The following is a 57,671-nucleotide window of genomic DNA, read 5'->3' as shown; positions in this document are numbered from 1 at the left end:
ATTTTTTGCAGAGTGTCCGCTGCGATGCCCGAACCGGTATCGGCAACTTCAATCCATGCAGTGTCTTGCACCTGCCCGGTGCGCAAGGTGATGGTGCCGCGCTCGGCGCCCATGGCCTGAGCGGCGTTGACCACCAGATTCATGATGACCTGATTGATTTGCGACGGCAGGCACTCGATGTCCGGCAGCGCCTGATACTCCCTGATCACGTCGGCCTTGTATTTGAGTTCGCTGGCGACAATGTTCAAGGTCGACTCGATGCCTTGCTGCAGGTTGGCCCACTGCCATTGCTGATTGGTATCGACCCGGGAGAAATCCTTCAGATCCTTGACGATCTGTCCGACCCGGCCGATGCCTTCCTTGGATTCGCGGATCAGCACGGGAATGTCTTCAAGCAGAAAATCCAGTTCGATGTCTGTGCGCAATTGCTCCAGCCGTGCCACGTTCTCGCGGTCCTGGCTGGGGCCAAGCGTCTGGTAGGCGTCGAGCATGGTCAGCAGCTGCTTGAAGTAGTTGTCCAGAGTGCCGAGGTTGGAGGAAATGAAGCCGATCGGGTTGTTGATTTCATGGGCCACCCCGGCCGCCAGTTGCCCCAGTGACGCGAGTTTTTCCGACTGCACCAATTGCCCCTCCAATTGCTTGCGTTCGTCGATTTCCCTTTGCAGGGCTTCACTGGCCTGCTTGAACTGGGCGGTGCGCTGATCGACCAGATCCTCCAGATGATGCATTTGCAGCGAGGCGCGCTCCGTCATCTGCCATTTGGTCAACAGGGTATTGGCCATCTGCTGCACTTCGATGTTGTCGAACGGCTTCTTCAGGATCAGTAATCGATCATGGGCGTGCAGACGTTCCAGCAGTTCGTCCCAGGAATAATCCGAGTACGCCGTGCACACCACCACTTGCAGCAGCGGATCCTGTTGCCAAAGGTGTTCGATGGTTTTCGCGCCGTCCCAGCCATCGGGCATGCGCATATCCACAAAGGCCAGCGCGTAGGGGCGTTGTTCCTGCATGGCCTGCACCAGCTTGCCCAGACCTTCTTCGCCGCCATAGGCCGAATCCAGTTCAAACAGCGGACGCTCGGCATGAGCCTGAGTGCCGAACAGTGCGGCTTCCATCTCGTCCAGTTCCACCGACTGCGCTGCCGGTGGCGCAAGAATCTTGCGAAAGTCCTCATGGATCGACGGCATGTCGTCGATCAGCAGAATACGGCGGTTGGTCTGCTCGCTCATGCGTTCTCCGTGACGCTGATCAGAGGGATCTGCAGGGTGAACAGCGCGCCTTTGCCCGGTCCGTCGCTGTGGGCGGTGAGGTGGCCGTTCATCTCGATGGCCGCCAGGGCGCAGCTGTGCAGGCCGAAGCCGTGGCCTTCCTTGCGCGTAGTAAAACCGTGGGCAAAGATCCGCGTCATGTTCTCGGCGGCAATGCCTTCGCCATCGTCCCGAACGCTGATTTCGAGGAAGTGGTCATCAACGACCTTGACCCCCAGGGTCATGGTTCGTGGGCGATTGCTGAGGTCGGACATGGCGTATTTGGCATTGCTGATGAGGTTGATCAGAATCAGCAGCAAGCGGTGTTTGTCGCCCATCACCTGAGGCACATCGGCGTACTCCTTGACCACCGTGACGTGATGCCGGGTCAGGGCGCCGGCGTTCATGCGCAGCGCGTCTTCGAGCAGTTCGTTGATGAACAGCGGCTCGGTCATGCTGTTGGCCCCGGCATAGGATTGCTGGGTGGCGACAATGTCCTTGATGTGGTCGACGCTCTTGTTCATCTGGTTCAGCTCATCGACCATTTCCTGTTGTTCCTGGGCAATGGCGGCGACCAGTTGATTGAGGTAGCCGGGGAGCAATTTGCCCTTGGCATCCTCGCTGAGAAAATGGCCGAGGTCGTGGGGGTGTTCGTTGATCAACTGCATGGCCTTGCCCAATCCCTGGCTTTTGCTGGCACGCAGTTTTCGCGCGATCAGGTCGGAGGAAATGTTCACGCTGTTAAGCACGTTGCCGACGTTGTGCAGCACATTGGTCGCGATCTCCGCCATGCCGGCCTGACGCGCGGCGTCGAGGAGTTCGCTTTGGGCGTTCTTCAGTTCGCGGGTGCGCTCCTCGACCCGTTGTTCCAGTGCATCGTTGGCGGCCTGCAAGGCGCTGTTGACCCGATTGATTTCGGCGAAACTGCGAATCAGGCGAACGGCCAGCCACATCAGCGACAACATCAGCAGCACGGAAAACAGCAGCAGATAGAAGTGGTATTTGCGGTCGATGATTTCGACCCGCTGCTGATCCTGGTCGAGCATGGTGGTGATGGTGTCCAGACGGTCGGCCACGGGAATCGCTTCGATACTTTCAAGCAGTTGATTGACCCGCGGCTGCTCCCGCGCAATCAGGCTGATGTGGTTACTCAAGATCCTGATCGGCGCCTGAAACTCCTGGGGCAGGCGTTGTGCATTCACCGCCAGTTTGTTCAGACCGACCTCGATGTCGGCGGCCTTTTCGGCGGAGGTGACCTGAGCAAACTCCAGGGCGCTGAGCAGCAGGTCGTAGGTATCGGTGGTGATGTTCTGCAGTTGCAATTTATCGAAATCGGCCAGGTTGGCCAGCTGCGCCTGGATGTCGTCTTCTGCCGTCGGCAGGAATGCCAGCGAGTTGCGCAGCAAGGCGTTGTGCGACTTGAACTGTTCGACCAGACGGGTCTTTTCCTGCATGGCTTGCAAGTAGGCCTCATGGGCGTCGTTCCATTGCGCCGAGTCGTTGCGCCCGTGCCCGGACTCCAGAGAATCAAAGCGCTCCCAGAGCCGGCTCATCTCGTTCATCGGCGATACCAACGGGTCGTAGTTGTGAGAGATCGCCACTCTGGCCTTGAGCACCTCGTTTTCCCATAGCGCGTTCTGTTGTTTGATTTGCCGGATCAGGTCCCGGGAATCGGTGTACGTCATGGTCCGTTCGGAACTGGACTTGAGGTAAAGAAACAACAGGGTCGAGGCCAGGATCACCGCGAGCAGAGTGAGCAACAGCAGGCTGCCGCGACGTGAGATGTGGTTCATGGCGTGCCCTCCCATCGGCCGGTCAGGGTCTGCAGAAACTGAATGATCAGGGCCTTGTCTTCGTCGCTCGGCATACGCCCCAACTGGTATTGGAACATCACGTCCACGGCTCGCTCGAGGGTCGGCGCCGAGCCATCGTGGAAGTAGGGCGCGGTCAGTGCGACATTGCGCAGACTCGGCACCTTGAACACGGCACGATCCGCTTCGTCAGCGGTGACATTGAAGCGTCCCTGGTCGGCCTCCGTCGGGTGGCCGCGATCAGCGATGTAATCACCGAACACCCCGAATTTCTGGAACATGTTGCCGCCGATGTTCACGCCTTGATGGCAGGCAATGCAGCCGTAATCCTTGAAACGCTGGTAGCCGTACTTTTCTTCCAGGGTCAGGATGTCGGTGTTGCCCGACAGGTATTGATCGAAACGCGAGTCAGGGGTAAGCAAGGTGCGTTCGAAGCTGGCCAGCGCTTGCTGGATATTAGCCTTGCTCACACCGCCCGGGTAGGCGGCGGCGAAGTCCCGGCGATAATCGGCGTCGCTGGCGATACGCTCGACAACGGTGCTCCAGTCACTGCCCATTTCATGCGGGCTGGTGATGACGACGTTGCTCTGCTGCTCCAGGGTCTCGACGCGGCCGTCCCAGAACTGGCGAAAGTTGAGGGCGGCGTTGAAAACGCTAGGCGTGTTGAACGCTACCGGTTTGCCGTCGAAGCCCAGTGAAAAGGCACGGCTGTCGGCACCGTTCTTGTCCAGTTGGTGGCAGCTGGAGCAAGACAGCGTGTTGTTGATTGATAACCGTGGCTCGTGGAATAACCGGCGACCGAGTTCGACACGCCGGGCATCCTGTTGCTCAACCTTGGGCAAAGGCTTGAGCGGTTCGTCCAGCGGCTCGGCGCGGGCGTTTGCGCAGAGCACGCAAAACAGCAAAAGCATGGCGCGATGCAAAAGGTTCATCGACAAGGAACTCCCTGATTCGAGGCCAGTTTCACGGGAGGGCATCAAACCGTCCATGGCGCGGATCCGGCGCCGCTCAGCAAAGCCACAAATTCAGTGGCCGGCAGGGCTTTGCTGAAAAAGTAGCCCTGTCCTTCTTCGCAGTGGTGAGTTTTGAGAAAGGCCAGTTGTCCGGCCGTTTCGATGCCTTCGGCGATGACCTTCAGGCCCAGGCTTTTTCCCAGGCTGATGATGGCGCCGACGAGGGCGGCATCGTTGCTGTCATTGCTCAGGCTGCGAATGAACGATTGATCGATCTTCAGCACATCAATGGGAAAACGGCGCAGGTAGCTCAGGCTGGAGTAGCCGGTACCGAAGTCGTCGATGGCCAGGCGTATGCCCAATGCCTTCAGACGATTGAGCGCGCTCATCGTCGCCTCGACGTTTTGCATCAGTACGTTTTCGGTGATTTCCAGCTCCAGCCAATCGGCCGCCAGCCCCGACTGCGCCAGCGCCCGCTCGACACTGTCGACGAAATCCCGCTGACGAAAGTCGATCGGTGAAATGTTCACTGACATGCGGATCGGCGGCAGTCCGGCCACTTGCCAGGCCTGCGTCTGGCGACAGGCCTCGCCCAGCACCCATTGGGTCAGTGGCACGATCAGTCCGCTGTCTTCGGCCACAGGAATGAAGTCCGCCGGATACACCCAGCCGTGCCCGGGTTTCTGCCAGCGCACCAGTGCTTCGGCGCCGACCACCCGGCTGCTGCGCAGATCGATTTTCGGTTGATAGTGGAGGACGAATTCGTGCTGTTGCAGGGCCCGGCGAATGCCTGACTCGATGCCTTGTTGCTCACGGGCCCGCAGGTTCATGGCTTCGATGAAGAAACCGATGTCGTTGGGGCCGGTTTCCTTGACGTTGCGCATCGCGGTCTCGGCTTTCTTGATCAGCTCGATGGCATCCAGTCCGTCTTCGGGGTAGACGCTGATGCCCACGCTGGCCGTAACGCTGACGTCATGGCCGGCAATCGTCTGTGGCAGGCGGATGGCGGCAAGCACTTTTTCGGCGATGCCGCGGGTCTGCTGAGGGTGGCTGATGTCGCTGAGAATCACCACGAACTCGTCGGAGCCGTAGCGAAAGACCGAGTCCGATTCACGCACGCACAACAACAGTTGCTGGCCCACCCGTTTGAGCATCTCGTCACCCGCCGGATGCCCCAGCGCATTGTTGATGCGCTTGAACCGGTCCAGCCCCAGAAACATCACCACCAGTTGCTTGTCATGGCGCCGGCAGACGGCCAGCGCCTGACTCAAACGATCACCGAGCAGGGTGCTGTTGGGCAGGCCGGTGAGGCTGTCGTATTGCAGCAGGTGCGACACTTTCAGCAATTCGTGCACCCGCGCCTCGATGGTTCGTTCAAGGCCGAGCATTTTCAGGGCGGCGTCTTGGGCCAGCTGCCATTTCCACGTCAGGGCGTTGGCCATCTGGCGGATTTCCAGGCTGTCGAACGGTTTCTTCAGGATCAGCAATTGATCGCCGAACTCCAGACGTTCGGCCATGGCTTCCCAGCTGTAGTCACTGTAGGCGGTGCACAAGGCGATTTGCAGGTCAGGATCGGCGCGCCACAATTGCTCGATGGTTTCCAGGCCGTCCCAGCCGGGCGGCATGCGCATGTCGATGAAGGCGAGGGCGTAAGGGCTGCCGGCAGCCAGTGCGCGCTGCACCAGGGCCAGGGCCTCCTGACCTTGATAGGCGGAGTCGAGCTGGAACGTCAAATGCGGCGACAGGGGGCTGCCAAACAGCGTTTGCTCAAGCTGATTCAGATCGACTTCGTCTTGCGCCTGCGGGGCGAGGATCTTGCGGAAGTCATCGTGAATCGCCGGCGTGTCGTCGATGATCAGGATGCGCCGGTTGGTTTGCGGGGAAGGCTTTTTCATCCCTCGTCTTCCTGTGTGGGCGCAGCCGATGCGTGTCCGTCCTTGAGTAATTGTCCTGCCTGCTCGGCGCTGACGGCTTCGCTGAAGTAGAGACCCTGCGCGCTGGGCAGCGGGGCAACGGCGGACGCTGCGTAATGCCGATTCTGCGGAGGCTGGCCTTCGGCGATGATGCCGATGTCCAGGTCCCGGGCGAAATTGACGATCGCTCGCAGAGCGTTGGCGCCGGCCACATCCTGAGTCGCGCTGTCGATAAAGCTCTGGGCGAGTTTGAGGTGATTGACCCGGTAGGTTTTCAGGTAATCGAACGATGAGTATTCGGTGCCGAAATCATCGATGGCGATGGTCACGCCCAGTTCGCGCAGGCGCGGCAGTACGTCGTTGTGCGTCCACTTGGTCTGGGCCAGCGTCGCCTCGGTGACATCAAAACGCAGGTCCCAGGGCGCCAGCTCCCAGCGTGCAGTGGTGCGCAGTACGTCGTAAATCAGCTCCGGGCCGCTCTTGAGTTGGGCCAATGAAAGCTTGATCGCGATCACCGGCGGTGCGACACCTTCGTCGCGCCATATCTGCATCTGGCGGCAGGCGCGATCCAGCACCCAGCGGCCCAGCGGAATGATCGCGCCGGTTCGCTCCGCCGCCGGCACAAAGGCGCCCGCCGTCAGCAGCCCGAGTCGCGGATGTTGCCAGACGATTTGTGCCTCCATGCCCAGAATCCTGCCGCTGTGCAAATCCATCTCCGGCGCGTAATGCAGCCGCAGCTCATCGCCCTCAAGCGCGGTCATCAATTCACTGACAATGGTCATGCGCTCGGCCACTTCCCGGGAGATCTCCTCCGAGTGGAAGTGGTACTGGTTGCGGCCCATTTCCTTGGCGCGATACAGCGCCATGTCGGCCTGCCCGAGCAGACTGTCGGCATCGAGGCTGCTGGCGCTGTAGGTGCTGATGCCGATGCTCACGGAAATGTGCAACGCATTGCCGGCCAGGTTGTAGGGCGTCAGCAGTGCGTCGCGGATATTGGCCGCCATCGCGGCCGATTGGGTCGGGTCGCTGACGTCCAATTGCAGGATCGCGAACTCGTCACCCCCGAGGCGCGCGACGACATCGTTTTCGCGCACACCGGTCCTGATGCGCCGGGCCACCTCCTGCAACAGCAGATCGCCGACGGGATGGCCCAATGTGTCATTGATCCGCTTGAAGTGGTCCAGGTCCAGATAAAACACCGCGAAGGGCATGGCGCCTCGGCGTGCGGCGGCAAACGCCTGATGCAGACGCTCAATCAGCGTGGCGCGATTGGCCAGCCCTGTGAGGCCGTCGAGGCGGGCCAGCAATGCCAGTTTTTCCTCGGCAAGGCGGCGCTCGGTGATGTCCAGAATAATGCCTTCGACTTCCAGCAGCCGGCCGTCGTGATCGCGCACCGGGATGTAGCGGTTTTCCACCCAGCGCCAGGTGCCCTGACCGGTGCGCAAACGAAATTCGATCGACGCCCCCGACGCATGACGATCCAGCACCCGGGCCATGGCGGCATCGACGCAGGGCTGGTCGTCCGGGTGAATCAGTAACTGAGCCCAGTTCGCTGAGCCGACGAGGTCCGCCGCGACATGGCCGTAGCGGGTGATGTTGTGGGAGATATACATCAGCGCAAACGAAGGGTCGCCGCGCAGCCGGTAAAGGATGGTCGGGCTGTTCTGCACGATGATGTTGGCGTCGGACAGTTCCCGGGTGCGCGCCTGAACCGCTTGTTCGAGCCGGTTGAGCTTGAGTTCGGCGTCTTCGGTCATTTGCCATTTGACCGTCAGGGCACTGGCCATCTGGCGAATCTCGATCGCATCGAAGGGCTTTTTCAGAATCAGCAAGCGGTCGTTCAACGCCAGGCGCCGGTCGATGTCTTCCCAGGAATAGTCGGAATAAGCCGTACACAGCGCGACCTGCAACCTGGGATCGACCTGCCACAGCCGTTCGATGGTCTCCAGGCCATCCCAGCCCGGTGGCATGCGCATGTCGATAAAGGCCATGGCATACGGACGATTGTCGGCCAACGCTGCTTCGAGCTTGTCCAGGGCTTCGCGGCCCTGAAACGCCGAATCGATTTCGAATAGCTGAGGCTGGGCCACAGACGGTGTGCCGAACAACAGGCTTTCGGTTGCGTCCAGACCGTCGTCTTCGGGGGCGGCGGGGCTGAGAATCTTGGCAAAATCGCCATGAATGGCCGGGCTGTCATCGACAATGAGCACACGGCGATTGATCTGCGTCGATGGCAGGCTCATGCCGCAACGTCCATGGGGTCACATGCTGCTGTCATCGGGAGCATCCTTTCCCTCATGTCAGGCCTGTTCGAAGGCTGACGGAGTCGTACAACGTGATGAGCATAGTTGTCCCGCCGGCATTTCGCCTGTGCAGCCGGGCCGAAGATTTGCGTGAGCGCTGCAAAAAATCATCTAGCCTTTGAGGCAGGCGCGGGGCAAGCGGGGTGGTAGGTCGGTGCGTCGATCAAGTTCACTGTCACGCTTGAGGGCACGCCATGGAAGAGCAATCCACCTCGACGCACAGCCGCCGCCCCAAGGTGCTGCTGGTCGATGACGAAGAGTCGATTCTGAACAGCTTGCGCCGCTTGTTGCGGGGGCAGCCCTACGATGTTCTGTTGGCCACCAGTGGCGCGCAGGCGCTGGAGATGCTCCAGACGCAGCCGGTGGATCTGGTCATGAGTGACGCACGCATGCCCAATATGGACGGCGCCTCGTTGCTGGCCCTTGTCCGCGAACGCCATCCGGCCGCTGTGCGCATCATGCTCACCGGTTATGCCGACCCGTCCGCCATCATCAAGGCGATCAATGACGGGCAGATTCACCGCTACATCAGCAAACCGTGGAATGACGAGGAGTTGCTGCTGATCCTGCGCCAGTCCCTTGAGCATCAGCACTCCGAGCAGGAGCGCCAGCGTCTGGAGCAGGTGACGCGGGTGCAGAACGACCAGCTCAAGCTGCTCAACAGTACCCTTGAAAAGCATGTCGCCGCGCGTACGGCTGAACTGCAGCAGACCGCCGACATGCTTGATCTGGCCTACGAAGAGCTCAAGCACAGCTATGTCACCGGCACCGAAGTGTTCTCGTTGCTGGCCAATCTGCGCTTGCCCCCGGCCAAACAGACCAACCGGCAGATCATCGAACTGGTGCGCAGCTACTGCACACAGCATGGTCTGGACGAGGCCACCAGCCGCGACCTGACCATGGCGGCGGCGCTGTACAACGTCGGCAAACTGAGCTGGACCGACGGCATGATGATCACGCCCTCGGACCTGCTACGGCATACCGATCGCGAGCGTTATCGCGCTTATCCCAAGCAGAGCGAATCACTGTTGATGACGCTGGACCCGATGAAGGATGCGGCACGCCTGATCCTGCATCATCAGGAGCGTTGGGACGGCAGCGGGTTTCCTGACCGGCTCAAGGGCGAAGCGATTCCGTTTGGTTCACGCTTGCTGAAACTGGCGGTGGACTTCGTCGAGTTGCAGCGTGGTTTGATTCTCGAGCGACAGATGAACAGTGACGAAGCGCTGCTGTACCTGCGCCAGTACGCCGGGCGCTTGTACGATCCCGATCTGGTCGAAGATTTCATTCAGGTGTGTGCGGCCTTCCTCAGTGACGTCACCTTGGCGGATCCGACGGTCAAGGTACTGACCACTCGGGATCTGGCGGCGGGAATGATCCTGGCACGCAATCTCAATGCCGATAACGGCATGTTGCTGCTCAATGCCGGCAAAGTCCTCAGCGGTCTGCTGGTGGAAAAGCTGATTGCCTTCGAAGCCATGGAAGGCGCCAAGTACAGGATATTCGTCAAGGTGCCGGAGGAGGTCGAAGCCGCGCTCAAGGCTCAGGGGTGAGGCCGGGCAACGTGACGTCATCGGGCAAGCATGGGATCCTTGCGTTTTTTCAAGGCTGGTGGCTGAGCCATGACCTCTGCATCCGTTGTCCCTCCACTGATTCGTATCGCCGCCGCCCTGCTGGTTCGTGCCGATGGCCAGACGTTGCTGGTACGCAAGCGCGGCACCACGGCGTTCATGCAACCGGGCGGCAAGATCGAGGCGCATGAGTTGCCGGTGCATGCGCTGGCCCGTGAGCTGGAGGAGGAGCTGGGATTGGCGATCGATCCTGCTCAGGCAACGTTCCTCGGGCAGTTCTCGGCACCCGCCGCCAACGAACCGGGGTTTATCGTTCAGGCCGAGATATTCCAGCTGAGCATCGACGCCGAGGTGTCTCCGGCCGCTGAAATCGAAGAAGTCATCTGGGTCGACCCCACCACTGATCCTGCTGTGGTTCTGGCGCCATTGACACGCGACCTGATCCTGCCGTTTTATCGAGCCTCGCTGACTGCGATCGCCTGATCATCCACGCAAAGGACGCCCACCATGATCCCGCTTCAAGACCTGCTGATCTTCGCTGCCGCCGCGTTGCTGATGGTGCTGACGCCGGGGCCGAACATGATCTACCTGATCTCGCGTTCGATCTGCCAGGGACGCAAGGCCGGGGTTACGTCATTGCTCGGTGTGGTGGCCGGGTTCTTCGTGCATATGTTTGCCGCAGCCGCCGGTTTGACGGCGGTGTTCCTCGCGGTGCCGATGGCTTATGAAGTATTGAAGTGGGCCGGTGCGCTGTACCTGCTGTGGCTGGCCTGGCAAGCGGTGAAACCCGGCGCGCGCTCGCCGTTCGAAGCCCAGCAGTTGCCGCCGGATTCGTCGCGCAAACTGATCACCATGGGTTTTCTCACCAGCGCGCTGAACCCGAAAATCGCCGTGTTCTACCTCTCGGTGTTTCCGCAATTCATCAGCCCTGAACACGGCTCGGTGTTCACCCAAAGCATCATCCTCGGCCTGACCCAGATCAGCGTCAGCTTCTGCGTCAATCTGCTGATCGCGTTGTTTGCGGCGGGTATTGCTTCATGGTTCGTGCGCAATCCGACGTGGCTGGCGCTGCAGCGTTATTTCATGGGGATGGTGCTCGGCGGTCTGGCTGTGCGTCTGATGCTTGAGCAACGCAGGACGGCCTGACCATGTGGATCGAACGACTGGACGCCAGTCATGCGCTGGCCTATCGCGAGCTGATGCTCGAAGCGTATGACCGGCATCCGCAGGCGTTTACCTCCAGCGTGCGCGAGCGAGCGGTGATGCCGTTGAGTTGGTGGGAGGCGCGTCTGACCAGCAAACTCGATGCAGTGCTGGGCGCATTCGAAGCGGGTGTGCTGGCCGGCATCGTCGGTTTCGCGTTTGAACCGCGTGAGAAGGCCCGGCACAAGGTGACGCTGTTCGGCATGTACGTTTCGGCGGATTTTCGTCAGCACGGTTTCGGTCAGGAACTGGTGCAAGCCGCACTCGCCGAAGCCGGCAGACATCCCGAGCTGAAGCTCATCCAGCTCACCGTCACCGCCGGCAATGACGCCGCGTTCAAGCTGTATCAGCGCTGCGGTTTCATCCAGTTCGGCCTGGAGCCACTGGCGGTGCGGGTCGGCGAAGACTACTTCGACAAGATCCACATGTGGCGTGAGCTCTGACCCTCCACTGTTCCCTCCTGTAAGAGCTGCCGAAGGCTGCGATCTTTTGACCTTCGCTTTTTGGTAATGACCGTTCGTCGAAAACCCGCCCGCACCTGTCAGATCTGACAGGTGCGCAATTCCCCGATCCCACGTTCAATCACTCCGTCGCCCCCACCATCGACCGGAGCCCGCCACCATGACCACGTCCCAACATCCGCTAGCCCTCAAACCGCTGTATTTCCCCGCGCTGGTCACCCTGAATCCTGCCGAGCATTACAGCGGTGGCATCCCCATCCGGGCGGTGGAGGACGATCTGCAAGGCATCATTCCCGCCTGGTTCAACATGAGCATTGGCGACAAGGCCGAGGTGTTCTGGGGCAATGCCAATTCGGCAATCTGGAGCAAGACCCTCGATCTCGATATCGAGCTCAACAAGGACCTGTCGTTCACCATTCCCAAGGCCCACGTGCTCGACGGCGAGGCCAAGCCGGTGTTCTACCGGATCACCTACAAGAACCAGACGTCGGAAGATTCCAAACCCGAACTGATCCTGCTGGTCAAGCTCACGCGGCCCGGCGAATACGATGACATCGCTGGCGATGACGGCCACTCCGATCTGAAGTTTTCCCTCGACCATGACGAGGTCGATGAAACCCTGCCGGCCAAAGGCGTGACGATGCGCATCGTGCCTTACCGCAACCTCACCCGCTACGATCGCATCCTCGCCCGCTGGGGCAGTCAGCAGGTCACTCACGTCGTCACGCCGGAACAGGCCCTGGACCCGGTCCGCCATCCGATCGACGTGGTGTTCAGTCGCGCCGTGATCGAGACGGCGGGTGATGGCCCGGAAGTGGCGGTGGCTTATCAGGTCGTCGATCGCTGCGGCAATTACCCGGACGAGCGCGCGCCGTGGTCGGCCATTCGCAAAGTGCTGGTGGATCTGGGCGGCAATCGACTGGACGTTCCATTGGTGCTGGTCAAAGGCCAGCCGGCCAACAGCATCAATCTCGATCAGCTCGGCGATGACGATGTGGAGGTCCTCGTCAACACGCCGGCAGCTGATTTCAAGGTCGGTGACAAGGTGTTCCTGACCTGGACAGGCACCCCGGCGCAAGGCTCGCAGATCATCGTCGGGCCACTTGAATTGCCGGTCGCGGTCGTATCGTTTCCTCTGAAATTTCCCATTCCCAATGCATCGGTCAGGGCCATCGCCAAGGGCAGCGCCTCGGTCGGCTATGTCTGTAAGCGCAGCGGTGCAGCCGACCGCCCTTCGAAGAACGCCAGCGTCCCGGTGATTGGTGACATCAGCCAACTGCGTGAACCAACCGTGGACGAGGCCCCGGGTGGGACTTTGCCGCCGGAGACACCTTGGGCGACGGTGAACATTCCCTGGTATCCCGGCCGCAACAGCAGCGACCTGATCAATCTGATCTGGCAGGCCCAGGCGCCGGGTGGTAGTACCGTCTATTACGAAGATCCGCGTCCGGTCGGCGACATCGCGGAAAACCAGCCCGTCCAACGCAACGTGAGCAATGCCGAAATCCGGCGCTTCAACGGCCTGAACGTCAAGGTCTTTTACACCGTCACCAACAGCGAAACGGCGCTGCTGAGCGTGCGCGAATCGCTGGTATTTCCGATGCAGGTCGGCGTGGCCTTGCCGACGTTTGACCGACCGGAAGTCGAGGGCGCAGACAATGACGTGCTCGATCCGGACAAAGTGCCGCCGCTCGGCGCCACGCTGGTGGTGCCGTATTTGGGCACCCGCGACAAGGACCGCGTGACCTGGCGCTGGCGCGGTTCGGCCAGCGGCGGCAGCACCAGCGGCCATATCGACCTGATCCCCGCCACCGCCGGCAAACCTGTGCGCATCACCGTAAACAAGCAATACGTGACGGCCAACCTCAACGGCACGGTGGTCGCTGATTACAGCATTCAGCGGGCGGGGGCGACGGTAGGGAACTCGCATGAATTGACGTTGCGTATTGGCGCGGCGCTGGATCTGGACGCGCCGAAGATCAAGGAGGCCAATGGCAGCACCAGCCTCAATCCGTTAGCGGCCAAGGACAGCCTGACTGCCATCGTCGGCTACACCGGTATGGCCATCGGTGATGACATCATCGTCACCTGGACCGGCACGCCGCCGAACGGCTCGGACACCTCCGCGAAAAAAACCGTGACCACGCTGGGGCCACAATCGATCCCGCTGAAAAACGCGGTCGTGGCCTTCAACCTGGGCAAAGCGGTGACGGTGAGTTACACCGTGACGCGCGGTGGTGCGCCGGTGCCTTCGAAAGAGTTGGCGCTGACGGTGCTGGCGATTCCGCAAGAAGAACCGGCATTGGGTAAGCCCTTGATCACGCAAGCGGCGAACAACGGCGAGGGGCCGGAGCTGGACGTCAGAGCCTTGACCGCTAACGCGACCATGCGCATCAACAGTTGGCCGCTGATTGCGCTCAAGCAATACGTCTGGTTGCGCGTGGAAGGCACCAACAAAGACGAAAGCAAATACGACAAGACGTTCTTGCAGCCACCGGGCTCACAGACCAACCAGGGGTGGATCGACCAAGGCTATTACCTGCACCAGATCCCGCTGACCGACCTGAAAAACTTGAAAGATGGCGCTGACCTGACGATGCAGTTCAAGGCCGGGTTGGGTGGCAGTCAGGTCGAGGATGAGGCGGTGACCTTCCCGCCGCGCGTTTACAAAGTCAAAGCCGTGCAGGATGTGAAACCCGTGATCAGCACGGTGAAAGACTCCAAGGGTGAAGACATTCCGCATAACGGTGGCACGGTCGATCCGAAGATCAAACTGACCGGCACTGCGGCACCGCTTCAGGAAGTCGAGGTGTTCGAGGGAGCTGCCACTAAAGGTAAACACCCGGTCAATGCCGGTGGCATCTGGACCTGCGAAATCACACTGACCGGCATTGCCACTCGCACGTTCACTGCCAAGGCGCAGTACGGTACGGGGCAGGTATCGCTCGGCAGAATCCTCACCCTTTCGAATGCCATCAAGCCAAGCATCACCTCGGTGAAAGACTCGACAGGCATTGAAATTCCCTCTAACGGCAAGACGTACGATACCTCACTCAAATTGACCGGCGGCGGTACACCGCGCCTGAAAGTCGAGATCTTTGACGGGCCGACGTCCAAAGGTATAGCGGAGGTGCGTGCCGATAACGGCCGTTGGGAACTTGAGGTGAAAGAACTGAACGCCGCGCTGCACAGTTTCACCGCCAAGGCGCTGTACGCTCCGGGGGAGATATCTGCCGCAAGGACATTAACCGTAATGACGCGTCCTGAACTTATCGTGGATCCGTCCCTGCTCAGAATCAGCGGGTACAACATATCAATCGAAGGCTCGGGACTGCCATGGGTCCTGACTGGCGTCGATCCTATCGGAACCGCGTTCGATCGTAGTGCCGAAGGTGGGGTTCCTCCTTATATCTATGAATCCCTCGATGAGCGCATTGCTTCGGTTGATCGCCTTCTCGGTATCGTCAGAAGTCAAGGCAACGGAAGGACCACTATCAGAGTACGCGACCAGGCGAATCAAATTAAGGAGTTCCCCGTTACCGTTTCCAATGTGGCCCATTACGTATCTTCCAATAATCAGAAATTCAATCATGAGGAATACCTCGCATGGGCGCAAAGCATTGGTGCCGAACCAATCCCAATTCATGAATACGACTATCACTGGAAAATCCTAAATAAAAAATTCATAGCCACTGAGCACTTCTACCCAGACGGCTGGTGGAATGGGGGTGTGACGCAAGGCGGAGAAGGTATCAATGCATTCCGAATGGGCTATAGCTCCCAATCAAAAGAATGGTGGAGCCACGGCGTGTCTTTGAGCAATCAGCTCCCGGGGTTTGCCATGTACCTTCCCGATCAAAAAAAACCTACCTGATCACATCAATAGTGCAACTTTGATTTGCCTTATCCACTGACCCTCCAAGGACAGTGGATGGGGTTGCTCCTAAACTTGCGCTCTTCCAATGATCAGAAACCTGCGTGACTCCTATTGGGACGGGCGAGCGCTTTCGATTAGGGCTGGCCAGTCTCGAGCTCACCTCCGCCGGGGCGGCCGATATGCAGCAACAGGCCCACGCGGCGGCAATGTTGCTGTGCGATGGCTCTGTGGGCGCAGCAGGTTCAGGCTCGGGTTTGAAGGCTGCGATCTTTTGCTTTTAAACAGCTGCGTTTAAATGAAACGGCAAGACACGTAATCAGGCTACACGACCTTGCGTAATTGCCTACAGCTACGCCAGAATCCGCCGGCTTGTGCGCCTTGGGGGCGGGTTCTATTGTGGTGCGGTCGCTGACGAATCAGCGATCGGGTTTAGCGACTCGGATCAACTCAAAGGGTGCATCAGCGTTCCAGGCTGCGTTGCGGATATTTATGTCTGCGATTTCGCTATGGTGGCTGTATGCGGGAGACCTTCGCGGTCTGCCGGGTACCTTTGACCGGTTCGCTAACCTGCGTACAGCTGCCACCCTTCCTGTTTAGCGACAGGATATGGCGGCTCCACTTCAAAGGAGCTTCACCATGATCAAACCAACACCCAACCCGCCCGAAACCGATCTCACCTCACCCTACGAATCCCTCGATTCGAAAAAGCTCAACGACGCCGCCGACCGCGCCCTCGATCACTACCTCTGCCCGCCGGGGTCCACGCCACCTCCCCGTAGAACCCGCAGGATGTACGCCGTTACCGCGGACTTCAAAAACGAGGAGATGCTGGCCGATGCCTTCGAGACCCTTGCTTCAGCAAGAACCATTGCCAGTGACTTCGCCCACCTCTTGCCAGCGTCGCAACGCCGGACGTTGTTAGGGATTGCGCAGCTGATCATGCTCGGGGAGTTGGCGGTGAATCGGGTGCTGGATAATTTGCAGGTGCCGGACTGACACCTGCCTCCTGTGGCGAGGGGATTCAGCGAACCGTCGCACCGCCCCGATCGGCTGCGCAGCAGTCGTAAATCCTGAGTACGCGGTAATTCTGAACATTCGCGGCGACTGGTTTGGGGCTGCTGCGCAGCCCATCGGGGCGGTGCGATGGTTCGCTAAACCCTCTCATCACAATGACTAGGTGGATCGAGCCTGCTCGCGATAGCGATCTTTCAGTCAGCATCCAGGTGACTGACACACCGCTATCGCGAGCAGGCTCGCTCCTACAGGGGAGGGTGGCGTTGTTTCGATCAGCGTACGGCGCTGACGCCATCCAGGGTCGAGAACGAGGTGTCCTTGGCCGTCAGCAAAAAATCGCGCATGTACGGCGCATCGAGCATGTCCGCACGGATCGCTGCGTACAGCGTGGCGAACAGACCTTTCTCGCCCAGCCGCTTGCCCTTCACGTAACCACGCGAGCTGTATTCATGCAGCGCCCAGTGCGGCATGCCGCAGACGCCACGGCCGCTGGCGACCAGTTGCATCATCATCACCGTCAGTTCCGAGGTGCGTACTTGTGCCGGTTCGATGTCGGCCGGTTCGAGGAAGCGCGTGAAGATGTCCAGACGATCGCGTTCCACCGGGTAGGTGATCAGCGTTTCCGTCAGCAAATCCTCAGGGACGATGTACGGTTTGCTGGCCAACGCGTGCTGATTGGCCACCGCGAGCATGGCTTCGTAAGTGAACAACGGCACGTAGGTAATGCCGGAGATGTCCAGCGGGTCGGAGGTCACCACCAAGTCCAGGTCGCCCCGGGCCAGCGCCGGCAGCGGGGCGAAGGAGAAGCCCGAAGCGAGGTCGAGTTCGACTTCCGGCCACGCATCGCGGAACTGGTCGATGGTCGGCATCAGCCACTGGAAGCAGCTGTGGCATTCGATCGCCATGTGCAAACGTCCGGCGGTGCCGCCGGCCAGGCGACCGATATCACGCTCGGCGGCGCGCAGCAGCGGCAGAGTGGCGTCGGCCAGTTGCAGCAGGCGCAGGCCGGCGCTGGTGAAGCGCACCGGTTTGGTCTTGCGCACGAACAACGGCATGCCCATGCGCTCTTCGAGTTCCTTGAACTGGTGGGACAGCGCCGATTGGGTCAGGTGCAAACGATCGGCAGCATCGACCAGGCTGTCGGCTTCGCGCAGTGCGTGCAGGGTTTTCAGGTGACGGATTTCAAGCACCGGCTGGCTCCATGAGGAAAACTTGTGATCAACACGAAAAGGTTGAGTTTGTCTCATGTTGGTCGGGCTGTCGACAATGGCGCCATCTTTTACGCAAATGGAGCACCTTCGACATGGCCGTGGCCCACACCCTTGGTTTTCCGCGCATCGGCGCCGACCGCGAACTGAAAAAAGCCCTCGAAGCCTACTGGAAAGGCGATCTCGATCAGGCCGCGCTGAACCAGGTCGGCTGTGATCTGCGCGCCGCTCACTGGCAGTTGCAGAAAGATGCCGGCATCGACCTGCTGCCGGTCGGCGACTTCGCCTGGTATGACCAGGTGCTGACTCATTCGCTGACCTTCGGCGTGATCCCCGAGCGTTTCGACAATGTGCGCGATGAACACGGCCAGCCGAGCCTCGATACGCTGTTCGCCATGGCTCGCGGCGCGACGGCAGGCTGCTGCGGCGGCGAGCACGGCAAGACTCAGTACGCCCAAGAGCTGACCAAGTGGTTCGACACCAACTACCACTATCTCGTCCCGGAATTCACCGCTGACCAACCGTTCAAGCTGAGCTGGGAACAGCTGTTCGACGAAGTCGAAGAGGCCCGGGCACTGGGGCACAACGTCAAACCGGTGATCATCGGCCCGCTGACTTACCTGTGGCTGGGCAAGGCCAAAGGCAATGAATTCGACAAACTCGATCTGCTTGAACGCCTGCTGCCGGTGTACAACGAAATCCTCGGCCGCCTCGCTGCCCAAGGCGTGGAGTGGGTGCAGATCGACGAACCGATCCTCACCCTCGACTTGCCGCAAGCGTGGAAAAGCGCCTTCGAACGCGCTTATCACATCCTCCAGTATTCGCCGCTGAAGAAACTCGTGGCGACCTACTTCAGTGGTCTGCAGGACAACCTCGGCCTGGCCGTGGGCCTGCCGGTGCAAGGACTGCACATCGATGCGGTGCGGGCACCGGAGCAACTCGGCCATGTGCTGGATCGCCTGCCGACCTACAAGATTCTTTCGGTGGGCCTGGTCAACGGGCGCAACGTCTGGCGCTGCGAACTGGAGCAGGCGCTGGCGCAACTGCAATCGGCGCAGGAGCGTTTTGGCGACAACCTGTGGGTCAGCAGTTCCTGCTCGTTGCTGCACAGCCCGGTGGATGTCGAGCGTGAAGACAAGCTCGATCCGGAACTCAAGAGCTGGCTGGCGTTTGCCGTACAGAAGTGCAGCGAAATCTCGGTGCTGCGCGATGCCTTGAACGATCCACAAGCGCCCAAAGTGCAAAACGCACTGGCTCAGAGCCGGGCGATTCAGGCCAGCCGTGCGCAGTCGTCGCGCATTCATAAACCCGAGGTGCAGGCGCGGATCAGCGCGATCAATGCTGAGGACAGTCAGCGTCATTCGCCGTTTGCCAAACGCATCGCCCGGCAACAGGCGCGTCTGCAATTGCCGACGTTCCCGACCACTACGATTGGCTCGTTCCCGCAGACCGGTGCGATCCGTCTGGCGCGTCAGGCGTTCAAGCAGGGCAAGCTGTCGGCCAACGATTATCACGACGCCATGCGCAGTGAAATCCGCCACGCCGTGCAGGTGCAGGAACGCCTCGGCCTGGACGTGCTGGTACACGGTGAAGCCGAGCGCAATGACATGGTCGAGTACTTCGCCGAGCAGCTCGACGGCTACCTGTTCACGCGTTTCGGCTGGGTACAGAGCTACGGTTCGCGCTGTGTGAAACCGGCGGTGATTTATGGCGACCTCAGTCGTCCGCAAGCCATGACCGTTGACTGGATCACCTACGCGCAGAGCCTGACCGACAAGGTCATGAAAGGCATGCTCACCGGTCCCGTGACCATGCTGATGTGGTCGTTCCCTCGCGAAGACGTGTCGCGCAAAGTCCAGGCGCAGCAATTGGCGCTGGCCCTGCGTGATGAAGTGGTGGATCTGGAACGCGCCGGGATCAAGATCGTGCAGATTGACGAAGCCGCTTTCCGCGAAGGCCTGCCGCTGCGCCGGGCGCAATGGCAGGAGTATCTGGATTGGGCGGTGGAAGCGTTCCGTCTTACGGCCTCCGGCGTCAACGATGAAACGCAGATCCACACCCACATGTGCTACAGCGAATTCAACGACGTGATCAAGGCAATTGCCGCCATGGACGCCGACGTCATCACCATCGAAACCTCGCGCTCGGACATGGAATTGCTGGAAGCCTTTGAAGCGTTCGACTACCCGAACGACATCGGCCCGGGGGTCTACGACATTCACTCGCCACGGGTGCCGGACACTGCCGAGATGGTCAAACTGATGAGCAAGGCAGTGAAGCGGATTCCCGCCGAGCGCCTGTGGGTCAACCCCGATTGCGGCTTGAAGACGCGTGCGTGGCCGGAGACGGAAGCGGCGCTGGTGAACATGGTGGCGGCGGCGCGGCAGTTGCGCAGTCAACTGGCGTAAACCTCTGGCCTGTCGATTGATGCAGAACACCCGCTGAGCCAAAAAGCCAGCGGGTGTTTTGTTTTAGGGACGGCGATCAAAGCGCTTCGAAATGCGTCAACACCGCCGACTGTTTACCAATATCGGCATATGGCAGGCTGGCGTTATCGGCATGAGTCAAGAAGCGGTGTTCAGGCAGTTTCAGGTGGGCCTTTTCGAATGTGCGCATCACCGGCGTTGCGCTGGCGTAATGAAAGTGGGCATACCACAGTAGCTCATTGGGGATCAGGGTCTGATCCCAGATCTCATACTCCTGCAGGTAGTCTTTGCGCGCTTTTGGTTTGCTGAGGTTTTTCAGCAGGCTGGGTTTGCGGATCTCTACGGCCTCCTGTTCGATCAGGTCCAGCAGCATGCCGTCAGTGGGCCTTTTACTGGTCAGTGACTGGCGGGTACGCAGGTTGCGACCGGTGGCTATCAGCTCGTTGGCCTTATTGCGTAGTTGGGGAATGACCGGATCCTGCGGCGCGACGTTCGCGATCCGGTCGGCGCGGTGTCTCAGCTCTGCGGCTTCACTGACCATCATGTGTTCAAGGTCGACCGGCAGCATGTCCTGATCGGCGTAGGACTCGACCCGGGCCCGATAACTCGCCTGAAAGTCCAGGCGTTTGCGCGCTTCGTTTACCAGTGTCGACAGGCTCAGTTGAGGCGGCGCCGGTGGCGCAGACTCTGTCAGTCGATACTTGCCGCTTGCGGTCTGTTCCCAGACTTCGCCGCTGTTCATTTCGAACTGAAGCTTCTTGTTTTTCTTGTCCCATCGCTCTACGCCGATCAGCCATTGATCGTCTTCGGTGGGAAAGACTTTGCGATTGATACTGCCTTGCGGTGGCGTGGCATGCACCGGGGTGCCAATGTTTTTGCGCGCCTGTTCGCCGAGCTTTTCTATCCCGGAGATCAGCGGCTCTATCAGTTCTTCATGGAAATACTGCGGGTAGCTGGCGGTCCAGACTTTCATTTCACGGATAAATTGCGCGTACGTATCGACGCAGTCTTGAAGAATGGCATCGCGCTGTACGCGGGTGACGTTGGCGCTGAGCAGATCGTGATGGGTATTGAGCGCACGGGCGACCTTTTCCCGTAATCGGCGCGCCTGCCCCAGCAGATAAATCCATGAAGCGTCGCCGACGCTACCGGCACGCTGTACCGCCTCAAGGCGTTGATAGGTTTTCTGAAAGCTCAGTAGAAACGGACTGTGTTTGGCGTTCAGGTCATCGACAAGGCTGGCCACCAGTTTCTTGTCCGCCGCAACGCGAACGCGTTCATACCAATGGTTGACGTCAACCCTGAGGTCTTCCATCCGGTCCAGTTTGCGCAGGTATTCCAGCCGCAGTTGGCGGCGCTCTTCCATCAGTGTCAGGCGTTGCGCGAGAGCATCGTGCGGCAGTTCATCCAGTTGCCTGTTCAGTTCCAGGATCCGTTTTGTCAGTGGCACGGTACTGTGCGAGTTGTGAATGGCGCGGCGTGTGTATCGGTCAGCCAGGAGTGCGGCGTTTTTGCTTTGCATCTCGATCAAGGCGCGACGTTTGTTGCCGTGGGTCAGCGGTTCCAGTTCGAGCAATGCCTGATAACGTCGGGTAGCCAGTTCAATATCACCGATGGCGGCAGCTTCGGCGGCAGGCAGAAGGGGTTGGCGTGCCGCATCCGTCTTCGCTGCGCCATAACGGTTGATGGTTACGTCGCTGTTTCCGCCGCGTCTTTCCAGTTGCACGGCAAGGTCGTCGGCGAGCTCGGTCAGGTAGTGATGACGGCGAAAGGTCCGGTCCGCCCACCAGCGCGGCAGGCGTTGACGAATTGCCTGCGGCCAGATCGGATCAAGCGCATCAGCCAGATGCCCAGCCACATTTCCGCCACCCAGACCACCGCCCTCGAACGTACTGCCGTAGACGCCGAACCAGGTGTCCCATTCGCCGTTTTCATTGAGTGCGACCGGTTGTTTGTAGGTGGCCTTGCGCGTGCCGCGCAAGCGCCAGTTGCGTGAATCGTTGCTGCGCTGCACCTCGAAGATCCGCCCCTGACGCAGAATGAAATCGCCGTCGGCATGCCGGTAAATGCCGCGATACACGCCATCGCGGCCCGGTTGCAGGCCGGCCAGGGAAATCGGTTTTTCATATTCGTAACCGGAGAACCGTGCCGCGAGATGTCGAGCCTGACGCCGGGATGTGTTCTTTAGCGCTGCCGTGGTTCTGAGTAAAACGCGCATCTGGCGTGCGCGAGTCATTGAGCGGGCCGCACGCGACAAGGCCGAAGACGCCAGTTCGCCGGGCAGCAGATCCATGGCCGCGTCGATCAATGACAGCAGGACCGATTCGAGTTCGGCCAGACCGTCACCGACCTCGCCACGCAGAAACGCGGCCACCGCCTGGTTGGCCGCCGTCCAGGCATCGTAAACGGCGATGGCGCTGCCGATGAAGGGCAGCAGGCCGATGGCCATTTTCAGGTAGTTGAACGCGCGCGGTCCCTTGAGCGCGTGGCGTTCCATGTACAGCGCATCGTTGGAGCGCGAGGTGCCGCGATGGGCTTCGATCAGTCGTCCCATGTGCGCATCCAGCAAGTGCGCGGCGAACGAGGTACTGGCCGGCCAGCGCTCGCCGACGCCAATGATCGCGTCGAAATGCTTGAGCACGGCCTGGTTGAGCCGGCTTACGTGCGCCCGGACTTTACCCTGCAAGGCCCGGCCGGCCAGATAGCGGATCCAGGTGTCCTGTGTGCACATTCTGTACAACGCCATGCGCGCTGCTTCGAGGTTGTCGTATCGGCGCAGAAAGTGGTCGTCGGGACTGTCGGGCAGGTACAGCAGAGTGATGCCGCTGACCTGCTCCTCGATGAAGGTCACACCGGACAAGGTGACTGCACCTTCATTGGGCGTGTCCGTGCCGCCGGCGCTGAGATAGGCCGGAAGAATGACCACGCGTTTGCGCTCGGATCGCCAGGCTTGCGCGGTGTTGGCGTCAGCAGCAATGGTGAGGATCTGCAATTCCTCCAGGCTGATGTGGTGTTGCAAACGGGCGAATTCACCTTGCAGTCTGAGCATCGCGCGCCAGGGTTCGATCAGGCATTCGCGGCGATGCTCCCTGACGAAAGCCGATTCGTCGGACGCGCCGGTGAACGCTTCGCGAATGCGTTTTTCGTAGGCCTGGGGCAGATCCAGTTCCGGCAGCACGCGTTTCAGCCAGGTCAGGGTGAGACCTTTTTTCAAGGTTTCAGCCTCGACCGCATCGCTTGCATTGACCTCCACCCGCATGTACGTCAGGCGCAGTGAAAGCGGTTCGAGCTGCATCGATGGCGTGTTGTCGATGTTCAGTTGGGCCAGTTCCACCAGCGGCATTTTGCTGCGGGTGGCACTGGGCTCCAGCACCAATTCATAGCCCGAGTGGCCGGGAGCGGGTTTGTAGCGTTTGACCATTTTTACCGAGTCGGGCAAGTCGAGGGTGATCTCGAAACTGCCCTTGAGTGCGAAGTCCTTGCGCAGTCGCTCATGCAGATGTGTGCGGGTGAAGTCGTCCCGTGGTTCCAGAGCGAGGGTCAGTTGCTTATGGCTGCGTTGCATCGCGAGCAGGAACGTCTCGGTCAGTTGCTTGAGCGCACTGCGCTCAGTCTTGCCGAGCCGGGCGAGCCAGTCCGGTAGCGTGTCGGCGAGCGTGCCGCTGTTTGCCTGCTCCAGCACCTGAGTGAACGCCAGGCTGCGAGCGGCGTTGACCGGCACCTGTAACGTGCCGAGGCTGCGCTGGCGCAGGTCGGCGAGTTGTTCGTCGTACTCGGCTTTTTTACTCGTGTCGGCAAGGCGCGAGCGCAGGAGGCCGGCCTGTTCGTCGAAGTCACTGGTCAGTTGGTTGAGGCCATGCTGCAGCGGATCACCGCTGATTTTTTTCAACTGCAAGGCAAGTACCGTGTCCACCTCGGCAATCTTGAATACCTGCTGTTCCAGCGCCCGCCGATTGGCGAAACGTTGCAAACCACCGCCGGTGCCCGGCCAGTACAGCAATACGCTGTGCGCAGACGCCCGATCGAGCAATGCCTGCGGGTGGGTCATGACAAACGGGCCGTTGAGTTCAGCGGGGGCCGAGCTCTCGGCATCCGGCTCATGTGTAGACAGGATCAGGCTGGCCGCGACATGCTCGGCGCCGGGGTTTTGTGGCGTGTCGAGCAGGGCCTTGATCCGGTCTCGTTCGTCCTGGTTCAGTTCGGCCAGCAAGCCTTGTAATTCGGCTTCGGCGTGCAGACCGCTCTTGTGCGCCTGGTGCAGGGCGGTGAACTCACGGTTGAACGTCGTCAGATCGAGGACGCGCGCACGGCCGAGCAAGGCAGTCGCAGCCTTGTCAGCGGATTGCTCGGCGGTCTCCAGCGTCTCGTGTGCCTGCTTGAAAGGTTGCAGGGCGGTGTTGGCATCGGCGCTGTCGAGCAGCGTTTCGAGCGCGTCGCGGTGCCGGTTGAGCGCTGCCTGGCGCAGGGGCCAGGGAATGTCGGCGTAGAGGCTGCCGAACAGGGCCTGCTGCTCAGGCTTGATCACTACGTTGTCGAGCGTTGGCGGCGAGGCAAACACCGCGCCGGTCTTGCGCTGATGATCGGTCTGATCGACGTTGTCGAGGGCCAGGCTGGCCTGTTCGTACAGGTCCGCTTTGCCGACACTGCCATTGCGCAGCGCATCGAGCTGGGCTTTGTATTGGTGAGCCAGCAGATCGGTCATGCCTGCCGTCAATGGCAGGTGTCTGCCGGTGTATTCAAATTTCAGGTCGGTGTGCGGCAGACCGGCGGGTACCAACGGTTGCGTCGATAGCCAGGTCTCAAGGTCCTGACGTTGGGCAAACACCTGGAATGCTTCGGGTCGCAACGGCAAGTACAACCACTGGGTGACCGGCGCCTCGGTCCCGAAACTGATGACCCAGGCAGCGGGCAATTTGACCTTGCTGCCATTACTCAGCACCAGTGACAGTTGCTCGGTGGTGATGGCGGGTGTGGCGGCGCTGGCCTCCTGTAGTGTGGCGAGCGCCAGCAATTGTTCGGCGGTCAGGCTGCGCCGGGCGAAGGCGAGCTGCGCGGCCGCGTCCAGATGTTCGCGGTACAACTGGCTGGCGCGCTCGCGGCGCGATACCGGGCTGCCCGGCGCGCGGGCATCCCAATAGGTGTTCCAGCGCGCCTCCAGGGCCTGTTCGAGGGATAGCGCCTTGAGCTTCGCGAGCAATTGCACCGGCGTGATGCCGAACAAACTGTGAGCGGTAGAAATGCCGGTGACCTGACAGGACGCATCGACGGCAATTGTTGCCGATGGCTGCTGCAAGACAAAGGCACACACCTGCACCAGCGGGATGAACCGTTGCGGACGCGGATCCTGCGCGTCAAAGAGCAGGCCGACGCCGGTTTGTTCCAGATTCAGGTGCTGCTTGAGCACCTGTAACAGCGTGTCCCGCGCGGCAGGCACTTGGGCAAACAACTGGTGCAACGCCTCGCAGCTTTCTCGCCAGCGGTGGGCGGCATCCAGCAGCAGACCCTCGTCGTGGTGGGCCGGCAAGCGCCCTGCGGTCGACTGGACGGGCGGCTCAAGGGTGGGGGTGTTCAACAATAATCGATCGGGCATGGTTAACGGCTCGCGGTGGGGAGCGGCGGAGGCGCTCCGGTCCTGAGCCATTCAACGGCGAAAGCGCTCGGCCATGGCGGTAGATAGTTATCGCCGTGATGGTGACCGCTCGGCACTCTTCATCAAACTGTCATCGAACTGTGGCAGCGCGCTTGTACAAACTTCATCAGACTCGCGCTCTACTGGGGTTCTGCGTTTCGGTGTTTTTCATGGGTAAGTTTTTTCTCTCGATCGCGGCCGTGCTGGCCGCGCTTTTGTTCGGCTCGCCGGCCTACGCCGCCTCACGGTGCGACGTCAATGTGCCGACCGAACGGGTCGACCTGGCGCAGGTGAGCCTGGCCTACCAGAGCATTGGCCGGGCGTCGGACCCGGCGCTGCTGCTGGTGATGGGCCTGGGTGGGCAGTTGATTCACTGGCCGGACGAAGTGGTGGTGGCGCTGTGTCAGCAGGGCTTTCGGGTGATCCGCTATGACAACCGCGATGTCGGTCTGTCGACCTGGCGGCAGGCCCCGGTCGAGGCCAATCTGACCTTTGAAGTGTTGCGCTACAAACTCGGGTTGCCGGTGGCGGCGCCGTACACGTTGACCGACATGGCCGACGATGCGCTGGGTTTGATGGATGCGTTGCACGTCGAGCAATTCCATGTGCTGGGCGCGAGCATGGGCGGGATGATCGCCCAGCACCTGGCCGCGATGGCGCCGCAGCGGGTCGAGAGCCTGACGTTGATCATGACCAGTTCCGGTGCCGAAGGTTTGCCGGCGCCGAGTGCGGCGCTGGTGCAGTTATTGTCGCGACGCGGTGCGCCCAACCGCGAGGTGGCGCTGGAGCAACAGGCTGACTTGCTGGCCGCGCTGGGCAGCCCGGCGGTCACCGATGATCGACAGGTTTTGCTGCAACAAGCGGCGGCGTCGTATGACCGTGCGTTCAATCCCGAAGGGGTCAAACGGCAGATCATGGCGATCCTGGCGGAGCCGAGCCGGGTGGCTCTGCTCAATCAATTGCGGGTGCCGACGCTGGTGGTGCATGGCACGGCCGATCCGTTGCTGCCGGTGATGCATGGCGTGCATCTGGCGGCGCATATTCGTGGCAGCCAGTTGAAGCTGATTCCCGGGTTGGCGCATCGCTTTCAAGAGGCCTTCAAGGCACCGCTGCTGGCGGCAGTGTTGCCGTATTTGCAGGCGCACCGTGAAGACACTTCGCACTGGGCGCAGATTGAGCCGGTGGTAGGCGGGAATCTGCTGTAACCGAAATATCGTGGTGTTGCTTCTGTCCTCATCGCGGGCAAGCCACGCTCCCACAGGTTCGGTGTGATCCTTGTGGGAGCTGGCTTGCCAGCGATAGGGCCATCACTGTCGCTGCAAGACCTGACAGGTGTATCGTCTGGATTTTGCCGTGCGAGGTGAGTCATGAATTCCACTCTGAACATCGACTTCGTCAGCGACGTTTCCTGCCCCTGGTGCGTCGTCGGTCTGTACGGCTTGCTGCAGGCGCTGGAGATCCTGCGTAACGAAGTGCAGGCCAACATTCATTTCCAGCCGTTCGAACTGAACCCGAAGATGGGCCCGCAAGGGCAGAACATTACCGAGCACATCGGCGAGAAATACGGCTCGACGCCGGAGCAGTCGCAGAAGAATCGCGAGGCGATTCGTGCCCGTGGCGCCGAACTCGGGTTTGCCTTTCGCACCAACGGCAACAGTCGCATCTACAACACCTTCGATGCGCACCGCTTGCTGCATTGGGCCGGGCTTGAGGGTTTGCAGTTGCCGTTGAAGGAGGCGTTGTTCAGGGCTTATTTCAGCGATGGCGGCAATCCTTCCGATCACGGCCAACTGGTGCAGATTGCTGAAAGTGTCGGGCTGGATCGTCAGCGTGCCGAGGCGATTCTGGCGTCCGATGAATTTGCCGACCAGGTGCGCGAAGACGAGCAATTGTGGTTGCAGCGCGGGGTGAGTTCGGTGCCGACGGTGGTATTTAACGGCCAGTACGCGGTGACGGGTGGACAGCCGGTGGAGACGTTTGTCGGCGCGATTCGGCAGATTATGGCTGAGTCAAAAGGTGGCACCGTCAACTGAAAAGCTAAAAGCCCCTCACCCTGACCCTCCCGAAACGTCGGACCGCCCAGAGGGAGAGGGGACTGAATGGGGGATGCTGGAGTGATACGCCGACCTGAGGGTGTTGTAGCGAATCCATAATCGACTGGATCTTTCAGGTCGATGTCAGACGCAAGACACCTCGATCGGCCCCCTCTCCCGGAGGGAGAGGGCTGGGGTGAGGGTCAGCTGTGCAGGCGCACCCAAACGGTCACCAACACAGTGGCGGCCATCAACCAGGCCACCGCCGCGATGGCCAGTGACGCTTCCAGCCGCAACCGGTCGACCATCACATACAACGTCGCCAGATACACAAAATACGGAATGATCGACCACATCCCGAAGACGATGGTGGTCTTCAGATCATCCACCGAGCGCCCCTTGCCAACGATGTAATGGGCGATCAGCGCAAACGTTGGAAACAGCGGCACCAGGCCCGCGATGTAATAGTTTCTGGTCTTGGCCAGTGCCGCGAGAATCACGACAACCGCGGCACCGAGTGCGGCTTTCAGCAGCAGATCCATCAGTGGCTCAACCCGTATTTTTTGACTTTGTCGAACAGCGTGGTCTTGGCCATACCCAGCTCCAGGCTGGCCTGGGTCAGGTTGCCGCCGCTGCGGTGCAGGGCGTCGCTGAGCAGGTTGCGCTCGAACGCTTCCACCGCTTCGGCAAACGCCAGACCCTGACCCGCACTGCCCGCGCCGGACTTCTTGAAGGCCGGCAGGCCGAGGGCGAAACGTTCGGCGACGTTGCGCAGTTCACGCACATTGCCCGGCCAGTCGTGGCTCATCAGGCTCGACAGGGTCTGGTTGTCCAGTTCCGGCAAGGCGCGGTCGAAGCGCAGGGCCGACTGCTGGGTGAAGTGTTCGAACAGTTGCAGGATGTCTTCGCGGCGCTCGCGCAATGGCGGCAATTCCAGCGTGACCACGTTGAGGCGGTAATACAGGTCGCTGCGGAATTCGCCGGCCTTGCTCGACTCGTCGAGGTCGGATTTGGTCGCTGCGATCACCCGGCAATCCACCGCCACGCTCTGGTTCGAGCCGAGGCGTTCGAGGGTGCGTTCCTGCAGCACGCGCAGCAGTTTGATCTGCAACGGCAGCGGCATGCTTTCCACCTCATCGAGGAACAGCGTGCCGCCGTCGGCGTGTTCGATCTTGCCGATACGGCGTTTGCCGGCGCCGGTAAAGGCGTTGGCCTCGTGGCCGAAGATCTCGCTTTCGAAAAGGTTTTCCGGCAGACCACCGCAGTTCAACGCGACGAACTGCTTGCTGTGACGGCGGCTGAAATCGTGCAGGCAACGGGCGACCAATTCCTTACCCGTGCCAGTCTCGCCTTCGATCAAGACGTTGGCCGAAGTGTCGGCGACGTTGGCGATCAGTTCACGCAGGTTCTGCATGGCCGGCGAACGGCCGATGATCCGGCCTTCAAGGGAGTCGCGCTCGGCCAGTTGCCGACGCAACGACGAGACTTCGCGCGCGAGGCTGCGTTGCTCCAGCGCACGACGGGCGACGTCGACCAGACGCTCCGGCGAGAACGGTTTTTCCATGAAGTCGTAGGCGCCTTTCTGCATCGCGCCGACCGCCATGGAGATGTCGCCGTGACCGGTGATCAGCACCACTGGCAGGCTGCGGTCGCGTTGCTTGAGGCGGGTCAGCAACTCCAGGCCATCGATGCCCGGCAGACGAATGTCGCTGATGACGATCCCGGCAAAGTTGTCGCCGACACGCTCCAGCGCCTCTTCGGCACTGCCGACACCGACGCAGGGAATGTCTTCCAGTGTCAGCGCTTGCTGGCAGCCGAGCAGCACATGGGGGTCGTCTTCGACGATCAGCACACTAAGGTCGTGGTTCATATTGGCTCGGCAGGAGTAGGGCTTACCAACGGTAAACTGAGGACGAAGGTGGTACCACCGCCACCGGGGTGTTCGACACCCAGATGGCCACCGGTGGCGGCGGCGAGGCTGGCGGAAAGGGTCAGGCCCAGACCCAGGCCTTGCTCGCCGGGTTTGGTGGTGAAGAACGGTTCGAACAGATGCTTGCGCGCTTCGGCGTCGACACCGTGGCCGTTGTCGCGCACCCGAAGGCGATATTTGCCGTTGAACTCTTCACCTTCCAGCCACAGTTGTGGCAGCGGTTGCGCTTGCATGGCGTCGAGGGCATTGCCGATCAGGTTGACCAGAATCTGTTCGAGGCGGGTCTGGTCAATGTGCAACTGCACATCAATAAATTGCCGGTGCAGTTGCAATGCCGGGTTTTCCAGCCGTGCGCCGAGCAACTGCAGCGCCGCGTCCACGGCTTTGCCGAGGCTGGCCTGGCCCTGATTGTCACCCCGGCGGGCAAACGAACGCAGGCTGGCGGTGATACGGCCCATGCGGTCGATCAGGTCGTTGATGGTCTTGAGATTGGTGCTGGCGACATCGAGCTGACCACGCTCCAGAAAACGTACGGTGTTGCCCGACAACGTGCGCATCGCCGCCAGTGGCTGATTCAATTCGTGGGCGATGCTGGTGGACATCTGGCCAATGGCGGCCAGTTTTCCGGCCTGGACCAGTTCATCCTGAGCGCGGCGCAACGTCTCTTCAGCCTGGCGCCGTTCACGGATCTGGCTTTTCAATCGATCGTTGCTGGCGCGCAGGTCGGCGGTGCGTTCGGTAATCCGACGCTCCAGTTGGTTGTTGGCTTCCTGCAAGGCTTCGCGGGCGGCGAGGCGGGTGGCGATGACCTTGCGCCGCTCGTTCCAGGCGATCAGCAGAAACGCCACCAAGGCAAACGCGACGGCGACCAGAATCCCCTGATTGATCGCTTCACGGCGCAGATCCTGCAACGGCGTGAGCAGGGTGAAATTCCACGGCGTATCGCTCAAGAGGCGGGTCTGCGCCAGATAACTGATGTTTTCTTCGTCGGAATCAACTTCGCTGTTGGCCGGGAAGGTGAGTTTTTCTACGCCCTCGGCCAATGTTTCGCGGGCCAGCGGTTGCAGTTCGTTGAGCGGGAACCAGTAGTACTGCAGGCTGCGGGCGAGTTTCTCTTTGGTCTCGTCACTCAACGGCACTACCGATTTGAGGCGCCGGGCCGGATCGCTGGAGAGAATGATGATGCCGTTTTCATCGCTGACAAAGGCTTCGAGACGCGCCCGTTGCCAGCGTTCTTCCATGGCTTCGAGGCGCACCTTGACCACCGCGACGCCGACAATCTTGCCGTGTTCTTCGAGACCATGGGCGAGGTAGTAACCGGGTTCGCCGTTGGTGCTGCCAATTCCGTAGAACCGGCCGGGTTCGCCGCGTACGGCTTTTTGAAAATAGGCGCGGAAGGACAGGTCTTCACCCAGGTAACTGTCGACATCGCGCCAGTTGCTGGTGGCCATGACGCGGCCGGTGGTGTCCATCACATAGATGGCCCGACTGCGGCTGCGCCGATTCAGGCCTTCGAGGTAGTCGTTGACCGTTTGCCGGTGTTCCGGCGTCGGCTCGGCCAGCAGTTGCGGGACACTGGTTTCCAGTTCCAGCAGGCTGGGCAGGTAGGTGTATTTGCTGATCTCGCTTTCGACCGCGCGGGCGTGCAGTTCCAGCTGACGCTGGCCGTTCTCGCTAAGGCTGCGAATGCCGAAATGCTCACTGGTCCAGAAGCCGATAAAACCCAGACCGATCATCAGCGCGATGACCAGTGGCGGCAGGAACAGATGACGAATCAGACGGGGCTTCACGGCAAGTGATGGCGGCGCGGCGCGATAGAGAGTGGGGTCGCATTTCATCACAGATGCCTTGGGTCAACCACAACACTTGTTTGTGAATCACCGCTGGTTTGGAGGTGAACTCTGTGGCGAGGGGATTTATCCCCGATCGGCTGCGCAGCAGTCGTCAAACCTATGCACGCTGTTTGACTTTGAAGTGCTGGGGCCGCTTCGCAGCCCAATCGGGGATAAATCCCCTCGCCACAGGGGATCTCATTGTCAGGCAGCCCGCTCCCCATAGTCGGGGAGCGGGTTGGTGCTTTTAGTGCTGCAGGATTTTCTCGAGGAAGTGCTGCGCGCGTTCGGAGCGGGCGTTGATGTCGCCGAAGAACTCTTCTTTCGGGCAGTCTTCGATGATCTTGCCGGCATCCATGAAAATCACGCGGTCAGCCACTTTGCGGGCGAAACCCATTTCGTGGGTCACGCACATCATGGTCATGCCTTCGTGAGCCAGTTGCACCATCACGTCGAGCACTTCGTTGACCATCTCCGGGTCGAGCGCCGAGGTCGGTTCGTCAAACAGCATGACGATCGGGTCCATCGCCAGCGCACGGGCAATCGCCACACGCTGTTGCTGACCGCCGGACAGTTGGCCCGGGTGCTTGTGGGCGTGGGCCGACAAGCCAACGCGCTCGAGCAGTTGCAGACCTTTCTTGGTCGCCTCTTCCTTGCTGCGGCCCAACACCTTGATCTGCGCGATGGTCAGGTTTTCGGTGATGGTCAGGTGCGGGAACAGTTCGAAATGCTGGAACACCATGCCCACGCGCGAACGCAGTTTCGGCAGGTTGGTCTTCGGGTCGGCAATCGAAGTGCCGTCGACGACGATGTCACCTTTCTGGAACGGTTCCAGCGCGTTGACGCATTTGATCAGGGTCGATTTGCCGGAACCCGACGGGCCGCAGACCACGATCACTTCGCCTTTTTTGACCTCGGTGCTGCAATCAGTCAGCACCTGGAAGTCCCCATACCACTTGTTGATGTTCTTGATAGAGATCATACGGCGAACCTTTTTTGCAGACGCTTGACCAACCGCGAGGCGGCGAAGCTGATGATGAAGTACACGAGCCCCGCGAAAATCAGGAACTCATTGGAGCGGCCAATGATGTCGCCACTGGCGCGGGAGGCGTTGAGGAAGTCCACCAGGCCCACGGTGTAAACCAGCGAGGTGTCCTGGAACAGGATGATCGACTGTTGCAGCAGCAACGGGGTCATCTTGCGGAACGCCTGGGGCAGGATGATCAGGCGCATCATCTGCCCGTAGCTCATGCCCAGCGCTTGCGCCGCGCCCATCTGGCCTTTCGGGATCGACTGCACGCCGGCCCGGACGATTTCGCAGAAGTACGCCGCTTCGAACATCATGAACGCGACGATGCACGAGGTGAACGCGCCGATCGGGGTGTCTTCGCCGGTGATCCAGCGCAGCACGAACGGCACCGCCAGATAGAACCAGGTGATCACCAGCAGCAGCGGGATCGAACGGAAATAGTTGACGTACGCGCCGGCAACGTTCGACAGCAGTTTGTTATGCGACAGCCGGCACAGCGCGAGAATGGTGCCGAGAATGATCCCGCCCACCACGCCCATGGCCATCAGCTTGAGGGTCATCACCATGCCGTTCCACAAACCGGGAATGGCCGGGACGATGCCACTGAAATCGAATTCCATTATTTACCCCCCACGGAGATCAGGCCGGGCACGGCAACTTTCTTCTCGACCAGGCGCATCAGCAGCATCAGGCTCATGTTCAGGGTGAAATAGATCAGGGTCGCCAGGGTGAACGCTTCGAACAGGTTGGCCGAGAATTCGGCGGTCTGTTTGGTCTGCGCGAGCAGTTCCATCAGACCGATCAAGGACGCCACGGAGGAGTTCTTGAACACGTTCAGAAATTCCGAGGTAAGCGGCGGAATGATGATCCGGTAGGCCTGGGGCAGCAGCACGTTCCAGTAGATCTGTGGCAGCTTGAAACCCATCGCACGGGCGGCCGATTCCTGGCCACGCGGCAGCGCCTGGATGCCGGTGCGCACTTGTTCGCAGACGCGCGCGGCGGTGAACAGGCCCAGGCACACAACGACGCTCAGGTAAGCCGAGGTGGTCGGGTTGAGGTCCTGCTTGTACCACTCTTGCAGGTCCGGCGGCAGCAGATCGGGCACCAGGAAGTACCAGATGAACAGCTGAACCAGCAGCGGCACGTTACGGAACAGCTCGACGTAGCAGGTCGCAATGCCCGACACGATGCGGTTCGGCACGGTGCGCATGACACCCAGTATCGAGCCCAGCAGCAGGGCGATGATCCAGGCCACGATGGCGATGGCAATGGTCCAGCCCAGCCCGGAGATGAACCAGTCGAGATAAGTCTCGCTGCCCACGCCGGTGGACTTGAAGAACACGCCCCAGTCCCAGTTGTAATTCATTAGGGTCTCCCCTCGATTCGATCGATGTACAAGTGCCCGCTTGGGGAACTCCGTTCCCTCCCTGACCTTGACGGTCAGGCACACGCGATCGGCTCGACAGCCACCGGTTCGAGTGTTTCCAAAAAAGTGCCAGCAGGGAGTGACAAACTCCTGAAAGGGCTGCGCCCCTTCAGGAGATAAGGTTAGTCAGAAATCAGGATTTCTTGTCGTCAGCCGCTTTGTCGGTCGGATTGGCGATCAGGGCCTTGAGTTCGTCGCTCATCGGGAAGTTCAGGTTCAGGCCTTTTGGCGGGATCGGTTGCATGAACCACTTGTCGTAGATCTTGTTGATCGCGCCCGATGCATAGGTTGCCTTGATCGCATCGTCGACAGCCTTTTTGAACGGCTCGTCGCCTTTGCGCATCATGCAACCGTAGATTTCGTACGACTGTGGGGTGCCGGTGACGGCCCAGTCATCAGCCTTCTTGGCTTTGGCGGCTTCGCCGGCCAGCAGGGCGTCGTCCATCATGAATGCAACGGCACGACCCGATTCCAGCATCTGGAAGGATTCGCCGTGGTCTTTGGCGGAGATGACGTTCATGCCCATCTGCTTGTCGGCGTTCATCGACTTGAGGATGCGCTCGGACGTGGTACCGGCGGTGGTCACGACGTTCTTGCCTTTCAGGTCATCGAAATCCTTGTACTGGGAGCCTTTCTTGGACAGCAGGCGAGTACCGATTTCGAAGATGCCGACGGAGAAGTCAACTTGCTGCTGACGCTCGACGTTGTTGGTGGTGGAGCCGCACTCGACGTCCACGGTGCCGTTCTGCACCAGCGGGATACGGGTTTGCGAGGTCACCAGGTTGTATTTGACTTGCAGGTTTGGCAGGTCGAGGTCTTTTTTGATCGCTTCGACGATGGCCAGCTGGATGTCGTGGGAGTAGCCGACTGGCTTGCCCGACGCATCAGCGATGTAGGAAAACGGGATGGAGGCGTCGCGGTGGCCCAGGGTGATCACACCGGACTCTTTGATCTTCTTCAGGGTGCCGGTGAGTTCGGCGGCGAAAACTGGCGTGCTGATCAGAGCGGCAGCAATGGCTGCGCCCAGGATATGGGGAACGATGCGCATCAAATTTTCCTCGACATTGTTTTTTTTATGGAGCCAGTTTGTCGGCCCTTTTGTGCTTCGAATGCCTGACGGCTCCTGAAGTGTTGGCACAGCAGGCATTCGTCGAGAGAGTGTAGAGCATGAGTCGTGCCAGACCAGTCGTCGAAGGTTAACTGGCTGATTTACAAGGTGATTAAGTTTTTGTGGCGGTATTTTTCGCCACAACTGATCCGGTTAACCGAATCGACCGCAAAGTCGCGTTCGGAAAACCGAACGAGCTTTTAACCGTTAGTCGGGGTGAACGCAGTTTCATGCAGGTATTGCCACTCAACACGGTCTGCCTGGACTCGCAGAATCGCTACCGAGACGCGTGAGGTGACGTTCTCACCCTGGCGATGGGTTTCGGTATAGCTCAGCGCAATCGTTTCGCCTTCCTGCCAGACCGTGTGCAGATCACTTATAACGATCTCAAGCCCCGGCCTGCCACCCACATTTCGCCTGAACAGTTGTTCGACCTGCGCTCGATCAACCGTCACTCCCGAGGTGGTGACCATGCTGAAGTCCTTGGCGAAGGCGTCCATCAGCGGTGCGATGGTGGCTGCGCCGCTGCCGTCAGTATCGGTAAACACGCGGTGAATCAGTTCATGCACGTGGTGAATGCTGTGTTGCGCTAGTTCAATCGGGTTGTTGTTCATGGTTTGCCTTTGCAGGGTTCAATTGACTCATCAAAAACAGCGGGAACAGGCCGACCAACGCCGCAATCGCAAAAGTCGCGTGATAGGCCGAAGGGGCGTCGAACGGCTTGAGCAGCAGGTTGAAAATCATCAGAAACAGCGCGGCACCGAGGCTGAATGACAGCTGCCGATTGATGTTCCAGATCACGCTGGCTTTGTGCGTGTCGCTGCCGTTGAAATCCATCAGTGAGGTGGTTTGCGCGGTGTTCGCACCGATGCCGCCGCCAATGCCCATCAGGCTGTAGGCGATGACAATCAGCCAGAGATCGCTCGGCGCATTCACCTGTGTGAGGGTGACGATGCCGGCGCTGTGCAACAGCATGCCGAGGATGAACAGGCGCCTGGCGCCGACCCGGTTGTAGACCCGGCCGCCAATGGTCATCGCGATGAACGCGCCGATGGCGTAGACAATCATGAATGCGCCGGTCAGCCGGGCGCTGAAGTGCAGGGTGTTCTGCAGGAAGAAGATGCTCAACAGATTGACCCCGGTGAACACGCCGGGAATCGCGTAATAGATGAAGATCGACGTGCTGAGCCGCGTGCTGCTGAGCAAGCTCAGATCGATGATTGCGTGGCGCGACTGGCGGTAATGGCGCAGGTACAGCGCTATGAACAGCAGGCCCGCTGCGATGCAGGCCATGGCCAGCCAGGTCCGGGCGTCGCCGCCATACAGCGACATGCCCATCAGCAGGCTGGCGAGTGCCGTACTCACCAGCAACAGGCCTTTGATGTCCGGGCGTGACAGGTCGCCCGTTTTCGCTTCCTTGATCCACCGCCACGACAATCCAGCCGCGATCAGCGAGAACGGCACATTGCTGTAAAACACCCAGCGCCATGAACTGCTGTCGACGATGAAGCCGCCAACCGTCGGTGAAATCGCCGGGGCAATCAACGCAACCGCCATCACCAGCGTGGAGATCTTCGCTCGTTGCTCACCCTGAAACAGATTGAACGTCAGCGCCTGCCCGACCGGTATCAGCAGACCGCCACCGATGCCCTGCACGAAACGCCAGATCACCAGTTCCGCGAAACTGTTCGCCAGCCCGCACATCCACACCGCTACGCTGAACAGCAGCATTGAAGCGGTGAGCACGTTCCGACTACCGAAACGCGCGGCCAGCCAGGTGCTCAGTGGGATGATCAGGGTCAGCCCGAGAATGTAGGCGTTGGCGACCCACGCCACGGACGCGCTGCTGACGTGCAGCGTTGCCGACAGGCTGGGCAAGGCCACGGCCGACATGAAGATATTGATGCAGTCGATAAAGAAGCCGATCAGGAAGATCGACGCGACCTTGTAGCGATAACTCATGGTGTTTCCCCTTTGTCGGCGAGCTTAGGGGCGATAGACTCCGGGCGTCGATGCAATGGGGCTGAACACAATGTTTGAAGGGATTTGACAGTGAATCAGGGCGCCATGCACGGGCATTTGAATCGGGTCCAGACGTTTCTCGCGATCGTCGATCTGGGGTCTTTCACCAAGGCTGCCGATTACCTGAATATCAGCAGGGCCATGGCCAGCCTGCACATCAAGGCGCTGGAAGAGGCGTTGGCCACTACGCTGCTGATCCGCACGACCCGCACGGTAGCGCTGACTGAAACCGGTCAGAGCTTCTATAACGAGTTCAAGGAAATCGTCGCCGATATCGACAGTGCCTTTGATAACGTCCTGAAGGGCAGCAATCGGGTGTCCGGCAAGTTGCGGATCAGTTCGACCAGTGAGTACGGCGAGAAATACATCCTGCCGTTGATCCCGTTGTTTTTGCAGACCTATCCGCAGATCAGGCTGAGCTACCACGTCAACTCTTCATTGAATGATCTGGTGGCGGAGAAGCTTGATCTGGTGATTCGTCTGGGCCGCCTGGCCGACTCGGCGTTCAAGAGTCGCAAGATTGCTGACTATGAAATCGTCCTGGTCGCCACCGAGCAATTTCTCGGTCGTCATCCGGTGCGCGAGCCACAGGACCTGAGTGGTGTGCCATGGATCGCCAACAGCAATCTGCAGACGCCGACCCAGTGGTTAATGCGCGATGAGCGAGGGCAGGGCGTCGAGGTCAGCGGTGTGCATCACTTCGAAACCAATTCTTCGGCGGCAATGCGTTCGATGGCCCTGTCGTCGCTTGGGGTGTCGGTGCTGCCGAAGTGGCTGATCGAGGATGACCTTGCCAGTGGACGGTTGATTCGTTTGTTGCCGGCGTATTCGTTGCCGCAGCGGTCGATCAATGTGGTGTTTCCCAACACGGCGCACTTGCCGCACAAGTCGCGGGTGTTTATTGATTTTCTGCTGTTGCATCTGGGGAGCTGATATCGCTGGTGTCGGTGCAGCCTTGTGGCGAGGGGATTTATCCCCGATGGGCTGCTTAGCAGCCCCGCTTTTGTTTCAAGTGAGGGGCCGCTGCGCGACCCATCGGGGATAAATCCCCTCGCCACAGGTCAGCGCCTGATCCTGAGAAAAGAAAAAGCCCCTGAATCTCGCGATTCAGGGGCTTTTGTTCAAGCGCCGGTCAGATCAGGCCGCTTCAATCTTGCGGTTCTGCTCGACCTTACCCAGATACGCCGCCAGTTTTTCCTGTTCGGCCGGGGTGGTGAACAGCCCCAGTTTGCTCCGGCGCCACAGAATGTCGTGGGCCGTCGTCGCCCATTCTTCGCTGCACAGGTAATCGACTTCACGGGTATAGAGCCCGCCGCCGAGGTGTTCGCCCATGTCCGCCAGGGTTTCCACACCTTCAAGCATGCGCCAGGTACGGCTGCCGTAGGTGGTGGCCCAGCGCCGGGCGATCTCGGTTGGCACGAAGTCGAACTTGTCGCGGATCAGTGCGCTCAAGGCCTGCGGCGTAGTCATGTCTTCGCCGCCGGGCAGGGTGGCGGTGGCCGTCCAGCTCGGACGCATCTGGGTGAAGAACGGCAGCAACTGCGCCATCGCCGACTCGGCGAGTTTGCGGTAGGTGGTCAGCTTGCCGCCGAACACCGACAGCAGCGGCGCTTCTTCACTGCTGCCCGACAGCGCCAGGGTGTAATCGCGGGTGACGGCCGACGGGTTGTCGGATTCGTCGTTGCACAGCGGACGTACGCCCGAGTAGCTGTGCTGGATGTCGTCGCGGCTGATTTGCTTCTTGAAGTGGGCATTGACCACTTTCAGCAGGTAATCGGTTTCGCCTTCGGTGATTGCCACTTTCGCTGGATCACCGGTGTATTCACGGTCGGTGGTGCCGATCAGGGTGAAATGGTTCAGGTACGGAATGGTGAAAACGATGCGCTGGTCTTCGTTTTGCAGAATGTGCGCGTGATCACCTTCGTACAGCTTCGGCACGATGATGTGGCTGCCCTGGATCAAGCGGATGCCGTACGGCGATTCCATCTTCAGATCGTCACGGATGAACTTGGCCACCCACGGGCCGGCCGCGTTCACCAGCGCTTTGGCGGTGATCGAAAACAGGCTGCCGTCGGCGCGTTCCAGGTTCAGGTGCCACAGGCCTTTGGCGCGGCGGGCGCTGACGCAACGGGTCTGGGTGTGGACGTGGGCGCCTTTTTCACGGGCGGCCATGGCGTTGAGGACAACGAGGCGGGCGTCGTCGACCCAGCAGTCGGAGTATTCGAAGCCTTTCTTGATTTCGCTTTTCAACGCGCTATCGGCACCGAACTTCAGGCTTTTCGAACCCGGCAGTTTTTCGCGCTTGCCGAGGTTGTCATACAGGAACAGGCCGGCACGGATCATCCACGCCGGACGGAGGTGCGGACGGTGCGGCAGCACGAAGCGCATCGGTTTGACGATGTGCGGCGCCTTGGCCAGCAACACTTCGCGCTCGGCCAGCGCTTCGCGCACCAGACGGAATTCGTAATGTTCGAGGTAGCGCAGGCCACCGTGGATCAGCTTGCTGCTGGCTGACGACGTGTGGCTGGCCAGGTCATCCTTTTCGCAAAGGAACACCGAAAGCCCGCGACCGGCGGCATCCGCTGCGATCCCCACGCCATTGATCCCGCCGCCGATGACGGCGAGGTCGTAGATCTCGGAGATAGGGGGCGTACGCAAGGTAGATGTGGACATCGGCTGGCCTCGGGCTCTTTTGATTTTCTGTATTGGAAATCGAACATGAATGTTCATTTGCGAAAATGGTAGCCCATAAAGACGCGCACAGCCAGTCGCGTTCGATTGAAAATACTCATCGAAGGGCAGGGAAAGGAAAATTTTCGAACATTCACAGGCAGATCGTTCCCATGCTCCGCGTGGGAATGCATCCATCGACGCTCTGCGTCGGCTTTTGAGATGGGACGCAGAGCGTCCCGGGCGGCATTCCCACGCAGAGCGTGGGAACGAGGGGTTAAACGACTTCCAGGCGAATCTTGTGCTGGGTCAGCAACTGCGCCAGCGCCGGCACTGGCTGCTGATCGGTCACCAGACAATCGATCAGGCTGATCGGGCCGAGGCGGATCATCGCGTTACGCCCGAACTTGCTCGAGTCCGCTGCCAGGATCACCTGGCGCGCATTGGCAATGATCGCCTGGGAAACCCGCACTTCCTGATAATCGAAGTCGAGCAGGCTGCCGTCCTCGTCGATGCCACTGATACCGACCAGCGCAAAATCAACCTTGAACTGATTGATGAAGTCCACGCTCGCCTGACCCACCACACCGCCATCGCGGCGCACATTGCCGCCAGTCAACAGCACGTCGAAATCATCCTTGGCACTGAGCATCGACGCCACGTGCAGGTTGTTGGTGATGATCTTCAGGTGATTGTGATTGAGCAGGGCGCGGGCAATCGATTCGGTGGTGGTGCCGATGTTGATGAACAGCGAGGCATGATCGGGGATCTGTGCGGCGATCGCTTCACCGATGCGTTGTTTTTCATCGCGCATCTGATCGGCGCGCATCGCATAGGCAGTGTTTTCGACACTGGAATCATAGGCCGCGCCGCCATGGTAGCGACGTAGCAGATTGGCTTCCGCGAGCTGATTGATGTCGCGGCGGATGGTTTGCGGGGTAACAACGAACAGCGTGGCCATCTCCTCGATGCTCACATAGCCGCGTTCGCGGACCAGCTCGAGGATTTGCTGCTGACGGGGAGGCAGATTCATGGGGCTTCCTTTGGGCTGCCGTGCAAAATTTGCCCATGATGCCGCAGGAATCTCCTCCCGACCAGTTAGTTGCCTATCAGTCTCTGAAGGTTGGCTTATTCAGCGTCTTCACGCGCCCAGTCACGGGTGCGGCTGACGGCTTTTTTCCAGCCTTTGTACAGCTTCTCTTTCTCCACTTCGTCCAGGCTCGGTTCGAACTCACGCTCGATCACGGCCTTGCCGCGCAGTTCGTCCAGGCTGCCCCAGAAACCGCAGGCCAGACCGGCCAGATACGCCGCGCCGAGTGCCGTGGTTTCGCGCATTTGCGGGCGCTCGACCTGCGTGCCAAGGATGTCGGCCTGGAACTGCATAAGGAAGTTGTTCGCTACCGCGCCGCCGTCCACGCGCAGGGCCTTGAGGCGTTCGCCGGAGTCCTGTTGCATGGCGTCGAGCACGTCGCGGGTCTGGTAAGCGATCGATTCCAGCGCAGCACGGATGATGTGGTCAACACGTACACCGCGCGTCAGGCCGAACAGCGCACCACGGGCATACGGGTCCCAGTACGGAGCGCCCAGACCGGTGAAGGCCGGTACCAGGTACACGCCGTTGCTGTCCTTCACTTTATTGGCGAAGTATTCGGTGTCGTGGGCGTCGTTGATGATTTTCAGTTCATCACGCAGCCACTGCACGGTCGAACCGCCGTTGAACACCGCACCTTCCAGGGCATAGGCGACTTCGCCACGCGGGCCGCAGGCGATGGTGGTGAGCATGCCGTGCTTGGATTTCACTGCTTTGTCGCCAGTGTTCATCAGCAGGAAGCAACCGGTGCCGTAGGTGTTTTTCGCCTGGCCCGGCTCGACGCACATCTGACCAAACAGTGCTGCCTGCTGGTCGCCGGCGATCCCGCCGATGGCGATGCCGCTCTTGGTGCGGCCGTAGATTTCCGACGAGGCTTTGACTTCCGGGAGCATCTCGCGCGGGATGTCGAGGATCTCCAGCATCTTCGCGTCCCACTCCAGCGAGTGAATGTTGAAGAGCATGGTGCGCGAGGCGTTGGTGTAGTCGGTGACGTGCACCTTGCCACCGGTGAATTTCCAGATCAGCCAGCTATCGACGGTGCCGAACAGCAGTTCGCCGTTGCGCGCACGCTCGCGGCTGCCTTCGACGTTGTCGAGGATCCACTTCAGCTTGGTGCCGGAGAAGTACGGGTCGGTGACCAGACCGGTATTGTCGCGGATATAGTCTTCGTGGCCATCACGCTTGAGCTGCTGGCAGATCTCGGTGCTGCGGCGGCACTGCCAGACGATGGCGTTGTAGACCGGACGACCGGTGGTCTTGTCCCAGACCACGGTGGTTTCACGCTGGTTGGTGATGCCGATGGCGGCCACCTGGTCGTGATGCAGGCCAGCCTGAGCCAGCGCTTCAACCATCACCGCGCTCTGGGTGGCGAAGATCTCCATCGGGTCGTGTTCGACCCAACCGGCTTGCGGGTAATGCTGAGCGAATTCACGCTGGGCGGTGCAGACCACGTTCGCGTCGCGGTCGAAAATGATCGCGCGGGAGCTGGTCGTACCCTGATCGAGGGCAATGATGTAGTTCTTATTCTGAATGTCGGTCATGTCGATTGCCTTGGACGAAATAAGGGAGAGTGGGCCGGGGCGCAGGCTCTATCTGGCAGGAGCCTGCGCCGACTGTTTCAAGAAGTTCTTGGTTTGCCGTCAATGGCCGGTTCTGCATCCTTTGTAGCAGGTGTGGCGCCGGTCAGGTGACGGGCGATGAGCCCGCGATACCCGGCAGCGCCGAGGCAGGCACCGACAATCGGTGCAAAAATCGGAATCAGGAAGTACGGAATATCGCGACCGCCAGTGAAGGAAATTTCACCCCAGCCCGCGAAGAAAGTCATCAGTTTAGGACCGAAGTCACGTGCCGGGTTCATCGCAAAACCGGTCAGCGGGCCCATCGAGCTGCCGATTACGGCGATCAGCAAACCAATCAGCAGCGGCGCCATCGGGCCTTTCGGCAAGCCGTTGTTATCGTCGGTCAGGGCCATGATCACGCCCATCAGGATGGCGGTGATGATCATCTCGACCAGAAAGGCCTGGGCGGTGGACAGCACCGGGTTCGGGAAGGTGGAGAACACCGACGCCAACTCCAGGCTGGCAGCCGAGCCGCGAACCATGTGGTGAGTTTGTTCGAAATCGAAGAACAGGTTGCTGTACAGCGTGTAAACCAACAGTGCGCCGCAGAAGGCGCCGGCAATCTGCGACAGGATGTAGAACGGCAGTTTGCGTTTTTCGAAGTCGGCGAAGATGGTCAGCGCGATGCTCACGGCCGGGTTCAGATGTGCGCCGGAAACGCCGGCGGTGAGGTAGATCGCCATGCTTACGCCGACGCCCCAGATGATGCTGATTTCCCACAGGCCGAAGCTGGCGCCCGCGACTTTGAGCGCGGCGACGCAGCCGGTACCGAAAAAGATCAGTAAGGCAGTACCCAGAAACTCGGCCAGGCATTGGCCCGAGAGCGTTGGTTGCTGTAAAGCAGTTGTCATTGAAAACCTCGATTTTTGTTGTTGTCTGGCGCTTTGCCGACAGGGCAAGGCGCGATTTTCCCCGGGGCAGGATCCCCATCCTGTTCCCGGTTTACTGCTGAGTGCTGCGGTAACCATAATTCTTACATTATTCAGATTCGAAAAAATATAGACAAGAAACAAACCTGTCAAAGGTCGAAAGTGAACTGTCGGTCACAATAAAACTATTAGCCCCATGAATGATCCTCGGTGAGCGGTGTTCCCCATCGTTCTGGAAAGTCTGCAGGCCACGGGAAACGCGGCGTTGAACTAGAGCCTTTTGTGATCTGATCGCCTAGAATCCGGCGCAGGATTTTTCTGCCACTGCCAAGCCTGGAGCTGCCATGACCCCTGCGTTGGACTTGTTGAAAAAAGTTCGTGCCGAACATCGCGTGCACAGTTACGAACATGACCCGAAGGCCGCGTCCTATGGGCTGGAGGCCGCAGAGAAGCTGGGGCTTGAGCCGGCGCAGGTGTTCAAGACGCTGCTGGCTGCCAGTGAAAAGGGCGAATTGTTGGTGGCGGTGGTGCCGGTCGTCGGAAGTCTCGACCTCAAAGGTCTGGCTCATGCGGCAGGGGTGAAAAAAGTCGAGATGGCGGATCCGGCAGCGGCGCAGCGCTCCACCGGTTATCTGTTGGGCGGCATCAGTCCGCTGGGACAGAAGAAACGCCTGCGTACCTTCATCGATAACTCGGCTCAGGCTTTTGCGACTATTTATGTCAGCGCCGGTCGGCGCGGGCTGGAAGTTGAACTGGCACCTGCCGTGCTGGCTGAACATACCCAAGCCAAATTCGCCGACATCGGTCGCGCGTAAGAGAAACCAGCGCTGTATGAAGAAAATTGGCCGGTTCTGTCACTGGCGCTGACCCGGCCAGCGCTGCATGCTCTGCCGACTGACTCAGGGAGTAGGTTATGCAGCTTGATTTTCATCAGGTCGACGCATTCAGTGATCGGCCATTCAGTGGCAACCCGGCGATGGTCTATCGGCTCGACGCGTGGCTCGCGGATGAGTTGATGCAGAAGATCGCCGCCGAACACAATCTGGCGGAAACCGCGTTTCTGGTGCGTGAAGGTTCGGCGTGGCATATCCGCTGGTTCACCCCGACCACCGAAGTACCGTTGTGCGGCCACGCGACGCTGGCCAGCGCTTATGTGCTGTTCGAGATCTACAAGGAAACTGCTGAGCGTCTGGACTTCATTTGCAAGTCCGGGCCGCTGAGTGTCAGTCGTGAGGATGGCCGCTTGTGGCTGGACTTCCCGTCAATCGTGCCTTCGGAAATTGGCGTGACGCTGGATGTCGAACGGGCGCTGGGCGTTGAAGCGGTGGATGTACTCGGCTCCAACGAGCTGTTTGTGGTGCTGGAGTCGGAGCAGGCCGTGCTCGACTGCAAACCGGACATGGTCGCACTGGCCAGGCTGCCGTGGCTTGGGGCGATCGTCACCGCGCGCGGCAACCAGCACGATTTCGTCTCGCGCTACTTCGCTCCGGCAATTGGCATCAACGAAGATCCGGTCACCGGTTCGACCCATTGCAGCCTGATTCCGTATTGGTCAAAACGTCTGGGCAAGTCGAGCCTGACCGCCTGCCAGCGCTCGGCGCGGGGTGGCGAGTTGTTCTGTCGGCTTGAGGGTGAGCGGGTGAAGATCGGTGGCCATGCCACGCTCGTGGCGAGCGGCACCCTGATCCTCGGTTAACGCAACCCCCTGTAGGAGTGAGCCTGCTCGCGATCACGGTATATCAGTCAAATCTTCTGTGACGGATGTACCGCGATCGCGAGCAGGCTCACTCCTACAGGGCAATGGTGTTGGGTCAGAGGGCGGTGCTGTAGCGGCGCACGCCGTTTTCCACGGCAGGGATTTGTGCCGCGGTGCTGCCGGAGGCCTGGAAAAGTACCAAATGCTCGGCTGCAACACGAATCCCGACCTCTGCGCCAACCTGATGATCAGCATGACTCGGGAAAATCGACTCCAGCTGCGCACCGGTCGGCAATTGCAGGCGATACAGCGTCGAAGCACCAAGGAAAGTCTTGCCGACAATCCGTGCCTTCAGCGCGCTGTCCGGCGCATAAACAATGTCATCCGGGCGCAGCAACACATCCACTGCGCCGCCAATCGGCCAGGTATAGGCACGATTGCCACGCAGTTCGCCGAGTTCGGTCTGCACCGATTCCGGGCTGGCGAGCTGGCCGCGAATGAAATAACCCTGACCGATGAAACTTGCCACGAACGGCGTCGCCGGCTCGTGATACAGGTTGTACGGCGTGTCCCACTGCTCCAGCCGACCTTCCTTGAAGACGCCGACGTGATCGCTCACGGCAAAGGCTTCTTCCTGATCGTGGGTCACCAGAATCGCACTGGTGCCGCGAGCCTTGAGGATGTCGCGCACTTCGTGGCTGAGCTTTCGGCGCAACTCGCCGTCGAGGTTGGAAAACGGCTCATCCAGCAATAGCAGTTGCGGCTCGGGCGCCAGGGCCCGAGCGAGGGCGACACGTTGCTGCTGGCCGCCGGACAACTCGTGCGGGAAGCGCTTGCCGAGGTTCTTCAGGTTGACCAATTCGAGCAACTCTTCGGTGACGCGATCTTTTTGCGGGTGTTTGCGAATGCCGAACGCGATGTTGTCCGCGACGCTCAGGTGCGGGAACAGCGCGTAGTCCTGAAACACCATGCCGATCCGGCGTTTCTCCGGCGCCAAGGTGAAACCGGCGCTGGAAATGGTTTCGCCACCCAGGGTGATTTCACCTTCGTGCACCGGCTCGAAACCGGCAATGGCGCGCAACGTGGTGGTCTTGCCGCAGCCGGACGAGCCGAGCAGGCAGCCGATGTCACCGGCATTGAGGTGCAGATTGAGGTTCTGCACCACTCGTTGATCTTGATAGCCGCAAGCGAGGTTGCGCAGGTTCAGCAGTAATTCATGGCTCATGCGTGGTGATATGCCGGTTCGACGAGGAACTCGAGCAGGGCCTTCTGTGCGTGGAGACGGTTTTCTGCCTGATCCCAGGCGACGGAGCGCGGGTCATCAAGCAGGTCGAGACTGATTTCTTCGCCACGGTGCGCCGGCAGGCAGTGCATGAACAGCACGTCCTCGGCAGCGAGGTCGAGCAGGGCACGGTTGACCTGGAACGGTGCGAACAGCTTGAGGCGTTTGGCAGTTTCCTCTTCCTGGCCCATCGAGGTCCAGACGTCGGTGCTGACCAGATGCGCGCCGCGCACGGCATCCTGCGGATCGCGGACGATGGTCACGCGATCGCCGGCCCTGGCCACGAATTCAGGATTCGGCTCGTAACCTTCCGGGCAGGCAACGCGCAACTGGAAGTCGAACTGGATCGCCGCTTCTATATAGCTGTTGCACATGTTGTTGCCGTCGCCGATCCAGGCCACGGTCTTGCCCTGGATCGAGCCACGGTGTTCAAGGAAGGTCTGCATGTCGGCCAGCAACTGGCACGGGTGCAGGTCATCGGACAGGCCGTTGATCACCGGCACGCGCGAGTTGGCGGCGAATTCGGTCAGGGTGCTGTGGGCAAAGGTACGGATCATCACCGCATCGAGCATGCTCGACATGACAATGGCGCAGTCGCCGATTGGCTCGCCACGGCCCAGTTGCGTATCACGCGGCGACAGGAAGATCGCCTGACCGCCGAGCTGGATCATGCCCGCCTCGAAGGAGATCCGGGTACGGGTCGAGGATTTCTCGAAGATCATCCCCAGCACGCGGTTTTTCAGAGGCTCGAACAGTACGCCGCGGTTACGCAGGTCCTTGAGCTCAACGCCTCGACGGATCACGCTGACCAGCTCTTCGGGCGTGCAATCCATCAGGGAGAGAAAGTGCCTTGCGCTCATCATTGACTACCTTTTGCTACAAACCGCAGATGCTCAAAGCCTTGTTTAACGGAACAACGGGCGAGACCTGCGGCGTAAGCCGCACGGGGGCGACGAAATAGGGGAAGGCGCGATATTGACACTAAATGTCGCGTTTTTCCAATAGGCTACTTTTGTTGTGGGATTCGGAGGGCGGACTGCACGGTGCAGTAACGCATTTGAAGCCGGGTTCAGGACAGCAGCGAAGCACTTTGTACACTGGCTTCCCGGGGCTTGGCAATCCGGCGTGACGCGGATGCAGCGCTTTGGTCGGTTCGAGACCGAGTGGTTGCAGATTCGCTTGGTCGGATGCGCAGGCTGAAACATTTGCTAAAGCAAAGTGCTGAGTTATAACTACCTTTCGAGCGACGCAGGAAGCCTTTGAATGGAATCGAAAGAAAAACTGTTGATGGAATTGCTGGGTCACACGGCTCGCTCCCTGACCCATCTCACCGCGTCGGTCACCTCCATGTCCTTCGAGTTGTTGCGCAGCGAAGATGACGTGGTCAAGGCTGCCAGCCGCCAGATGATCGACCGCATGGCCACGATCAGTGCCGGGCTCGACGAGCACTGGCGCCTGATCGGCGAGCTCACCGGCGTACACGTCGCTCACGAGCAGATCGAAACCATTCAGGAAATCCAGTTGCAGGCGCCGCCGCAGTTGCCGTCGAACTGATTCGACGGGCTATCGGCTCGCCTGATGGTCGTCGATTCACAAGACGAACGTCGCTGGCGCCTGGCTGGCGCACGGGCCATAGTTTTGTTCCCGCAGGCGTTGTTGCCTGCCCAGAACACAACAGAGACTGGCCATGACCAAGACTCTCCATCACCGTGCCTGCCACCTGTGCGAAGCCATTTGCGGTCTGACCATCGAAACCACTGAAACCGACGGCCATGTCGCGATCACCTCGATCAAGGGTGATGCCCTCGACACCTTCAGTCGTGGCCATATCTGTCCCAAAGCCGTCGCCCTGCAAGACATTCAGAATGATCCCGATCGCCTGCGTCAGCCAATGCGCCGGGTCGGCAGTGAATGGCTGCCAATCGAGTGGGACGAGGCATTTGCACTGGTAGCCGAGCGGCTGGCGGCGATTCAGGAGCGACATGGGCAGAATGCTGTCGCGGTGTATCAGGGCAATCCGAGCGTGCACAATTACGGGCTGATGACCCACAGCAATTACTTTCTCGGCCTGCTGAAAACCCGCAATCGCTTCTCCGCCACCTCGGTCGATCAGTTGCCGCATCACCTCAGCAGCTACCTGATGTACGGCCACGGTTTGCTGTTGCCAATCCCGGACATCGATCACACCGATTTCATGCTGATTCTCGGCGGTAATCCGCTGGCGTCCAACGGCAGCATCATGACCGTGCCAGATGTTGAAAAACGCCTGAAAGCGATTCAGGCGCGCGGCGGCAAGGTCGTGGTGGTCGATCCGCGCCGCAGCGAGACGGCAGCGATGGCCGATCAGCATCTGTTCGTACGTCCCGGTGGTGATGCTGCATTGCTGTTCGGGCTGCTCAACACGCTGTTTGACGAAGGCCTGGCCCGCGGCAGTCATTTGCCGGTCGAGGGTCTGGACGAGGTTCGCACGGCCGTGGCGTCGTTCACTGCCGAAGCCATGAGTCCATTGTGCGCCGTGCCTGCCGAGCAGATCCGTCAGCTGGCCCGCGACTTTGCCGCTGCGCCGAGCGCCGTGTGTTACGGACGTATGGGCGTTTCTACCCAGGCGTTCGGCACGTTGTGCCACTGGGTGGTGCAGTTGATCAATCTGGTCACCGGCAATCTGGATCGGGTCGGTGGTGCGCTGTGTACCGAACCGGCGGTGGATCTGGTGGCGTCGACCTCCGGCGGGCATTTCAACAAATGGCAAAGTCGTGTGTCGGGCCGTCCCGAGTATGGCGGTGAGTTACCGGTCTCGGCTCTGGCCGAAGAGATGCTCACCGAAGGCGAGGGGCAGATCCGTGCACTGATTACCGTCGCCGGCAACCCAGTGCTGTCGACGCCGAACGGGCGGCAGTTGGAGCAAGCGCTTGATGGTCTGGAGTTCATGGTCAGCATCGACCTGTACATCAACGAGACCACGCGTTACGCCGATCTGATCCTGCCGTCGACCTCGGCGCTGGAGAACGATCACTACGACACCACGTTCAACCTGTTCGCGGTGCGCAACGTGACCCGCTTCAATCGCGCAATCCTCGCCAAGCCCGAAGGCGCGCTGCATGACTGGGAGATCTTCGTCAGCCTGGCCAAGGCCTTTGCCGAGAAGACCGGCAAGGAGCTGAAGCCGACCATGCCACCGGCGAAGATGATCGACATGGGCCTGCGCATGGGTTACTACGGCGATGCCTCCGAACACAAACTGTCGCTGGCGACACTGTTCGATCATCCCCACGGGCTAGACCTTGGAGCATTGAAGCCGAATCTGGCCAAGCGTTTAAAAACGCCTGATCAGCGCGTGCAGGCTGCGCCCCCCGAGATCCTCGCCGACCTCGCACGCTTCGCCGCCTTACGGGCGCCAGCCGCCGATGAACTGCTGATGATCGGGCGCCGCCATGTGCGCAGTAACAATTCATGGATGCATAACTATCACCGTCTGGTGAAGGGCAAGCCGCGTCATCAGTTGTTGATGCATCCGGACGATCTTGCCAGCCGAGGCCTCAACGATGGGCAGTTGGTGCGTGTGAGCTCGCGGGTCGGGCAGATCGAAGTGGAAGTGCTCGGCAGTCTGGACATGATGAAAGGCGTGGTCAGCCTGCCGCACGGTTGGGGACATGCAAGGCCGGGGGTGCAGATGGCGATTGCCAGCGGCCAGCCGGGTTCGAGCGCGAACGATCTGACCGATGAATGTCAGCTCGACGAGTTGTCCGGCAATGCCGCGCTGAATGGCGTGCCGGTGACCGTCGCGGCGGCGTGAGCATGTCTGTCGGGGAGACCGAGCAGGGCGCTCGGGATTCCGTTACAATGCGCCACCGTGCCGACCCATGAGTCGGAAAGTTCAGCCGAGGTGCTCCATGGATATCATCGAAACGATTAAAGAGCAGATTGCCAACAACACCATTCTGCTTTACATGAAAGGTTCGCCGAATGCCCCACAATGTGGCTTCTCCGCGAAAGCTGCACAGGCTGTGATGGCGTGTGGCGAAAAGTTTGCGTACGTGGACATCCTGCAGAACCCGGAAATCCGCGCCAACCTGCCGAAGTACGCCAACTGGCCGACTTTCCCACAACTGTGGGTCGGCGGTGAACTGGTCGGCGGTAGCGACATCATGACCGAGATGGCTGCTGACGGTTCGCTGCAAAGCACCATCAAGGCGGCTGTCGAAGCGGCTGCTGCGAACAAGTCGGAAGCCTGATCGGCCTCTGTGAGAGCCAGCAATCTGGCTCTCACACTGGTTTTACCCGGCACCTGCTCCCTGTTGGAGCTGTCGAGTGAAACGAGGCTGTGATCTTTTGATCTGCAGCCAATAAAAAGCCCCGCGCCTCGAAAGAGGGCGGGGCTTTTTAGTGTCTCTTGTTTAGCGGGCGCTAACTTACTCTTCGCCCATCTGCGATTGCAGATAGTTCTCAAGACCGACTTTATCGATCAGGCCCAGTTGGGTTTCCAGCCAGTCGATGTGTTCTTCTTCGGATTCGAGAATATCTTCGAGCAGTTCGCGGCTGCCGAAATCGCCAACGGTTTCGCAATGAGCGATCGCGGCTTTCAGATCAGCGTGGCCGGTCTTCTCGATGCGCAGGTCGCACTCCAGCATTTCCCGGGTGTGCTCGCCGATGTGCAGCTTGCCGAGGTCCTGCACGTTCGGCAGGCCTTCGAGGAACAGGATGCGCTTGATCAGCTTGTCCGCGTGCTTCATCTCGTCGATGGATTCTTTGTACTCGTGCTTGCCCAGCTTGTTCAGGCCCCAATCTTCATACATACGTGCATGCAGGAAGTACTGATTGATCGCGACCAGCTCATTGGCAAGGATCTTGTTGAGATGCTGGATGACTGTAATGTCGCCTTTCATGATCGGAGTCCTGCCCTGTAATAGCTGTATATAAGGCGGAGTTTGAGCTTCGTACTTATAAGTGTCAAACCTAAGTTATTGAATAATATATGAAAATTAATCGGAATAAGAATGTTTGTGTTCCGCGTCTAGACGCTAACCAATTGATTTTCAGGCATAAAAAAACCGGACATAAGTCCGGTTCTTTGAAATAGGGGTAATTTACGCAGCGGTAAATTCTACAGGATAGGGGATCGCAGCCTGGGCGGTTTGCAGCTTGGTCAGGGTTTCGCGTACGACTTCCTTGGCAAGGCAGGCACATTTGCCGCATTGGCTGGCGACGCCGGTGGCCTGGCGGACTTCTTTATAGCTGCAGCAACCTTCATAGATCGCTTCGCGGATCTGTCCGTCGGTGACGCCAGTGCAGAGACAAACATACATAAGTGAGAACCGTCGCTGGTTGTGACTCAATTGCGATGGATCTTAATGTTAACGAGAATGATTGTCAAAGTGCTTTCGGAACGCTTTGCGCAGGATTTGCGCGTGACTGACGAGCGGTAATGACTGGCCATCTGCCTGGCCCCGTAAATGCAGCGCCGTTATCCGCCTGCTTTAAAAAACCGTTAAGGACAGGCCAAAAACGCAGTGTATGATGGTCGGCCCTTGCGAAGGGGGTTCGTGTCACAGGGCTGTCGCCTGAGGGTGGCAGGCTGGCCCGGACCCTGAACTTCAAGTTTTTACACCAGGAGATATCAATGAGCGTACTCGTAGGCAAACAAGCCCCTGACTTCACCGTCCCGGCCGTACTCGGCAATGGCGAGATCGTTGACAGCTTCACTCTGTCCTCGGCCATCAAAGGCAAATACGGCCTGGTGTTCTTCTACCCACTGGACTTCACCTTCGTCTGCCCGTCCGAGCTGATCGCTCTGGACAACCGCATGGCTGACTTCAAGGCTCGCAACGTTGAAGTGATCGCCGTGTCGATCGACTCGCACTTCACCCACAACGCCTGGCGCAACACCCCAGTGAACAATGGCGGCATCGGCCAGGTGAAATACACCATGGCTGCCGACATGAAACACGACATCGCCAAGGCCTACGACGTTGAGTCCGAAGGCGGCGTGGCTTTCCGTGGCGCATTCCTGATCGACGACAAGGGTGTTGTCCGCTCGCAGATCATCAACGACCTGCCGCTGGGCCGTAACATGGAAGAGCTGATCCGTCTGGTCGACGCTCTGCAATTCCACGAAGAGCACGGCGAAGTCTGCCCTGCCAACTGGAAAAAAGGCGACAAAGGCATGAACGCTTCGCCAGAAGGCGTTGCTGCATACCTGACCGAGAACGCTGCTGCCCTGTAAGGCGCAACGTCGAGGTACAAAAAAACCGGCCCACGTGGCCGGTTTTTTTTATGTGGAGAATTATTTGAAACAGCCTATCGGCATCATTTGTTTCAAATGCGCGAGAAAAATACTGGATGACTGAACAGTGGTTGGATAGGGTTGTGCTCGAGCGATAACAGGTCGCCTCACTTCAGTAAGGACGGTGCAATGGATTGCATGATGCAGAAGGGGATTCAAATGCCGAGTAGCCTGGACGTTGCGGATTATTTCCTCTGCCTGGAAGGGCATGAGGGGGAGATCTCCAATCTTAAAATTCAAAAAATGGTTTATTACGCTCAAGGATTCAGTCTGGCCGTCCATGGCGAGGCTCTCTTCCCTGAAAAGCTGGAAGCGTGGATGCACGGGCCAGTGGTTCCGGATCTGTATCGAAGATTCAGCCAATTTGGATCGAGTGCCATTCCTCCTCCAAGTGATTTCAATCCAGATGTCTTCAGTGCCAAACAACAAAGTTTGCTCAACGAAGTGTTCGACGTTTATGGCCAATTCTCGGCGTGGAAACTACGTCAGCTGACACATGAAGAAGCCCCTTGGCGTAGAAACTTCAAGGAAGGGGAGTTCAGCCGAGAAATTCCCGCCTGTGAGATGCAGGAGTATTTCCGAGAGCATTTGGTGAACTGAAAAATGGCCAGGTTCAAACGCAGGGAACGCGATGCGGCGGCTGCAGTAACGGCAAGGACGTCCACCATCGAAATGGATTCATCGGAAGCACGACCTCCGGTTTTCTCATTTGAATATTTGCAGAATGGATGGTGCATTCAAGATTGCGAGGCCGTCGAACGCTCGAAAATGCTTGAGCGTCTGAGGATTCTGGGAAAAATGCCTTGGAGAGAACTGCGCAAGGAGCATAGGCATCGATATGGCTGTGAAACGATTGAGAGAAACAGCTTGAAAGTCGGGATACCTGATTTTTTAACAGGTGATGTCAGATTGTTGGTGTTTCGGGCTTTCGAGCGTGTAGCGATGGTTGGCTACAAAAACCATCGGGTTTTCTACGTCATGTGGATTGATCGAGAATTTAAGCTCTATAAGCATTAAACGAAAAACCGGCCCACGTGGCCGGTTTTTTCATGTGCAGGATTTACCCGACGAGGATCAGTCGTCGAAGTCTTCCCAGCCGCCCATCTGTTTCCAGCGGTTGACGATGCCACAGAACAGCTCAGCGGTTTTCTCGGTGTCGTAACGCGCGGAGTGCGCCTCACGGCCGTCGAAATCGATGTCGGCGGCCTGGCAGGCTTTTGCCAGTACGGTTTGACCGTACGCCAGACCGGCCAGCGTCGCGGTGTCGAAGCTGGAAAACGGGTGGAACGGATTGCGCTTCATGTCCAGTCGCGCAACGGCGGCGTTCAGGAAGCCCAGATCGAAGCTGCTGTTGTGGCCGACCAGAATCGCCCGTTTGCAGCCGTTGGCCTTCAGCGCCTTGCGAATGCCGCGGAAGATGTCGGTCAGTGCCGTCTCTTCGCTGACGGCCATGCGCAGCGGATGATCGAGCTTGATCCCGGTGAACTCCAGCGCTGCCGCTTCGATGTTGGCGCCTTCAAACGGCTCAACGCGGAAGAAGTAGGTGTGATCCGGGTAGACAAAACCCTTTTCATCCATGGCGATGGTGGTCGCGGCAATCTCCAGTAACGCATCGGTGGCAGAATTGAAGCCACCGGTTTCTACGTCGACGACAACCGGCAGGTAGCCACGAAAGCGTGCTGCCATCGGGTGACGGGAACCGCCACCGCCACTTTGACCGTCCAGTTCGTCGTCGAAATGGTCTTCACTCACGCGTGTTCCTCCAGCAGGCGCCAGCGCAGTTTTTCACCGGCGCGCAGCGGGATAACGGTCAGCTCGCCAAATGGCAGGCTGGTTGGGGCGGTCCATTCTTCACGAACCAGGGTGATGCGATCGGTATTCGCCGGCAGGCCATAGAAGCGCGGACCGTTGAGGCTGGCGAACGCTTCGAGCTTGTCCAGCGCATTACGCTGTTCGAAAGCTTCGGCGTACATCTCGATGGCGGCGTACGCGGTGTAGCAGCCGGCGCAGCCGCAGGCGGCTTCCTTGGCGTGCTGGGCGTGCGGCGCCGAGTCGGTACCGAGGAAGAACTTCGCGCTGCCGCTGGTGGCGGCGTCGAGCAGAGCTTCCTGATGCGTATTGCGCTTGAGGATCGGCAGGCAATAGAAGTGCGGCCGAATCCCGCCAACCAGCATGTGGTTGCGGTTATAGAGCAGGTGATGTGCGGTGATGGTCGCGCCGACGTTGGCCGAGGCCTCGTTGACGAACTGCACGGCATCGCCGGTGGTGATGTGTTCGAACACCACTTTCAGGGTCGGGAAACGCTCGACCACACGACGCATGTGCTCGTCGATGAAGATCTTTTCGCGGTCGAAGACATCGACATCGCCACGGGTCACTTCGCCGTGGATCAGCAGGGGCATGCCGACTTCGGCCATGGCTTCCAGCGCCGGGAAAATCTTGTCGATGCTGGTCACCCCGGAATCGGAGTTGGTGGTCGCACCGGCCGGGTACAGCTTGGCGGCGTGTACGAAACCGCTGGCCTTGGCTTCACGAATTTCTTCGGGCTGGGTGCGGTCGGTGAGGTACAGCACCATCAGCGGCTCAAAGCGACTGCCGGCCGGGCGGGCAGCGAGAATCCGCTGGCGATAGCCGTCGGCTTCAGCGGCGTTGCGCACTGGCGGGACCAGGTTGGGCATGATGATGGCGCGGCCAAAGGTGCGCGCAACATCGGCAACGGTATTGGTCAACACGGCACCATCGCGAAGATGAATGTGCCAGTCGTCGGGACGCAGCAGGGTCAGGCGGTCGGACATGAGGGGATTCCAGGCGGGTCAAACTGAGGCGAATGCTACCGGAAAAGACTCTTGCAGGCACTCGCTATCAAGTTTTGCGGGATGCTTCCGATATCCCGTAGGTATGCCGTAAACATAGTGTGAATCGGTCTTTGTGTTTCAGAAGCCAATGGAGCCTCCCGTGCGCCAGCGTTATTTAGCCTTGCTCAGTGTGTTTGCCAGCCTTCCCGCGATGGCGCTCACCTACCAGACTCGCCTGGAGAACATTGAGTGGACGGTCGCCGGCGACAAGTTCGAGTGCCGCCTGAGCCAGCCGATCACCGATTTCGGTTCGGGTGAATTCGTGCGCAAGGCTGGCGAACAGGCGATCTTTCGTCTGAATGCCTACAACGCCATGCTCGGCGGCGGTTCGGCGACTTTGCTGGCAGCCGCCGCGCCTTGGCAGCCGGGGCGCGGTGACATCAATCTGGGCAGCGTCAGGCTCGGCAGTGGCAATGTCTTGTTCAGCAGCTCGCAGTCCCAGGCCGGTGGCCTGATCAGCGGTCTGCTGGACGGTCGTAGCCCGGTCGTGCGTCGTGCTTCGGGCGATGGCCGCGTGTCGGAAGTGCGTTTGTTGCCGGTGAAATTCAGTAAGGCGTTTAACGACTATCAAACCTGTGTGGCGAAATTGCTGCCGCAGAATTTCGACCAGATCAAGCAGTCGCAGATCGGCTTCCCCGGCGAGGGCGTTGACCTGGACGCTGCCGCCAAGGCCAAGCTGCAAGTGATGCTCGAATTCATGAAGGCTGATCCGACGGTCAATCACATTGAGCTCGATGGGCATTCCGACAACAGCGGCAATCGCTTGACCAACCGTGAACTGTCGCGCCGTCGGGCGCTGGCGGTGGTCGACTTCTTCAAGGCCAACGGCATTCAGGAATCGCAGATCACCGTGCGTTTCCATGGCGAGCAATATCCCATTGTGCCGAACACCAATGCGGCCAATCGGGCGAAGAATCGTCGGGTTAACGTAAAACTCGCGCGCGTGGCTCCAGTCACGGCCCCGGCACCACAAGCGAGCACTCCAGCCAACACTGCGGCGACTTCCTGACCCGCCGGTCATCGTCGCGCTCTCGACAGATTCTGTCGCTTTGTCGTCTTAAGCTGTCGCGCCTCTGTAAATTATCGCGTTTGAGCGGTAGACTCCTCGGCTTTCCGTAGAACCCCGTGGAGTGATGGCATGGCGGACGTAAACAAGGTCGTTCTGGCGTATTCCGGCGGCCTGGACACTTCGGTGATCCTCAAGTGGCTGCAGGATACTTATAACTGTGAAGTGGTGACCTTCACCGCTGATCTCGGTCAAGGCGAAGAGGTCGAGCCGGCCCGCGCCAAGGCTCAGGCCATGGGCGTCAAAGAAATCTACATCGACGACCTGCGCGAAGAATTCGTGCGCGATTTCGTATTCCCGATGTTCCGCGCCAACACCGTTTACGAAGGCGAGTACCTGCTGGGTACCTCCATCGCACGTCCGCTGATCGCCAAACGTCTGATCGAAATCGCCAACGAAACCGGCGCTGACGCCATTTCCCATGGCGCCACCGGCAAGGGCAACGACCAGGTGCGTTTCGAACTGGGCGCCTACGCGCTCAAGCCAGGCGTGAAAGTAATTGCCCCTTGGCGTGAGTGGGACCTGCTGTCCCGCGAGAAGCTGATGGACTACGCCGAGAAGCACGCGATCCCGATCGAGCGTCATGGCAAGAAGAAGTCCCCGTACTCGATGGACGCCAACTTGCTGCACATCTCCTATGAAGGCGGCGTGCTGGAAGACACCTGGACCGAGCACGAAGAAGACATGTGGCGTTGGACCGTCTCCCCGGAGAACGCGCCTGACACCCCGCAATACCTGGAACTGACCTATCGTAACGGTGACATCGTTGCGCTGGACGGCGTCGAAATGACCCCGGCCACCGTACTGGCGACGCTGAACAAGATCGGCGGTGCTCACGGTATCGGCCGTCTCGACATCGTCGAGAACCGTTACGTCGGCATGAAGTCCCGTGGCTGCTACGAAACCCCGGGCGGCACCATCATGCTGCGCGCTCACCGCGCCATCGAATCGATCACCCTGGACCGCGAAGTCGCTCACCTCAAAGACGAGCTGATGCCGAAATACGCCAGCCTGATCTACACCGGCTACTGGTGGAGCCCTGAGCGTCTGATGCTGCAGCAGATGATCGACGCTTCGCAGGTCAACGTGAACGGTGTGGTTCGCCTGAAACTGTACAAAGGTAACGTGATCGTCACTGGCCGCAAGTCCGACGATTCGCTGTTCGACGCAAACATCGCGACCTTCGAAGAAGACGGCGGTGCTTACAACCAGGCCGACGCGGCGGGCTTTATCAAGCTCAACGCGCT

Annotated in this window: 46 protein-coding genes (2 of these 46 running past the window's edge); 20 read left to right on the top strand and 26 right to left on the bottom strand. The window is 59.7% G+C overall.

What is annotated here, in order from left to right; all coding sequences use genetic code 11:
- The 5 genes in view from KI231_RS23585 to KI231_RS23565 are tightly spaced (at most 44 nt apart) and all read right to left on the bottom strand, a layout consistent with a single transcriptional unit that may run on beyond the window.
- Positions 1 to 1,229 carry the 5' portion of an ATP-binding protein gene (locus KI231_RS23585; RefSeq protein WP_213026481.1) on the bottom strand. It extends 175 nt beyond the left edge of the window, so 1,229 of the gene's 1,404 nt are visible here — the first part of the coding sequence; its start codon is at positions 1,227 to 1,229; its stop codon lies beyond the left edge, outside the window.
- Positions 1,226 to 3,040: a DAHL domain-containing sensor histidine kinase gene (locus tag KI231_RS23580; RefSeq protein ID WP_103304598.1), complete on the bottom strand. Its 1,815-nt coding sequence runs from the start codon at positions 3,038 to 3,040 to the stop codon at positions 1,226 to 1,228. The genes KI231_RS23585 and KI231_RS23580 overlap by 4 nt, the downstream gene beginning before the upstream one ends.
- A complete protein-coding gene (locus KI231_RS23575; protein WP_213026480.1) occupies positions 3,037 to 3,990 on the bottom strand; it encodes a cytochrome-c peroxidase in 954 nt (317 codons plus the stop codon). The genes KI231_RS23580 and KI231_RS23575 overlap by 4 nt, the downstream gene beginning before the upstream one ends.
- A gap of 44 nt (positions 3,991 to 4,034) precedes the next feature.
- Positions 4,035 to 5,906 (bottom strand): putative bifunctional diguanylate cyclase/phosphodiesterase, encoded by a 1,872-nt coding sequence (locus KI231_RS23570; protein WP_213026479.1) that lies wholly within the window; start codon positions 5,904 to 5,906, stop codon positions 4,035 to 4,037.
- Entirely contained in the window at positions 5,903 to 8,167 is a 2,265-nt protein-coding gene (locus KI231_RS23565; protein WP_213026478.1) for a GGDEF/EAL domain-containing response regulator, read from the bottom strand. Before KI231_RS23565 ends, KI231_RS23570 begins: the two co-directional genes overlap by 4 nt.
- Positions 8,168 to 8,421: 254 nt before the next feature.
- On the opposite strand from KI231_RS23565, the gene nosR reads away from it, so the two are divergent.
- The 6 genes from nosR (at position 8,422) to KI231_RS23535 (ending at position 16,335) form a co-directional block, all read left to right on the top strand.
- Entirely contained in the window at positions 8,422 to 9,780 is a 1,359-nt protein-coding gene (nosR, locus tag KI231_RS23560) for a response regulator c-di-GMP phosphodiesterase, NosR family (protein WP_213026477.1), read from the top strand.
- Positions 9,781 to 9,849: 69 nt separating this feature from the next.
- Positions 9,850 to 10,281 carry an NUDIX hydrolase gene (locus tag KI231_RS23555; protein ID WP_213026476.1) on the top strand — a complete coding sequence of 144 codons (432 nt, stop codon included), beginning with the start codon at positions 9,850 to 9,852 and terminating at the stop codon, positions 10,279 to 10,281.
- A gap of 24 nt (positions 10,282 to 10,305) precedes the next feature.
- Positions 10,306 to 10,944 carry a LysE family translocator gene (locus tag KI231_RS23550; RefSeq protein ID WP_103304603.1) on the top strand — a complete coding sequence of 213 codons (639 nt, stop codon included), beginning with the start codon at positions 10,306 to 10,308 and terminating at the stop codon, positions 10,942 to 10,944.
- Between the two features lie 2 nt (positions 10,945 to 10,946).
- On the top strand, positions 10,947 to 11,444 hold the full coding sequence (locus tag KI231_RS23545; RefSeq protein WP_213026475.1) for a GNAT family N-acetyltransferase: 498 nt from the start codon (positions 10,947 to 10,949) through the stop codon (positions 11,442 to 11,444).
- Between the two features lie 178 nt (positions 11,445 to 11,622).
- Complete coding sequence (locus tag KI231_RS23540) at positions 11,623 to 15,336, top strand: immunoglobulin-like domain-containing protein (protein WP_213026474.1); 3,714 nt, start codon at positions 11,623 to 11,625, stop codon at positions 15,334 to 15,336.
- Between the two features lie 639 nt (positions 15,337 to 15,975).
- A complete protein-coding gene (locus tag KI231_RS23535; RefSeq protein WP_213026473.1) occupies positions 15,976 to 16,335 on the top strand; it encodes a DUF6124 family protein in 360 nt (119 codons plus the stop codon).
- 290 nt (positions 16,336 to 16,625) lie between these two features.
- Here the strand turns inward: KI231_RS23535 and metR are convergent, their stop codons facing one another.
- The gene (gene metR, locus KI231_RS23530) at positions 16,626 to 17,543 is read right to left on the bottom strand and encodes a transcriptional regulator MetR (protein ID WP_103305460.1); all 918 of its coding nucleotides are present in this window, start codon (positions 17,541 to 17,543) and stop codon (positions 16,626 to 16,628) included.
- 113 nt (positions 17,544 to 17,656) lie between these two features.
- Here metR and metE point away from each other — a divergent pair, with 113 nt between their 5' ends.
- Positions 17,657 to 19,969, top strand: coding sequence for a 5-methyltetrahydropteroyltriglutamate--homocysteine S-methyltransferase (metE, locus tag KI231_RS23525; protein ID WP_213026472.1), 2,313 nt, complete (start codon positions 17,657 to 17,659; stop codon positions 19,967 to 19,969).
- Between the two features lie 76 nt (positions 19,970 to 20,045).
- Here the strand turns inward: metE and KI231_RS23520 are convergent, their stop codons facing one another.
- Positions 20,046 to 25,577: a dermonecrotic toxin domain-containing protein gene (locus KI231_RS23520; protein ID WP_213026471.1), complete on the bottom strand. Its 5,532-nt coding sequence runs from the start codon at positions 25,575 to 25,577 to the stop codon at positions 20,046 to 20,048.
- A gap of 209 nt (positions 25,578 to 25,786) precedes the next feature.
- Between KI231_RS23520 and KI231_RS23515 the strand changes: the two genes are divergently transcribed.
- Together KI231_RS23515 and KI231_RS23510 are read left to right on the top strand one after the other, a co-directional pair.
- A complete protein-coding gene (locus KI231_RS23515) occupies positions 25,787 to 26,821 on the top strand; it encodes an alpha/beta fold hydrolase (RefSeq protein ID WP_213026470.1) in 1,035 nt (344 codons plus the stop codon).
- 162 nt (positions 26,822 to 26,983) lie between these two features.
- On the top strand, positions 26,984 to 27,649 hold the full coding sequence (locus tag KI231_RS23510) for a DsbA family oxidoreductase (RefSeq protein ID WP_103305464.1): 666 nt from the start codon (positions 26,984 to 26,986) through the stop codon (positions 27,647 to 27,649).
- A 203-nt stretch (positions 27,650 to 27,852) separates the two neighbouring features.
- On the opposite strand, the gene KI231_RS23505 is transcribed toward KI231_RS23510, so the two are convergent.
- From KI231_RS23505 to KI231_RS23465, 9 genes are all read right to left on the bottom strand, one after another.
- Positions 27,853 to 28,182, bottom strand: a complete 330-nt coding sequence (locus tag KI231_RS23505) for a GlpM family protein (RefSeq protein WP_213028833.1) — start codon at positions 28,180 to 28,182, stop codon at positions 27,853 to 27,855.
- Between the two features lie 8 nt (positions 28,183 to 28,190).
- Positions 28,191 to 29,519 carry a two-component response regulator AauR gene (aauR, locus tag KI231_RS23500; protein ID WP_103305466.1) on the bottom strand — a complete coding sequence of 443 codons (1,329 nt, stop codon included), beginning with the start codon at positions 29,517 to 29,519 and terminating at the stop codon, positions 28,191 to 28,193.
- Positions 29,516 to 31,417 carry a two-component sensor histidine kinase AauS gene (aauS, locus tag KI231_RS23495; RefSeq protein WP_213026469.1) on the bottom strand — a complete coding sequence of 634 codons (1,902 nt, stop codon included), beginning with the start codon at positions 31,415 to 31,417 and terminating at the stop codon, positions 29,516 to 29,518. The genes aauR and aauS overlap by 4 nt, the downstream gene beginning before the upstream one ends.
- 241 nt (positions 31,418 to 31,658) lie before the next feature.
- Positions 31,659 to 32,393: an amino acid ABC transporter ATP-binding protein gene (locus tag KI231_RS23490; RefSeq protein ID WP_007927141.1), complete on the bottom strand. Its 735-nt coding sequence runs from the start codon at positions 32,391 to 32,393 to the stop codon at positions 31,659 to 31,661.
- On the bottom strand, positions 32,390 to 33,061 hold the full coding sequence (locus KI231_RS23485) for an amino acid ABC transporter permease (RefSeq protein ID WP_103305468.1): 672 nt from the start codon (positions 33,059 to 33,061) through the stop codon (positions 32,390 to 32,392). Before KI231_RS23485 ends, KI231_RS23490 begins: the two co-directional genes overlap by 4 nt.
- A complete protein-coding gene (locus KI231_RS23480) occupies positions 33,061 to 33,807 on the bottom strand; it encodes an amino acid ABC transporter permease (protein WP_103305469.1) in 747 nt (248 codons plus the stop codon). Before KI231_RS23480 ends, KI231_RS23485 begins: the two co-directional genes overlap by 1 nt.
- 193 nt (positions 33,808 to 34,000) lie before the next feature.
- Positions 34,001 to 34,915: a glutamate/aspartate ABC transporter substrate-binding protein gene (locus KI231_RS23475; RefSeq protein ID WP_103305470.1), complete on the bottom strand. Its 915-nt coding sequence runs from the start codon at positions 34,913 to 34,915 to the stop codon at positions 34,001 to 34,003.
- A 260-nt stretch (positions 34,916 to 35,175) separates the two neighbouring features.
- The gene (locus KI231_RS23470; RefSeq protein WP_213026468.1) at positions 35,176 to 35,589 is read right to left on the bottom strand and encodes a DUF4440 domain-containing protein; all 414 of its coding nucleotides are present in this window, start codon (positions 35,587 to 35,589) and stop codon (positions 35,176 to 35,178) included.
- Entirely contained in the window at positions 35,570 to 36,937 is a 1,368-nt protein-coding gene (locus tag KI231_RS23465) for an MFS transporter (RefSeq protein WP_213026467.1), read from the bottom strand. Before KI231_RS23465 ends, KI231_RS23470 begins: the two co-directional genes overlap by 20 nt.
- A gap of 105 nt (positions 36,938 to 37,042) precedes the next feature.
- On the opposite strand from KI231_RS23465, the gene KI231_RS23460 reads away from it, so the two are divergent.
- Entirely contained in the window at positions 37,043 to 37,930 is an 888-nt protein-coding gene (locus KI231_RS23460) for a LysR family transcriptional regulator (RefSeq protein ID WP_213028832.1), read from the top strand.
- Positions 37,931 to 38,134: 204 nt separating this feature from the next.
- Here KI231_RS23460 and glpD read toward each other — a convergent pair whose 3' ends face one another.
- From glpD to KI231_RS23440, 4 genes are all read right to left on the bottom strand, one after another.
- A complete protein-coding gene (glpD, locus tag KI231_RS23455; protein WP_103305473.1) occupies positions 38,135 to 39,670 on the bottom strand; it encodes a glycerol-3-phosphate dehydrogenase in 1,536 nt (511 codons plus the stop codon).
- Positions 39,671 to 39,944: 274 nt separating this feature from the next.
- Entirely contained in the window at positions 39,945 to 40,700 is a 756-nt protein-coding gene (locus tag KI231_RS23450; RefSeq protein ID WP_016986643.1) for a DeoR/GlpR family transcriptional regulator, read from the bottom strand.
- A gap of 95 nt (positions 40,701 to 40,795) precedes the next feature.
- Entirely contained in the window at positions 40,796 to 42,298 is a 1,503-nt protein-coding gene (glpK, locus tag KI231_RS23445) for a glycerol kinase GlpK (protein ID WP_103305474.1), read from the bottom strand.
- Positions 42,299 to 42,375: 77 nt separating this feature from the next.
- The gene (locus KI231_RS23440; protein WP_213026466.1) at positions 42,376 to 43,227 is read right to left on the bottom strand and encodes an MIP/aquaporin family protein; all 852 of its coding nucleotides are present in this window, start codon (positions 43,225 to 43,227) and stop codon (positions 42,376 to 42,378) included.
- A 362-nt stretch (positions 43,228 to 43,589) separates the two neighbouring features.
- On the opposite strand from KI231_RS23440, the gene ybaK reads away from it, so the two are divergent.
- Positions 43,590 to 44,060, top strand: a complete 471-nt coding sequence (ybaK, locus tag KI231_RS23435) for a Cys-tRNA(Pro) deacylase (RefSeq protein ID WP_114885222.1) — start codon at positions 43,590 to 43,592, stop codon at positions 44,058 to 44,060.
- A gap of 98 nt (positions 44,061 to 44,158) precedes the next feature.
- The gene (locus KI231_RS23430; protein WP_213026465.1) at positions 44,159 to 44,941 is read left to right on the top strand and encodes a PhzF family phenazine biosynthesis protein; all 783 of its coding nucleotides are present in this window, start codon (positions 44,159 to 44,161) and stop codon (positions 44,939 to 44,941) included.
- Between the two features lie 115 nt (positions 44,942 to 45,056).
- Here KI231_RS23430 and KI231_RS23425 read toward each other — a convergent pair whose 3' ends face one another.
- Positions 45,057 to 46,166, bottom strand: a complete 1,110-nt coding sequence (locus KI231_RS23425; RefSeq protein WP_213026464.1) for an ABC transporter ATP-binding protein — start codon at positions 46,164 to 46,166, stop codon at positions 45,057 to 45,059.
- Positions 46,163 to 47,083 (bottom strand): ornithine carbamoyltransferase, encoded by a 921-nt coding sequence (gene argF / locus KI231_RS23420; protein WP_093430582.1) that lies wholly within the window; start codon positions 47,081 to 47,083, stop codon positions 46,163 to 46,165. Before argF ends, KI231_RS23425 begins: the two co-directional genes overlap by 4 nt.
- Positions 47,084 to 47,486: 403 nt before the next feature.
- Between argF and plzR the strand changes: the two genes are divergently transcribed.
- The 3 genes from plzR (at position 47,487) to grxD (ending at position 50,455) form a co-directional block, all read left to right on the top strand.
- The gene (gene plzR, locus KI231_RS23415; RefSeq protein WP_103305479.1) at positions 47,487 to 47,777 is read left to right on the top strand and encodes a PlzR type 4 pili assembly inhibitor; all 291 of its coding nucleotides are present in this window, start codon (positions 47,487 to 47,489) and stop codon (positions 47,775 to 47,777) included.
- A 133-nt stretch (positions 47,778 to 47,910) separates the two neighbouring features.
- Positions 47,911 to 50,016 (top strand): molybdopterin oxidoreductase family protein, encoded by a 2,106-nt coding sequence (locus tag KI231_RS23410; protein WP_213026463.1) that lies wholly within the window; start codon positions 47,911 to 47,913, stop codon positions 50,014 to 50,016.
- A 97-nt stretch (positions 50,017 to 50,113) separates the two neighbouring features.
- The gene (gene grxD, locus KI231_RS23405) at positions 50,114 to 50,455 is read left to right on the top strand and encodes a Grx4 family monothiol glutaredoxin (RefSeq protein WP_016773402.1); all 342 of its coding nucleotides are present in this window, start codon (positions 50,114 to 50,116) and stop codon (positions 50,453 to 50,455) included.
- Positions 50,456 to 50,632: 177 nt separating this feature from the next.
- Here grxD and bfr read toward each other — a convergent pair whose 3' ends face one another.
- Positions 50,633 to 51,106 carry a bacterioferritin gene (bfr, locus tag KI231_RS23400; RefSeq protein ID WP_103305481.1) on the bottom strand — a complete coding sequence of 158 codons (474 nt, stop codon included), beginning with the start codon at positions 51,104 to 51,106 and terminating at the stop codon, positions 50,633 to 50,635.
- 201 nt (positions 51,107 to 51,307) lie between these two features.
- Entirely contained in the window at positions 51,308 to 51,526 is a 219-nt protein-coding gene (locus tag KI231_RS23395) for a bacterioferritin-associated ferredoxin (RefSeq protein WP_003227725.1), read from the bottom strand.
- A 314-nt stretch (positions 51,527 to 51,840) separates the two neighbouring features.
- On the opposite strand from KI231_RS23395, the gene KI231_RS23390 reads away from it, so the two are divergent.
- The 3 genes from KI231_RS23390 (at position 51,841) to KI231_RS23380 (ending at position 53,520) form a co-directional block, all read left to right on the top strand.
- Entirely contained in the window at positions 51,841 to 52,443 is a 603-nt protein-coding gene (locus KI231_RS23390; protein ID WP_003227723.1) for a peroxiredoxin, read from the top strand.
- Between the two features lie 189 nt (positions 52,444 to 52,632).
- The gene (locus KI231_RS23385) at positions 52,633 to 53,103 is read left to right on the top strand and encodes a Panacea domain-containing protein (RefSeq protein WP_103305482.1); all 471 of its coding nucleotides are present in this window, start codon (positions 52,633 to 52,635) and stop codon (positions 53,101 to 53,103) included.
- 3 nt (positions 53,104 to 53,106) lie between these two features.
- The gene (locus KI231_RS23380) at positions 53,107 to 53,520 is read left to right on the top strand and encodes a hypothetical protein (RefSeq protein ID WP_213026462.1); all 414 of its coding nucleotides are present in this window, start codon (positions 53,107 to 53,109) and stop codon (positions 53,518 to 53,520) included.
- Between the two features lie 57 nt (positions 53,521 to 53,577).
- Here the strand turns inward: KI231_RS23380 and rnt are convergent, their stop codons facing one another.
- Both rnt and pyrC read right to left on the bottom strand, forming a co-directional pair.
- Complete coding sequence (gene rnt / locus KI231_RS23375; RefSeq protein ID WP_007916667.1) at positions 53,578 to 54,255, bottom strand: ribonuclease T; 678 nt, start codon at positions 54,253 to 54,255, stop codon at positions 53,578 to 53,580.
- On the bottom strand, positions 54,252 to 55,298 hold the full coding sequence (pyrC, locus tag KI231_RS23370; protein ID WP_093430577.1) for a dihydroorotase: 1,047 nt from the start codon (positions 55,296 to 55,298) through the stop codon (positions 54,252 to 54,254). Before pyrC ends, rnt begins: the two co-directional genes overlap by 4 nt.
- Positions 55,299 to 55,458: 160 nt before the next feature.
- Between pyrC and KI231_RS23365 the strand changes: the two genes are divergently transcribed.
- Together KI231_RS23365 and KI231_RS23360 are read left to right on the top strand one after the other, a co-directional pair.
- A complete protein-coding gene (locus tag KI231_RS23365; protein WP_213026461.1) occupies positions 55,459 to 56,367 on the top strand; it encodes a flagellar protein MotY in 909 nt (302 codons plus the stop codon).
- 129 nt (positions 56,368 to 56,496) lie between these two features.
- Positions 56,497 to 57,671 carry the 5' portion of an argininosuccinate synthase gene (locus KI231_RS23360; RefSeq protein ID WP_003227714.1) on the top strand. Its footprint extends 43 nt past the window's final position, so the window shows 1,175 of its 1,218 coding nt (coding positions 1-1,175); it begins with the start codon at positions 56,497 to 56,499; its stop codon lies off the right edge, out of view.

The organism is Pseudomonas sp. Seg1 (assembly GCF_018326005.1).
GTDB lineage: Bacteria > Pseudomonadota > Gammaproteobacteria > Pseudomonadales > Pseudomonadaceae > Aquipseudomonas.
This window is presented reverse-complemented; position numbering and strand designations above follow the sequence as displayed.

Coding starts and splice junctions, on each gene's coding strand:
- KI231_RS23580 (WP_103304598.1), bottom strand. CDS start 3,040: ATGAACCACATCTCACGTCGCGGCAGCCTGCTGTTGCTCACTCTGCTC.
- KI231_RS23575 (WP_213026480.1), bottom strand. CDS start 3,990: ATGAACCTTTTGCATCGCGCCATGCTTTTGCTGTTTTGCGTGCTCTGC.
- KI231_RS23570 (WP_213026479.1), bottom strand. CDS start 5,906: ATGAAAAAGCCTTCCCCGCAAACCAACCGGCGCATCCTGATCATCGAC.
- KI231_RS23565 (WP_213026478.1), bottom strand. CDS start 8,167: ATGAGCCTGCCATCGACGCAGATCAATCGCCGTGTGCTCATTGTCGAT.
- nosR (WP_213026477.1), top strand. CDS start 8,422: ATGGAAGAGCAATCCACCTCGACGCACAGCCGCCGCCCCAAGGTGCTG.
- KI231_RS23555 (WP_213026476.1), top strand. CDS start 9,850: ATGACCTCTGCATCCGTTGTCCCTCCACTGATTCGTATCGCCGCCGCC.
- KI231_RS23550 (WP_103304603.1), top strand. CDS start 10,306: ATGATCCCGCTTCAAGACCTGCTGATCTTCGCTGCCGCCGCGTTGCTG.
- KI231_RS23545 (WP_213026475.1), top strand. CDS start 10,947: ATGTGGATCGAACGACTGGACGCCAGTCATGCGCTGGCCTATCGCGAG.
- KI231_RS23540 (WP_213026474.1), top strand. CDS start 11,623: ATGACCACGTCCCAACATCCGCTAGCCCTCAAACCGCTGTATTTCCCC.
- KI231_RS23535 (WP_213026473.1), top strand. CDS start 15,976: ATGATCAAACCAACACCCAACCCGCCCGAAACCGATCTCACCTCACCC.
- metE (WP_213026472.1), top strand. CDS start 17,657: ATGGCCGTGGCCCACACCCTTGGTTTTCCGCGCATCGGCGCCGACCGC.
- KI231_RS23520 (WP_213026471.1), bottom strand. CDS start 25,577: ATGCCCGATCGATTATTGTTGAACACCCCCACCCTTGAGCCGCCCGTC.
- KI231_RS23515 (WP_213026470.1), top strand. CDS start 25,787: ATGGGTAAGTTTTTTCTCTCGATCGCGGCCGTGCTGGCCGCGCTTTTG.
- KI231_RS23510 (WP_103305464.1), top strand. CDS start 26,984: ATGAATTCCACTCTGAACATCGACTTCGTCAGCGACGTTTCCTGCCCC.
- aauR (WP_103305466.1), bottom strand. CDS start 29,519: ATGAACCACGACCTTAGTGTGCTGATCGTCGAAGACGACCCCCATGTG.
- aauS (WP_213026469.1), bottom strand. CDS start 31,417: ATGAAATGCGACCCCACTCTCTATCGCGCCGCGCCGCCATCACTTGCC.
- KI231_RS23490 (WP_007927141.1), bottom strand. CDS start 32,393: ATGATCTCTATCAAGAACATCAACAAGTGGTATGGGGACTTCCAGGTG.
- KI231_RS23485 (WP_103305468.1), bottom strand. CDS start 33,061: ATGGAATTCGATTTCAGTGGCATCGTCCCGGCCATTCCCGGTTTGTGG.
- KI231_RS23480 (WP_103305469.1), bottom strand. CDS start 33,807: ATGAATTACAACTGGGACTGGGGCGTGTTCTTCAAGTCCACCGGCGTG.
- KI231_RS23475 (WP_103305470.1), bottom strand. CDS start 34,915: ATGCGCATCGTTCCCCATATCCTGGGCGCAGCCATTGCTGCCGCTCTG.
- KI231_RS23470 (WP_213026468.1), bottom strand. CDS start 35,589: ATGAACAACAACCCGATTGAACTAGCGCAACACAGCATTCACCACGTG.
- KI231_RS23465 (WP_213026467.1), bottom strand. CDS start 36,937: ATGAGTTATCGCTACAAGGTCGCGTCGATCTTCCTGATCGGCTTCTTT.
- KI231_RS23460 (WP_213028832.1), top strand. CDS start 37,043: ATGCACGGGCATTTGAATCGGGTCCAGACGTTTCTCGCGATCGTCGAT.
- glpD (WP_103305473.1), bottom strand. CDS start 39,670: ATGTCCACATCTACCTTGCGTACGCCCCCTATCTCCGAGATCTACGAC.
- KI231_RS23450 (WP_016986643.1), bottom strand. CDS start 40,700: ATGAATCTGCCTCCCCGTCAGCAGCAAATCCTCGAGCTGGTCCGCGAA.
- glpK (WP_103305474.1), bottom strand. CDS start 42,298: ATGACCGACATTCAGAATAAGAACTACATCATTGCCCTCGATCAGGGT.
- KI231_RS23440 (WP_213026466.1), bottom strand. CDS start 43,227: ATGACAACTGCTTTACAGCAACCAACGCTCTCGGGCCAATGCCTGGCC.
- ybaK (WP_114885222.1), top strand. CDS start 43,590: ATGACCCCTGCGTTGGACTTGTTGAAAAAAGTTCGTGCCGAACATCGC.
- KI231_RS23430 (WP_213026465.1), top strand. CDS start 44,159: ATGCAGCTTGATTTTCATCAGGTCGACGCATTCAGTGATCGGCCATTC.
- KI231_RS23425 (WP_213026464.1), bottom strand. CDS start 46,166: ATGAGCCATGAATTACTGCTGAACCTGCGCAACCTCGCTTGCGGCTAT.
- argF (WP_093430582.1), bottom strand. CDS start 47,083: ATGAGCGCAAGGCACTTTCTCTCCCTGATGGATTGCACGCCCGAAGAG.
- plzR (WP_103305479.1), top strand. CDS start 47,487: ATGGAATCGAAAGAAAAACTGTTGATGGAATTGCTGGGTCACACGGCT.
- KI231_RS23410 (WP_213026463.1), top strand. CDS start 47,911: ATGACCAAGACTCTCCATCACCGTGCCTGCCACCTGTGCGAAGCCATT.
- grxD (WP_016773402.1), top strand. CDS start 50,114: ATGGATATCATCGAAACGATTAAAGAGCAGATTGCCAACAACACCATT.
- bfr (WP_103305481.1), bottom strand. CDS start 51,106: ATGAAAGGCGACATTACAGTCATCCAGCATCTCAACAAGATCCTTGCC.
- KI231_RS23395 (WP_003227725.1), bottom strand. CDS start 51,526: ATGTATGTTTGTCTCTGCACTGGCGTCACCGACGGACAGATCCGCGAA.
- KI231_RS23390 (WP_003227723.1), top strand. CDS start 51,841: ATGAGCGTACTCGTAGGCAAACAAGCCCCTGACTTCACCGTCCCGGCC.
- KI231_RS23385 (WP_103305482.1), top strand. CDS start 52,633: ATGGATTGCATGATGCAGAAGGGGATTCAAATGCCGAGTAGCCTGGAC.
- KI231_RS23380 (WP_213026462.1), top strand. CDS start 53,107: ATGGCCAGGTTCAAACGCAGGGAACGCGATGCGGCGGCTGCAGTAACG.
- pyrC (WP_093430577.1), bottom strand. CDS start 55,298: ATGTCCGACCGCCTGACCCTGCTGCGTCCCGACGACTGGCACATTCAT.